Source organism: Bartonella sp. CE47NXGY (genome assembly GCF_042195415.1).
Lineage (GTDB): Bacteria > Pseudomonadota > Alphaproteobacteria > Rhizobiales > Rhizobiaceae > Bartonella.
Genome location: NZ_JBHIOI010000009.1, coordinates 1 through 57,671, shown reverse-complemented (window position 1 = coordinate 57,671; position 57,671 = coordinate 1). Strand labels below are relative to the sequence as shown.

Sequence of the window (57,671 nt, the reverse complement as noted above, 5' to 3'; positions counted from 1 at the left end):
TATAATCTTCAATTACTACCTGCATACCAAGTTTCATATGATAAAGGACCGAAAAAGTCATCAATCCCATCAAAATAGCAACAATAGGATGTGCAAGTCTTGCACGCACAATACTATAGTCCTTTCCCACAAGCGAAAGAATAAGAACAATAAAAAATATCAAAAGTGGTAGATTGATAAACCCCGTCAAACGTTCTAGCCAAAAATGCTCTGTTCCTTCATGAGCACTGCCACGCCCCCGTACTTTTCCAAGTTCCGTTCGAAAATCTTTTTTCATGTCTCTTTTCTCCCCCAGCTAAACAACGGTATATCCAATAATCCAAATCGCAAAAGTAACAATAAGAGAAATAAACACTGTCGCCCAAGCAGTGACTGTTGCCTTTTCTTTTGCCAAAAGGCAAGGCTTCAGATCCCAAACAATGTGGCGAACACCACCAACCATGTGATGAACCCCTGCCAAAGTATAAAGAAACAAAATACACAATCCAAACCAAGAACTATAAATTTCGTAAACTGTTCTAAATGTCTCCTCGCCACACGCAATAGCAATTAACCAAACAGCAAGAAAAACCGTTCCAACATAAAGTGCCATACCCGTAATGCGGTGTGCAATGGACATGGCCATAGTAATTGTCCAACGATAAATACTTATATGAGGGGAACGAGGGCGCTCTTTTATCCTAGTTGTCTCTATCATAAAATATCCTGACCTGGTTTATCATAAAATATCCTGACCTGGTTTTTGCAACCGCAATGAACGAGAAAGTTCGCGCAAAACGACTAAACATACTCTCTCGTTTTTACTTGTTTGGCATCTCAAGATACCGATATTACAGGTCGGTTGTCTCAAATAACGGATTAAAGGTCACGCATAAAAAAACCGATTACTCTCCGGATATGATCCGCAAAACTCGCCTTAATCTAATACACTTTTATCTTCACGTCAAAGGTCTAAAATCTTTTCCAAATATAAACAGACATTTTTTCAGATTAAACTTATCCTTTTGAGTATTCACGATATATGCAATAGTCTCTTAAACTGCACCCATAATTAAGAATAAAAAGAGGAAAAATTGATAGATTGAACATTTTTATGTCCACTCCAAGCCTTTTAAAAGGCAAAACGAATCAAGAAAGACACAAATAAGCGGCATAAAAGCCGCTTTTGCATAAAGTTTAGCCGATATAATCTTTACTCAGAAACTTGCTTTTCAACATCTGTGCTGACAGATGCTGCTTCTACTTTCTCAACAACCTTTTCAGCTTTTTTCCGATAATCTCTCTTTTCAGCGATACGTGCAGCTTTACCTCTCAAGCCACGTAGATAATAGAGTTTTGCACGGCGCACTTTACCACGGCGCACCAGCTCAACACCTTCAATCAAAGGAGAATAAACAGGAAATACCCTCTCCACCCCTTCACCATAAGAAATCTTGCGTACTGTAAAGGTCTCATTCAACCCACCGCCTGAACGCGCAATACAGACACCTTCATAAGCCTGAACACGCGTCCGTGTACCTTCTGTCACACGCACCATAACACGGACTGTATCTCCTGGCTGAAATGCTGGAAATTGGCGCTTTTCTTCAATTTTTGCACATTGTTCAGCTTCAAGCTGTGCGATAATATTCATTTCTTTTATCCTTCATGTTCTTTATCGAACAGTCAGAGCGCTCAACTCTTACCAAAAAAGCCTTTATTAAGAATAAGGAGCTCTTTAGGCTATGTCTTACACAGGAGCGAATACACCATTCCTTCATTTTAATTTTGGAACTACAGAAAACCTTTTATAAAAAACTCTCTAAAAAGAGAGCCATGCAATACACCACCTTATCATATGAATCAAGTTTTCTGATGATTTTTATTATAACGCGCATAAAGATCAGGGCGACGTTGACGTGTTAACAATTCGGCTTGGCTTTGACGCCAATCTGCGATCGCTTTGTGATGACCTGAGAGCAATACAGGCGGAATACCCCGCCCTTCGAAAAGAGAAGGGCGGGTATATTGCGGATGTTCCAGCAAGTCATTTTCAAAACTTTCACACCTTGCAGAAGCTGCATTCCCCATCACTCCAGGCAGAAGACGTATAATAGCATCTAAGATAACCAATGCAGCTGTTTCACCCCCTGAAAGAATATAATCACCAATAGAAACTTCTTCTAATTCTCGTGCTTCTATGACTCGCTCATCAACCCCTTCAAAACGTCCACAAACTAACGTTACACCCGTATCACGAGCCAAGCTATGCGCGTAAGCTTGGTCAAAAGGACGCCCACGTGGACTCATCAACAATCTTGGCGAATCCTGTGGACAGCAATCAAGAGCAGCCGCCAATACATCCGCCCGCATTACCATACCAGCTCCCCCACCAGCAGGTTTATCATCAACGCTATGGTGTTTGTCTAAAGCAAAATCCCTAATCTGTACCGTCTCCAGTGACCAAATTCCACGCTCTAAAGCTTGCCCTGCTAAAGAATACCCTAAAAAACCAGGAAACATTTCAGGATAAAGGGTTAAAACGCGCGCCTGAAATTTCATTTTATTTCTTATCCTTATTTTCTTAAACAGACTCTTAATAGCAAAAATAGCACAAACAAGACTTTTAACGCTATAGCGTTAATCTGAGTCTTCTTGATCTGCGCCATATTTAATACGATCCTTCTAAATACTTGCACTAAAAAAGACTCTAAAAATTCAGGACTATTTCGAGATAAAGTGCTTACAATATCTGCTCAAAAGAGCATTTTTAATATTTTCACACATTCCACTTTTTATTGACGAAATTCATCTGTTGTTTTTTACCTTCATCTTTATTTTTAGATTCAAGCTATTTCCTTTTTATCATTGTCTCCCCCATCAATTAAACCAGCGGCCATGGGATCAACAACAAGAAAACCAGAATCCATACAAATTTCTGGTACCGCCGCCTTACTAAAGGGAATAAGAACTCTTTTACCTGTATTCAAACGTATTTCAAGCAAATCACCAGCCCCGAAATTAAAAAAACCACACACTTCACCTAAGATTTTCCCCCCACAATCTTGGACACACAAGCCTATTAAATCGACTTGATAAAACTCATCCTCCATCAAATCATCAATTAATTGATCACGCGTCACATAAAGGCGAATACCTTTTAAAGACTCAGCCGCATTACGATTTTCTACCCCTTTAAAACGTACAATCGCCTTATTTTTTTGTATGCGAAGAGTTACAATTTCATAAGAACGCCCCATATCATCATAAAGAGTGCTGTAAAACTTGAAACGCTGTGGCTCAGCACTTAGAATTTTAACAAAAACATCTCCTTTTATACCATGAGGCATACCAATAATGGCAAGATAGACTTTATTTTTAAGCTTTTCTTTATTATACTTCATGCAAAAATATTATCTCTCAAAAATGAACCCTTCAATCTTATAGTTTTCTATTCAATCTTGTTGCCATATGAGACAATCTTCTAAAAGACCTTTCTTGGTAACAAAAAACAAATTAATAAAGGAGAAAGTCTTATGGCAAATATTATGCTATTTTACAAAGATATCACACCAATCAACAAAATTTCCCATAAAAATCTAAAATTTGCTCCTCCAACTGATATGTCTTTTGCCAAGGATACTCATTGGGTTCCTTTAGCAAGTACTGAATATTTTCAAGCAGCGCTAGACTATCCTATTTTATTTATGTGCGCCGAAGATGAACAAAAAAAACGGCACTACACATCCGCAGCTCTTGTCGGTCTTTCTAATGACGAAAATGACTATATCGCTTCTGATAAAAGTTGGAAAAACAATACTTATGTTCCAGCTTTTGTCCGTCGCTATCCTTTTGTTTTGGCACAAATTAGCAATGAAAAAGAACTTTCTGTCTGCTTTGATCAACAGTCCGGTATGTTTAATGAAGTTGCAGGAACAGAACTTTTTAATTCCGATGGCTCTATTTCTCCTTTTATGGAAGAACGTATTCGCTTTCTTGAAAGTTTTAAAATCGCTATGGAGAAAACCTCTGAGTTTATTGATGCTCTTGTAGAAATGGATCTTCTAAGCCAAAAATCCATCAATGTGAAAAACGATAAAGGTCTCTCAGCGCAATTGGAACATTTTTGGGTTGTTGATGAAGAAAAATTGAATAAATTATCAGCAAGCCAACTTGCCAAACTTCATAAAAATGGCTTTTTAGGATTAATTTTTGCGCATTTGATGTCAACACACAATCTTGTGAAAATACTCTCTCTCAAAGGTGAAAAGCAACTTATCAATCGTGAAGAGCAACCCCAAAACAAGAATGGTCATTCTAACGATGAAAAATCTAAAAAGAAAGAAACTCTCAACTAGATAATGCCCATCAAAAACGACAAGAGAAAAGATGAAAATATTCCTCTCATTCCAGCAGACCATGCAATTTTAAACGCAAGGAAAAATTGGTTAGAGTGTCTTACCCAAACACGTCGTATGTCAGCACAAACAGTGCAAGCCTATGAACGTGATACGCGGCAATTTTTGTCTTTTCTCTGTCAACACTTAAGCCATACACCAACCCTTACAGATCTTGCTCATTTACGCATCAGTGACTTGCGTGCTTATCTTGCTTATCGGCGTACAAACAATATAAGTGCGCGCTCTTTAAGCCGAGGGGTGGCAGGCATCCGTTCTTTTTTCAAATACTTATCACGTGAAGGAATCGTCAATGTTCCCGCAGCTCAACTTATCCGAAGCCCCAAACACCCCAAATTGCTCCCAAAACCTTTAGCGATAAAATCAGCACTTCACATAGTCAAACAAGAAAATCAACTGGAAAATGAACCTTGGATTAGCGCTCGTAATGCTGCTGTCCTCATGCTTCTTTATGGCTGTGGAATGCGAATATCAGAAGCCTTAAGCCTCACACCAGAACAATTTTCTGATCCTAAAAAAACAAGTTTATTTATAACAGGAAAAGGCGGCAAAACACGCCTTGTTCCTCTCATCAAAATTGTTTACGAAGCTGTACAAAATTATCTCAAATGTTGCCCATATCCTTTATTGGATAACCAACCCATATTTCGTGGGGCGCGAGGCGGTCCCCTACAGCCTGCCATTATTCAAAAAGCTGTCCGTAATTTACGTGCAAGCCTTGGTTTACCAGAAACTGCAACGCCTCATACACTGCGCCATTCTTTTGCCACCCATCTTTTATCACGGGGGGGAGATTTGCGCACGATTCAAGAACTTCTTGGGCACGCTAGTCTTTCCACCACACAAATCTATACCCACGTCGATACAGACCATTTGTTAAAAATCTATCAAAAGGCCCATCCCCGTTCCTAAAAACGTCTCATCAAAAAATTAGAGTGTTTCAACCTCAAGTGCCAAAGCATGAACACAAGTAGCTAACTCTTCTTGTAAAACTTTATAAATCGCTCGATGTATTTCTACGCGTGTCATATTAGAAAAAGAAGAAGATAAAATTTTCACTCGAAAATGTGTTTCTCCTTTACCATCAAAAGCATGTTCATTATGAGGATGCCCCTCATGAAGATGACTTTCGTTAATCACTTCAAGCTTTTGCGGATGAAAAGCATCCTGAAGCTTTCTCTGAATTATTGTTTCTATAAACATTTTTCATTCCTCAAACAAAATGAACGTGCAAAGATACACCTTTTTCATAATAGAATAAGTGTGAAAACAAATTTTTCAAAAGTCAATTCTTGTAAAATTAATCAATTTTGCATAAACCAATAATATGACAATAACATCTAAATTATTCGATTCAATTCGCATAAGCTCAAATAAAAAACAAAAAGCTGAGCCAGAAGCACAACAGTGTCAGTGGGAAGGTTGTGAAAAAACAGGGTCCCATAAAGCACCAGCAGGTCGAAATCACGAAGGACAATATTTATATTTTTGTATTGAACACGTACGCGCCTATAATAAAAATTTTAATTACTTCTCTGGTCTTAGCAATAAAGATATCGCAAAATTTCAAAAGGATGCTCTCACAGGACATCGTCCGACATGGCCTACAGATCTGAGCAATGGTACATCGAAAAAAACAGCCGCGAATTATGCAAAGATTCGCTCTGGAACAGCTGCCTATCAAAATCGCATGCGCGATCCCTTCACGCTTTTTACTGGGCAGCATTCAAACAATAAGTTCTCACGAAAATTAAAGCCCTTAGAAGCAAAAGCTTTTGATACACTGGGACTACAGGCAAACGCTTCAGCAGAAGACATCAAAATGAAATATAAAGAGTTGGTAAAAAAGCACCATCCTGATTCCAATGGTGGTAATCGTGCTTCAGAAGAGCGCTTTCGTGATGTTTTACATGCTTACAATTTGCTAAAAAAGTCTGGTTTGTGCTGAAAACATGCGCTTATATGAGTCTATTTTCATTTAGACCATCATTATTTGCGCAAAATGTTACTTTTTTTGCAAAACATTATAGAATATGTAAAAAAATCTTTCTTCAATATCTAAGGCTCTCATTATAGAGCATTGCATAAATACTTTAACTCTTGTATCGTTTCTAATGAATAAATAGCGTCCTCTCCCTTCCAGAAACATAATGACAAATCTTACCGTTGAAAATTTGCCCGATATTACACTTTGTGCTCGCGATCTATTTCATATTGAAACAGATCTGAAAGTCCCTGCTTTTAGCACAAAAAGTCCCCATGTTCCTGATATCGATCCTGATTATCTTTTTGATCAGCAAACAACTTTAGCGATTCTCGCAGGTTTTACCTTTAACCGCCGTGTAATGGTTTCTGGCTATCACGGTACAGGGAAATCAACGCATATTGAACAAGTTGCTGCACGTCTTAACTGGCCTTGTCTTCGCATTAATCTCGATAGTCATGTAAGTCGTATCGATCTTGTAGGAAAAGATGCTATCGTTTTAAAAGATGGCTTACAAATCACTGAATTTAAAGAGGGCATTTTGCCATGGGCTTATCAAAATAATATTGCTCTTGTTTTCGACGAATATGATGCGGGGCGTCCCGATGTTATGTTTGTCATCCAACGCGTTCTTGAAACCTCTGGAAAACTAAGCTTACTTGATCAAAGCCGTGTCATCTCTCCACACCCAGCATTTCGTCTTTTTGCAACGGCAAACACCATTGGTCTTGGTGATACAACCGGTCTCTATCATGGTACCCAACAGATCAATCAAGCTCAAATGGACCGCTGGTCTATTGTTACGATACTCAATTATTTACCCCATGATAAAGAGGTTAATATCATTTGTTCAAAGGTCAAATCTTTTCAAACGGCTGAGGGAAAAAAGACAATTTCACAAATGGTTCATGTTGCTGATATGGTACGCCAATCTTTTATCAATGGAGATCTTTCAACTGTCATGAGTCCACGTACCGTCATTACTTGGGCAGAAAATACAACAATTTTTCAAGATGTCGGCTTTGCCTTCCGATTAACCTTTCTCAATAAATGTGATGAACTCGAACGTGCCACTGTTGCAGAATTTTATCAACGCGCCTTTGGACAAGAGCTTCCCGAATCACTCATTCATGGTGTTTTGCCTTAAGGAATCTGTCACTCATGGCTACCGATATTGGCGACAACAAAAATCCGGCAAAAGATTCTTCCAACAACACTCTTAATGCTGAAGCTTTTAAAAAAGCACTTTCCACCTGTATGCGTGCGATTGCAGGCACAAACAACCTTGAAGTTTCCTTTAGTCATAACCGACCATCTTTAAGCGAAAGTTGCGCGCGTTTACCAGAATTACCTCAATACGCAACGAATAAAGACATCACTATTACCCGCGGACTAGGTGATTCCATGGCTCTGCGCAAAGCATGGCATGACAACCGCATTCACATGCAATTTTCTCCACTAGAATCAGAAGCACGTGCTGTCTTTGATGCCCTCGAACAAACACGTGTTGAAGCAATTGGTACTTTAGCCATGGAGGGACTTGCAAAAAATCTTGATGTCATGCTCGCCGATAAATACAAAAGAGCCCATTATCATAAAATTAGCAACCAAAGTGAAGCCCCCATCCAAGAAGCGATTGCACTTTTATTGCGTGAAAAAATAACAAAGCGCGCAGCTCCAAGAGAAGCGGGTTCTGTCTTAGAATTGTGGCGTAAAGAACTCGAACAAAAAGCAGCATCACAACTCAATGAACTCCCACATCATATTTACAACCAACAAGCTTTTGCACAGATTGTTCGCCAAATGCTTGTTACACTCAAAATGACAGTGCAACAAGCTGAAGCTTCTAACAGTGAAAACAATAAAAAATTAAAAAATGCGTGTGAACCTCAAGACCAAAGAGAAGAAGAGAGTAAAAACAAAAAACACGCTCAAAGTGAAGAACAAACCAGCACTGAACAAGAAAGTGATGTGCAAGATGATGGAAAAACACAAGCGACACAATCAAACAACAATGATCAAGCTGACGGCGAGCAAAAAAATGGACCTTGGCAAGAAAAGCCGAGCAAACCCAAACACCTTTTTTCTGATTCGGAACAAATGCAAAGACTTGGCAATTATAAAATCTTCACCCGTCAATTTGATGAAATTTTGGAAGCAACAGATTTTTGTTCTGAAAACGAGTTAGATCACTTACGCCGTTATCTTGATAAGCAAATCAATCATCTGCAAAACATCGTTGGACGTTTAGCAAACCGTCTCCAGCGCCGCTTGATGGCGCAACAAAATCGCAACTGGAACTTTGACCTTGAAGAAGGATATCTTGATACAACACGGCTTCCACGTCTAATTATTGACCCCATGCAACCCCTTTCTTTTAAAATGGAAAGCAACACCCAATTTCGGGACACAGTTGTTTCACTCCTCATTGATAATTCTGGCTCAATGCGCGGACGCCCCATTAGCGTTGCTGCAAGTTGTGCTGATATTTTGGCACAAACTCTTGAACGTTGTGGTGTCAAAGTTGAAATTTTAGGTTTTACCACCAAAACTTGGAAAGGGGGAAAATCGCGCGAACAATGGCTTACCCAAAACAAACTCCATAATCCTGGACGCCTCAATGATTTATGCCATATCATCTATAAAAGTGCTGATACCCCATGGCGTCGCGCACGACGCAATTTAGGTTTAATGATGCAAGAAGGATTATTAAAAGAAAATATCGACGGAGAAGCTTTAATTTGGGCTCATCAACGCCTTTTATCACGGCGTGAACAACGTCGTATCCTCATGGTCATTTCTGATGGCGCTCCTGTTGACGATTCGACACTATCGGTCAACTCCAGCAATTATTTAGAAAAACACTTACGCGCAGTGATTCAAGAAATCCAAACACACTCCCCTATTGAACTCATTGCCATTGGAATTGGTCATGACGTCACACGTTATTACCAACGTGCTGTAACAATTATGAATGCTGAAGAACTTGCCGACGCCATAACAAAACAATTAGAAATACTTTTTAGTGATAAAAGAACTCATATTCATAAGAAATAAACCTGCCTTGAATCAGCAACGATTACATTTAAAAAATTATTTCTATCATTAAACCATTGGAATTTGATGGCTAACAACCTGAGAAGATAATCCCACAAATTGAATATCGAATTTTAAAGAAGCTTCTACTTTACTGGATGCATTATGAGCTCTAAAAGAAATGCTCCAACCATCTTCAAAAATTGTAATGAGTTTGTTTTTACTTTCTGGTTATATTGCGACTGATAAAGTTTTGCTTAGAACTTTCCATTTACGACCATATCCCAGAGTACCATTCAAATTCAAAGACTGAATAATCACCCATTTTTGTCTCGATCTTGTGTTATTTCATTATATTGAAATACACGTATATAGAAAAATATCTCCACTAGACATAGCTCTAAAATGCTGCTCTCACAGAAAATATAATACCTAAACTTTCACCTTCAGTAATACAAAAAGATAAAAGTTGTATTTATTATACGAAAAAAAAAGAGGATATTTTAAACACTAAGAATTTCTTTATAAAAGAATCGGCATAAATGGATTCATAGCAATTTTTCGGCAAAAATTGCTAAAGCAAGCGAAAGCCAACCTGTCCCCTAACCTTCCCAAAACAGTACTCACCACGGGTGATCTATCAACATAAGCTCCCATCTCATGGATAAAAGAAAAAATCTTTACTCACATAAAATATAAGAAAAACACGAAAAAAAATATTACTTCATTCACGAAAAAGAACACACCATTATATATCTTATCCGCACTCCTACATTCTTCCTTGCTTCCAAGCTTATTTCACAACAGCGCCCATATATGGCATAATGCAAAATCCAGAATCATCCTTTACTTTACAAGCTACAAGCCAAAAGCAGAATCCTACTTTCAAGTTTCCAATGTTTTTAAGATAAATCAATATACTTTCAGCGCCTAATATTGCACTTTTATTGCATTAAAGCTCTTCATAAGAAGTATTTCTTTCTCAAATGACGTTGTCCGCACGCCAATTCCTCTTATAACATAGGCAAGCAAATGATTTTTATTAACTCAATATAAGAGTATTTAAAACGCGTAAAATTTTATGATATTGGGCTCTTTCACTCAAATGAAAAATATAAGTTATCATTTTAAATCAATCTATTAATAAACATCAGTTGCAATTTCTGTCACATTGAATCATTTGTAAAAGCATATTTAGCCCCTTCTCAAACAAATGACTTTATCTTTTCCTCACAAGAGAATTTTGAAATAAAAAAGCGTTTTGTGTTGGAGTTCTTACTTAAGTTGGTAAATGATAAAGTATCCATTATAACTAACGTGTCACACCAAGCATAGCGTACAATTTTCTTGGCTTCAGGAAAACAAAAAGACAAAAATCCTTATTTGTGACAAACAAAAGAGGAATCATCTTTTGAATGACATTGATAAAGAGGAAGCTTTACGATGTTAAGAATTGTCCCATAAGGAATCAACATCAACAGACTCATAATAATTTTTACCGAAAAATCACCAAAAGCAAGCGAGAGCCAAACTGGCATGCCTACTCCTCCCAAAACAGTACTCTCCACCAGTGAACTATCTGCATACCCTGTTATCTTATCAAAAACAGCAAACGAGCTAGAAAAAGCAAGAGCAAAAAACAGCACTGTATCCAAAGCCGAACCAATCAACGCTGCTGCTAAAGGTGCTTTCCACCATGTTTTACGTCGCAAAGGAGTAAAAACCACAATATCAAGGAGTTGCCCAAATAAAAATGCAAAACTAGAAGCAAGTGCAAGCCGTGGTGTCGCCAATATCCAAGAAACAAAGACACCCGTAAAAAAACCAGCATAAACCACACGCCGCGCAGCAGATGGACCATAAAAACGATTGGTCAAATCATTGATTAGAAAAGCAAATGGATAGGTAAAAGCCCCGTAAGTCAACAGCTCATTCAAATCAAACCAATAGACAGGATATTGAACTAAAATATTAGAAGCCGTGACAGCAAGGCACATTGCAAAAATAGAAAAAACAACATACCTTTTCTTTTGCTGTTCTAATAAAAGACCGCTTGAAGACATTTTTTTAACCTGGGATATGGAACCAATAAAATGAAACGATCAACCTGCAAAAAACTTAACTTCTAGAACAGAAAACCGAAATCAAAGCATTAATAAACCAAAAAGAATGGCGCTAACAATTATGCTGCCTGTTCAGCCTTTTGCTCACCTTCTTGCTCAGCTTTTTTCTTAATGATTTGGCGTTTTAGCAAACGCGCACGTTGCGACAACTCTTTATCGTCTGCTTTAATCAAAAAACCATCAAGACCACCGCGGTGCTCAACAGAACGCAATGCATTTGCTGAAATACGCAAGCGATAACTTTGCTGTAACACCTCTGAAATCAATGTCACATTGCAAAGATTTGGTAAAAAACGACGCCGAGTCTTATTATTCGCATGGCTAACATTATTACCATACAGAACCGTCTTCCCTGTCAATTCACATGCACGAGACATAAACTTCACCCTTAAACTCTAAGAAACTTTCAAATCCCCATACCCAAAAGACACAATGAACGCAAAACACGCGCAATGCAACCTTGAACGGGCATCATTGGGAAGTTTCTTTCTAATAGGGGGTCGACAACAAAAGGTCAAGTCTTTTATAAAACCTTTTTCATCTCTTGTTGGCTCATTTTTCATCTTTTTCCTCAATAAGGCGTGCAAATTCTGCCAAAAAGCGTACAAAATGTTTCTTTTAATATATACCATGTTAGAATAAAAGCCTATTGTCCCGAAAGGAAGCACAAATCATGAGCAAAAAAGACCCCCCCATGACAAAGCTTCAGGGAAATTCTTGCCGTTTTTCTTCTTTTTTATTTGGAACTTTATGTATTTGTTTTTTTCTTCTCTTCAGTGCATTAGGTATATGGCAAGTACAACGGTTAAACTGGAAAACAAATCTTATCACCAGTACCAATCAGCGCATTCATTTACCCCCCATAAAAGCCCCTCCAAAAAATCAATGGTCAGATGTTACTTTTGAAAAATATGAATATCAACCTGTTATTATCACAGGAAAATTTTTAACAGATAAAAATATTTTAGTCACTGCTGCCGCTCAAAATACTACAGGCTATTGGGTTTTGACTCCCTTACAAACTGCTGATAATATACTGATCTTTATCAACCGTGGCTTTATCCCTATGGATGAACGTAACAATTTTCAAAACACAGAGCAATCGCATACAAATGCCTTATCTCAGCAAAATTCTACCACGGACACAGAACAAACAACGATTATAGGTTTATTACGCATGAGTGAAAAAAATGGATTTTTCCCGCGTAAAAATAATCCTGACAAAAATTTATGGTATACGCGCGATCTCCCCGCTATGGCACAAAAACTTGGTTTGTCCACTGTTGCCCCTTATTTCATTGATGCCAGAAAAACATCTCCACAAGCAAAACTTCCCGTCGTTGGTCTTACGATTATCCATTTTCGAAATAATCATCTCGTTTATGCAATCACGTGGTTTATTTTAGCTGCTGGTGTGTTAGGAGGTTTTCTTTTTCTGCTACGGCAAAAAAACTAAAAAAATACCTCTTCCATCTCAAGTAACAAAAATTTTTAGAATCTTGAAAACAGATAAAGAGAATAAAATCTACCAACTTGCGCCTTTGTTAAATAAAGATCATAGGCATACAATAGATCTTTATACCATCCACAAAAGATTTACGCGACACTCTTTAAAAAATCATCATAAAACGAGGGTTTATTCATTAAAAATGTAATGCCCAAAAATGTGAAGCAATGCATTATCTCCACTCTATAAAAAATTCACTCTTAAAAAACATTGTCATAAACGCTTTTGAAAAATATAAAGTTAAATTTAAAAATGATAGGAAAGATGAGCACTCATTTTTGCCTTTATAATTTTATATTCTTGCTTCATTAGATTATTTCCCATTTCAGAGATTACTCCAATTGATATACGCAATACTTTCGCCTTCATCTAGTATAAAGGCTAATATAGCAGAGAACATACGGATGCATTTTTTGTTTCAAAACTGCTATGAAGATGAGATATTGAGTTATAAGCAACAAAAAAATATTTAATGTCTCAATGAGACTTTTATACCTATCACCACACCTCAAATGAGAGGTTTTTACAGGATAATAGAAAAAGGTGAATCATCCTATATTCTAAAAAGACAGTTTATCCTTTCAGTGTATTTTGCTAAAGGCTTATGCTATAAACGTATAAGCGTGTTTTACTAGAATTTTAACTCTTTCATTTTTAAGGCTTCTGTTATGGGTGTTGTTGCCAAAAATTTTCCCATACCTGATCTTCATCGGGTTCGTCGTGTTCTCTTTTCTGTGTCTGATAAAACGGGTGTGGTTGCTTTTGCACAAGCCCTTCATGCTACTTACAATGTTGAATTAATTTCAACAGGAGGAACAGCAAAAACCCTCATAGCAGCTGGTTTACCCGTAAAAGATGTTGCTGAAGTTACTGGATTTCCTGAGATAATGGATGGGCGTGTAAAAACACTCCATCCTTTGATTCATGGTGCTTTGTTAGGAGTAAGAGAAGATCCTAGCCATAGGGAAGCTATGGAAAAGAACAGCATTTATGGAATTGATCTTTTGGTGGTGAATCTTTACCCTTTTGAAGAGACGATCCTTTCGGGAGCTGATGGGCAAACGACTCTTGAAAATATTGATATCGGTGGACCGGCGATGATTCGCGCTGCGGCAAAAAATTATGCTTATACCGGTGTTGTAACAGCGATAAAAGATTATGATTCGATTCTAGCTGAATTAAAGCAGCATAATGGATGTTTAAGCTTATCTATGCGTCATCAGCTAGCAATGCGCGCTTATGCACACACCGCTGCCTATGATACGGCAATAGCATCGTGGTTTGCACGGGATTTAAAAATTGAAACTCCATCATGGCAGAGTTTTTCCGGTCATCTTGAAAGTGTTATGCGCTATGGGGAAAATCCACATCAACAGGCAGCATTTTATCGCAATAATGAAAAACGTTTTGGTATTGCAACAGCAAAACTTTTACAAGGCAAAGCGCTTTCTTATAACAATCTGAATGATACAGATGCAGCCTTTGAACTTGTGGCAGAATTTGATCCGCAAAAAACCGCTGCTGTCGCTCTTATTAAACATGCCAATCCTTGTGGTGTTGCGGAAGGAGAAAATTTGAAAGACGCTTATTTGAAAGCTCTTATGTGTGATAATGTATCGGCATTTGGTGGAATTGTTGCTTTAAATCAAACCCTTGATGAGGAATGTGCTGAAGAAATTGTTAAAATTTTCACAGAAGTGATTATTGCTCCTGATGCCACAATGGCGGCACGTGAAATTATTGCCAAGAAAAAAAATCTTCGTTTGCTCATTACAGGTGGAGTTCCTGATCCACGCTGTGGAGGACTTCTTGCGAAAACACTTGCAGGAGGCATTTTAGTACAATCACGTGATAACGTGGTAGTCGATGATCTTAAATTGCAAGTAGTGACAAAGCGGGCACCAACTCAAGATGAAATGCGTGATCTTCAATTTGCTTTTCGTGTAGCAAAGCACGTTAAATCAAATGCTATTGTGTACGCGAAAAATAGCGCAACAGTTGGAATTGGAGCCGGACAAATGAGCCGCATCGATTCAGCAAAAATTGCTGCAAGTAAAGCAGCAGAAAGTGCGCAAAGAGCAGGCTTAACAGAAACTCTCACAAAAGGATCTGTTGTTGCATCAGATGCATTTTTTCCTTTTGCTGATGGTTTATTAGCAGCAGCTGAAGCAGGAGCAACAGCAGTTATTCAACCAGGAGGCTCCATGCGTGATGAAGAAATTATCGCCGCAGCGGATGCACAGGGGTTAGCGATGGTTTTTACAGGAACACGTCACTTCCGCCATTAATAATTTTGCTGCTTTTCTTTTCGTATGAGACAAATGTTTCAAGGAATTTTTCATAATTATCGTATGACTATTGATAACTGTTGAAATGGAAGCAGTTATTCAATCCAAAGAAGCTACACGTGAAGAAGTTTATCACCGCAGAAAATGCACATAATTTAGCCAATGCACATAATTTAGCCATTGGTTAGGGATAAGATGTTCTTGTTGATATTTTTAATGGTTACCCTTTCGCATGAGGAAAATGTTAAAGGGACATTATCTTGTATGTAGATGCATACCTGCTATGATATTATAACACAACTCTTTTTAGTAATATACTCTATTCTTAAACTAAAGAGTGTAATGAAAAGTTTGAGTAGGGGATATGAATATTCTACGTTTTTATAGTAATTGGCGCCGTTATCGTCGAACCGTTAATGCGTTAAGTCGTCTTTCAACATATGAACTCAACGATCTTGGAATTTGTCGAGGTGATATTGATTCAATTGCACGACGTTATTCGCGTAGATCTTTATGAAAGTTGTTTGAGATATTTGAGAGAATGCTTTGCTATGAAAAAGCGCGCATTTTGTGGTTTGTTATTATAACTTCATTTTTAGTATAATAACAAAGAGCAGAAGAGTTATTTTTCTCGGCCATTGTTATGTATTGTTTCTCGAATTTTCAATGCTTCTGTGATGTACAACATTTGATTTGTAATAATAATTTAGCGTTATTCATTTAAATTAGAACCCCGAATACCGTAAGATTCTCTCATTTCAAATCTGTGTATGTTGAATCAACAAAAACCATTCGCCTGCACGTTACAAGCGGGGAGAGCTGTATGGATAAAAGCTATTAAGAAAAGGCTAAAAATGCCTCTTATGAACCATCTCTAGTGCCAAGAACTGTTACAAACATTGGGCACTGATAAATAGTGTGATAGTGCCGAACTGCTCCTTCATAAGCATAAAGATGGGGGGTGCTTAATGGATTTACCGTTATACCCATCACGGGCATCGTCGCAAAATAGGCTTGGAAGCATTAAGGGATTTTTCTTTAAAATAAGTCCGTGAATATACAATACAATAGCGCTCTGTTTTTCGTGAAGAGCGTAATCCTATTAATGCAACTCTCTCAGAGAGAAATATTGATCCCAACAGCACACTTAAAAACTTATAGAAGATAAGCAACGGCTTAATTTTCTCTCCATATCTTTAAAGGATCAAAATCCTTAACTAGTACTCATCTGTCAACAATGGTCTTTCAAAAAACCTTTTTTCTGGAGCCAATCCCTTTTAGCATCACCTCATGAGATTCTATGAGCAAACCTTGCCTAAAAACATCCAACCCATACTCTAACAAAACTCTTCATGTATAAAATTGATATGATCTTCAAATTTTGAGAATATTACCACAATAAACAATAATGTTTTGCGACACGCAAAATAAAACGCAATATACTATGGGTTGGAACAATGTTCTAATTTTTTATTAAACGCTTTACGGATAAAACGCCAACGAACTTTTTCCTGAAATGCAGGACGAAAATATAAAACAATCTGTTGTGTCCGTTGTGGACCTGTTAATTCTGCAAAATCAATCGAATCTTCAAGACAAATATCTGCGTCAGGCGATATAAAATACCATATTTGTTCACTCTTCACGTTCTCGTTCTTTACGGCTAAACACACACGTTTGCCATCATAGTTAACTTCAACTTGTGGATGAAGATGAAACCGAACAGCAACATAATTTTGTTCATTTTGCACACTCTTGTGTCTCTTTCTCCCTTTATTTGGCATAAAAAAGCGATCAAAACCTTCGATCGTATCTCCATTTGTCGCCAAAATAAGACCACGCTCATGAATAAGATTAAAGGGTCGCACATAACCATTATGACTCGCAATAAAACCTGTCTTCTCTGAATCCTCTATACGGCACACTTGAACATCTGTTGGTCCATCAAACAAAAATGGCGCGCCATTTTTCTTTTTATGATAAAAAGCACCCACTGAACAATCATTAAGCGTAGCTGTTGAATGTGCTGCAGTAACACGCCCTAAATGTCGATACTCTTCCCGCCCATCAGGATTAACACCGGCATTGATAATAAAACGGTGCCCTTGTGAAGACATTTCAAAAGACAAACACCCCGAACAAGCCTGCTGTGCTACAGAGCGAGGTGGAAACTTTCCTGTATCTGCAAGCACTGTTGTTTGATTGGCTTTTAAGCGCTGAAATCCTGAATAACGGGCATAACTAAAAGGATGACCTCCTGTTTCATCAAGCTCCAAAAGTGATGATAACCGTTCCGATACAAGGGGACCAACCCCATTAAAATGGGCCAACGTTTGATCCTCATGGATAAAGAATCGTAAAGCTGGCAACATACGCTCAACAGAATCAATCAAAATACGGGGTGCTGTTTCATTGCTACGCATAAAAAGATGCCGTAACGACAATAAATCCGATAACAAATTCAGCAAAATAACAGGACTACGGGAAATATGCCCACCATCAACTAGGATTTGACGGGAAAGCTCCTCTATAAGTGTGGTTTGTACCTTTTTTTTCACTGCCGCTGAAACAGGCAAAGCAAGAGATGCGAATGTCAAAGCCACTGCTGCTTGTAAACGTTGATCATTGTGCTCCATACTACAAACTGTTACGCGCAAATAACGAAATTGCAAACCAAGTGCACGTAAAAAGCGTTTTTCAAACCGTTCACTTGCCCCTTCTAACAACATTTTCGAATGACAAATCCATGAAATCAAGCGCCGCGCCACAACAGGATCACTCCAAGCAAGCCCTTTTACCTTCTTACCAGCATGGTCAAACCAGTCTTCTAAAAGAGAGCGTGCATGTGCAGAAGCTAAATCACTTCCTGCTGCCTCCATATGGCGCAACCAATGAAAATCATGTAGAGCCGCTTCCCATTCTAGCGTTGGTGGAACCAATGAAAACGGCGAAACAGCACCAGAATGAACAATGTGACCAGCAAAAGCAAAACGACCATGATAAAATTCATGCGCCATCATCGGATCAGCTACATGCAAATCCATGGGATGCGCTAAAATTTTATGAGGACGAAACCCTGAAAATCGCCAACGAAACAATGGTCCAACCCATAAACGCCGCATAACATTCTGTATCGTATCGATACAGGCTGCCACTTTTACCTGAGGAGCTTTTACCGCAACCGCCAAAATTTCATCTCCATTTATGCTGAATCAAATACAATTTCGACCATTTTTGTAAATGAAGCGTTAATTAAGCAATTTTTCGTAAGCGCGCAGCGAAAAAACCATCCATTCCTAAAAATACGGTTTTCTCAGCATCAAAATTTTTATGACAAAAATCCGCAGGCGTTGTCCGTAACATCCCCCCACAAAGCAAATGTTCCAGTGCTCCCATTTCCTCTGGATAAATAGGGTCTAAAACAATGTCATTGCGTATCGATAAAATTTTCTCAATAAGATCTTCACCTTCTTCTCTTGCCAATGAACAATTGGAAAAAACAATCCGCCCCCCCTCCTTCACCAAAGAAATTGCTGCGACAAGCAAATCATATTGCAACGCCGCTAACTTGACGATATCTTCCCTCGATTTCGTCCATAAAATATCTGGATGACGACGGATTGTTCCTGTAGAAGAACAAGGAGCATCAAGAAGAACCGCATCAAAAAGCTGTGTTGAATGGAAATTTTTCACATCGCCCTGCCAAATATGAACTGAAAAATGAAGCCGTTCCATATTTTCTTTTAAACGCTTTATGCGGTTAGCAGAAAGCTCAATTGCAGTCACCTCAGCCCCTTGCAAAGCCAATTGTGCTGTTTTTCCTCCAGGGCTCGCACAAAGATCAGCAACGCGTTTACCCTCAATACTCCCAAGTAAACAAGCAGGCAAAGCTGCTGCAAAATCTTGGACCCACCAAGACCCTTCACGATAGCCTGGTAAATCAGAAACAGAACACTCCAGACGCTTCAATCGAACAGAACCATTGGGCAATACCACACCGCCAAGCCTTTCAGCCCATCCACCACTATCAGATTTCACTGTCAAATCGAAAGGAGGTTCCACACTTTGAATTGCGATAATCTGATGTGCCTTTTCTGTTCCATAAGCTGATATTAAAAGCTGTCCAAACCACGCTGGCACACCTTCAATGGTAGGAACTTGTTGGCGTAAAGGCTCTGCCTCACGTGCAACATTGCGCAAAAGAGCATTCACCACCCCTGAAAAACGGCGCATTCGAGGATCAAGTTTCGCCACACGCACAGCTAAATCAATAGCCGCATGATCGGGAATATCAAGATAAAGAATTTGTGCAACACTGATATGCAAAAGATGCTGAAGTGAAAGTGCTTGTGAAGGCAAAGGACGCGCCAAAAAGCGTGAGAGAGCCGCCATAATCTGCCCTCGATGACGCAATGAAGCTGTTAAAATAGCCCGACATAACAAACGATCTCGTTGTGAAAGCTTCAAATATTGTGGATGTCCGTGTTCATTATCCGTCAAACCAGACAGAGGCGTGTACTTATCAACTACCGCCCCCAAAAGACGCACACACACCTGTCGAACAGCTAATCCTGGAACATTTTTTTCAGACACATGCCCCGCTTTTTTGTGTTTCAAAACACCACCTTTATATCACAGTTTTCTCAAGAGCTCTCTCAATAATTCTATGAACGAGATCTTTTTGAATTTTCATAACGAAGCCAAGAAGGACGTTTTGTAACACGCTGAAAAGAACTGTTTTCTTGCTCACCTAATGCATGAGCCTGACCACTATGAAAATCTCCATAGTTCATCCCGCTGCTTTTTTCATGTATAGCGTCTTCTTTATTCCATCCCACACTTTTGGCAAGAGCCCCTTTCATCTCTTCTGCTTGCTGATAAAGAGCAGCGATACGATTTGCAGTTGCTGGATGTGTCGAAAAAAGACTATCCGCTCCCTCACCGCTCAAAGGATTAATAATAAACAGATGCGCGGTTGCTGGATTATGCTCTGCTTCTTCATTATATACCCCACGTCCTCCATCAGCAATCTTACGCAATGCCGAAGCCAACCATAAAGGATTACCACATATTTCAGCCCCTCTACGATCCGCAGCATATTCCCGTGTACGGCTAATCGCCATTTGCACCAGCATCGCTGCAAAAGGCGCCACGAGCAATGCAATAAATCCTCCAATTGCCCCAGCGCCATGAGAATCTTCTGAAGAATTACGCTGTCCTCCCATAAAGAAAGCAAAATTACCAAGCATCGAAATTGCCCCTGCAATCGTTGCGGTTAGAGTCATTGTTAACGTATCACGATGCTCAATATGTGCGAGCTCATGCGCCATAACGCCGGCAATTTCCTCAGCGCTTAACCGCTCTAACAACCCAGTACTTGCAGCAACAGCTGCATTTTGCGGATTACGTCCCGTCGCAAAAGCATTTGGCTGTGCATTCTCAATAACATAAACCTTTGGTTGAGGAAGAGAAGCTTTTTTAGCTAAATCGCTTACAATCTTATAATAAACTGGTGCTGAATGCTGATCAACTTCACGCGCCCCGTACATGCGTAAAACGATTTTATCTGAATTCCAATAAGAAAAAAAGTTTAAACCACTTGCCATCAAAAGAGCAATGACCATGCCACCGCCCCCTCCAACAAGATAACCAACTCCCATAAAGAGAGCAGTTAAAAAAGCCAAAAGCATAGCTGTACGCATTATATTCATTACTCAAAAAACTCCATGATAAAAGTCAATCAATACTATATGATGGTGTTTTCTTTCTGCTTCTTCAATGGAATAGGTGTAAAATGAATAAAAAAGATGAGAAAACAAGCAAAAAAAATGCAACTGTCGTTAAACAGCAATCTCTTTCTCCCGCAGCACAACGCGCCCTTAAAGAAGCTGAAGAAAGACGAAAACGCGCAGCAAAAAAGGAACAACCTTTAGAAAACGGCGGACGCGGCGGCAAAGACCCTTCCCGCTATGGAGACTGGGAAATTAAAGGCCGCGCCATTGATTTTTAAAACCATTGATTTAAAAAAAAACGGCGCAATTTAAACAAGCAGCTTTTTAATGAAAATCCGTTTTTGATAGACAAAAACGGATAATATTTATTTTTCTAAAGCTTTTAAAACACATTGATTAAACAACCATGCTTCTTATGCTGAAGCAGATTCTGCTTCAGCCGCTGCCGCTGCTTGCTTTGCTGCTGCTATACGTTCTTGTGCTTTTTTACCCGGTTCACCTTTATGTGGATTATTACGAGTTGGACGCTTTTTCAAGCCAGCTGCATCTAAAAACCGTAAAACGCGATCTGTTGGTTGAGCCCCTTGCCCAAGCCAATATTGGATACGTTCTTCATTAAGTTTCACCCTCGGTCCATCTTTAGGCAACATTGGATCCCATGCACCAACACGTTCAAGAAACCGCCCATCGCGCGGACTACGAACATCTGCAACGACGATATGATAGTAAGGACGTTTTTTTGAACCTCCACGGGACAAACGAATTTTCAATGCCATATTTTATCTCCTATTGTCAGCTCTGGCTTTCGTTTAAATTGACTTTTTTTATTTTTTGCTCTTCAGCAATAACTTCATGATGACTCACAACTTCTTTAATAATAAATTTTAAAAATCTTTCAGCAAAATCAGGATCAAGATCACTATCCATAGCCAATTGCCGCAAACGCGCTACCTGATATTGCTCACGCAGAGGATCTACTTTAGGCAAATCATAACGCGCTTTTAAGCGCCCAACAGCTTTCGTACAACGAAACCGCTCTGCTAAGATATGAATCAAGGTTGCATCAAAATTATCAATGGATGCTCGTAAATGTGCCAATTCGTTTAATACTGTTTCCTGCATTATATTCCTTTCCCTCTTTACATCTTATTTTTTCTTAGGATGCTGAGGAAAATTTCCCCCATCGACAATGCCATTGGAAAGACCAGGAAATGTAGGTCCACGCTTAGGAAGTCCGGGCAAGAGCTTCCCTCCATTACCATTTTCAATTTGCTTTTGAAGCATTGAGAATTGCTTTGGATCCAATCCCGACAAATCCGGCATAGCTGGAGAATCCCCTCCCAAGTTTCCCATACCACCCAAACCCATTTTGGAACCAAGGCCTCCCAACATTTTTCCCATAAAACCACTTTTTCCTTTACCACCCATGGCTTTCATCATATCAGCCATTTGGCGATACATCTTCAAAAGTTTATTAATATCAGCCGCTGTCGTACCAGACCCCTTAGCAATTCGTTGTTTGCGGCTATGTTTTAAAAGCTCTGGATTCGCCCGCTCTTTGGGTGTCATAGATGAAATAATGGCCAATTGACGATCAAACAAACGATCATCAAACCCCGCAGCCGCAATCTGCTCTTTGACCTTCCCCATTCCTGGCAACATGCCCATAATACCGCCCATTCCACCCAGTTTTTTCATTTTCTGCAACTGTTCTGCAAGATCATTCAGATCAAATTTTCCAGCTTGCATTTTTTTTGCAAAAGCAGCAGCTTTCTCGTGATCCATTGTTTCAGCAGCTTTTTCAACCAAAGAAACAATATCCCCCATTCCGAGAATACGATCAGCAATACGACTGGGATGAAATTCTTCTAAAGCATCTATTTTTTCACCAGTTCCAATTGCTTTAATTGGTTTACCTGTAACAGCACGCATAGAAAGAGCAGCGCCACCACGCCCATCACTATCCATCCGTGTTAAAATAATCCCCGTAATCCCTACACGCTCATCAAAAGAACGAGCAAGATGAACGGCATCTTGCCCCGTCAAACTATCAGCCACCAACATAATCTCATGAGGAAGGGAACATGCTTTAATTTCAGCCAATTCGAGCATCAAAGCTTCATCAATATGATTACGTCCTGCTGTGTCAAGAAGAAGCACGTCATAACCACCCAATTTAGCAGCCTGTACGGCACGTGATGCAATATCAACAGGCAGCTGACCCGCAATAATAGGCAAGCTTGCAAGTTTTGCCTGTTCTCCCAATTGGCGCAATTGCTCCTGTGCAGCGGGACGGCGTGTATCTAATGACGCCATGAGAACTTTTTTATTGTGCTTATCAGTAAAACGTTTTGCAAGCTTTGCTGTTGTAGTTGTTTTTCCAGAACCTTGCAAACCAGTCATCATGATAACAACTGGAGCTGGTGCATTTAAATCACTCAGAACGCTTTCATTTCCAAGAATATGAACCAATTCATCATGAACAATTTTAACCACCATTTGGCCTGGTTTAATTGATTTAACGATTTCGGCCCCAACAGCTTTTTCCCGAACTCTATCGGTAAAAGAGCGCACAACATCAAGAGCAACATCAGCTTCCAATAAAGCGCGACGAATTTCACGCAGCGCCTCTACAACATCCTGATCCGATAAAGCGCCACGTCCCGTCAAATGAGACAGGATAGAACCAAGTCGCTCTTGCAAGGATTCAAACATCATTTACCTCATTGTTGCATAACAAACAAACCAAAATAGCATCCGAGAACGCATCGCGCCGTCGGATGTTGACCTCTGAGATCTCTTTATACCCTTAAACTGGGGTCTCAGTCGGTGGCTCCAAGTTAATTTTGTCACTGAAAGCTTGCTCCTTCAAACAATAAAACCCCAGCTTTGTCAAGTTTTATCATAAAATATCTTTTTATACGAAGAAATAAAAACAACAAATACTATACTTCAAAACTTTCAACTTCAACACGCATAAAACAACCTGTTTCCTGTTCCATGCTCCATAATTTTCCGCTAGAGATATCAAACCAAACCCCATGCAATGTCAAAAAACCTTGATCTTTGCGAAGCTTTATCCACGGAAACGTCTCTAAATTTCTCAACGAATGGCGAATAGAAAGCTGCTCTAATGCCGTCTGTTTTTCTGGCCAAGACAACGACTTATTATTCAAAACGATTTCTGCTGCTGGTGCTAAGAGACTTATCCATTGACCGATAAAATCATTTGATAATAAAGATTTATATGTCTCATTAAGAGCAGTACGAATGCCTCCACAATGGGCATGACCAAAAACGACAATATGTCTCACCTCAAGCAATTGCACAGCATATTCAAGAGCTGCTGATGTTGCGTGATATTGGTCATCAGGAGAAAAAGGAGGAACCACATTCGCCACGTTGCGCAGGGTGAAAATTTCCCCTGGCTTAGCATCAAAAATCATTTCTGGTACTGCACGCGAATCACAACAAGCAATGACCAAAACTTCAGGTTTCTGCCCCTCAATCGCCAATTGCTGATAATCTGCTATTTTATATAAAAAATGATTGTTTATAAAGTTTTGGTAACCACTTAAAAGTCTTTCTGGTAAATGCGCCATTCTCTCTTTACTTTTGCTTATTTTTTTACTTTTATTTTGTATATTTAAAAAAACAAACTATTAACATACAAAAATACTAAAAGTGCCCTTTCCTTGAAGCAAAATATTTCTTTAAAGTACAAAATATTACTAAAAAATAGCAAAAACAAACTCATTCTTTCCAAATAAAGAGCTATTTTCTTTAGAAAGAAGGTGTTACAGTATATAAAAAATATAATGGTCTGCTTTTAATAAAGACCCCTTAAGAGCAAAAAGGGAGAGTGAATGTGTTGCAACAAAAAAAAACAGAGACAAAAAACACCCAAGATAAAATAGAACAAATCCTTTTTGCCCAAACCGATAAAGAAGATATTGCTTATTACGAAAATGAAGAACTTCAAAAAGCCACAGCCATCGCGGTAAAAGCTTTTAATCTCCATCAGACGGGAAAAAATACCATCTGCTTTGAGCAAAATTTAACCCGTAGTAACAGACCTATAACCGTTATCACGCTTGTCAATGATAACAAACCCTTCCTTCTCGATTCTATTTTAAATGTTTTTAATCAACACAAAAACCATATCTATTTGATTGCACACCCCATTATTGATTGTGCTTCTGGAAAACGCATCAGTCTGATGCAAATTCACATCGAGTCATTAAACAAACAGCAAATACAAAAACTTGAAAATGAACTCACCTTAGTTCTTGAACAGGTTAATGCTGCTGTACAAGACTGGAAACCTATGCTTGAAGAAGTTGAAAAGCAGATTCATGCCTACCAAATAAGTCTTCCCCCACACTACAAACAAGAAGGCGAAAAAGCTATTGAATTTCTTCACTGGCTAATGGATGATAATTTCATTTTCCTTGGTATGCGCACTTACAACTTCATCAAAGACCAAAAACCCCTAAAATCCTTTACAGCGAGTAATATTGAGCTTGGTATACTCACGGATGCTTCTATTCATATTGTTGACGATAAAAGCATGAAAGAACCTCCTCAAGAAGTTTTATCCTTCATGGAAAGCGATAATCTGTTTATCGTGACAAAAGCGAACAGCCGCTCCAAAATTCACCGTTCTGTTTGGCTCGATTATATTGGTCTTAAAATCTTTGATAAAGAAAACCAACTCTGTGGAGAATTACGCATTGTAGGGCTTTTTACCTCCTCAGCTTATACACGTTCTATTTTGCAAATTCCTTTCTTAAAAGAAAAAGCCCGAACTATTATTCAACGTCTTGGACACAATCACGCCGATTATTCAGGTAAAGCACTCATCAGTGCTTTAGAAACCTATCCAAGAGATGAAATGTTTCGCTCTGATGTTGATACATTGACAGAAAACACTAAGCTTATTCTACAATTAGATGAGCGCCCACGTTTACGAGTTCTTGCCCACACTGATTCTTTTGGACGCTTTGTTTCTATCCTTGTCTACGTACCGCGTGACCAATATAGCAGCAGCCTGCGTGAAAAAGTTGGCGAACATTTTGTTGAGCTTTATAAAGGTGACTTTTTTGAATCTTATCCGCTATTTTTGGAAAGCCCCCTTATACGTGTCTATTATATCATCCATCGCAAAGGAAACGAAACTGTTCCCCTTCATGAGCGCTCCACACTTGAACAACATGTACGTTCGATTGCACGAAGTTGGGAAGACAGGGTTCAAGCCATCGCTCTTACCCAGAAAATAACAGAGCAACAAACACGTCTAGCCAGCGAATTCCCCAACAGCTATCGTGATTTATTTTCAGCTGAAGACGCTATTAACGATGCCGGACATATTCTAAGTCTTCATGATGAAAAGCCGCTTTTCGTGATCTTTTATCACGCACAAAACAAAGAAAAACAGTACATTTCTCTTCGGCTTTTTCACCGCCACGAAGCTCTTGCCCTTTCCAAACGTGTACCACTCCTTGAAAATATGGGGTTTCGCGTTATTGCTGAACAAACCCTTGAATTACCAGATGGCAATGGGCGCTCTGTGTATCTTCATGATATGCAGCTGGAAAGTACTTTCCAGCGCTGTATCGATTTTGAAAAAGACGGGCAAAAACACGCCGAAACCTTTGAAGCCATTTGGGCACAAAATGCTGATAATGACGGCTTTAATGCTCTCACCCAAACAGCTGAGCTTGATTGGCATGAAATTGTTATTTTGCGCCATTATGGGCGCTATCTCCAACAAGCTGGAATTCCTTATTCGCAAGATCGCGTTGCCCAAACTTTAAATGCATATCCTGACATTACCCAAGATCTTTATGCTTTATTTCATTTAAAATTTCATCAAAGCCATACAGAAAAAGAACGGGAAAAAAACCAACAAGTTATTCAAAAGCGCATTGAAGAAAAATTACGGAAAGTCTCTGGTTTAGATGATGATCTCATTTTACGCCGTTATTGTAACCTTATCGAGGCGAGTTTACGAACGAATGCCTTTACGCCTCTTCCTGATGGAAGTCCACGGCGTATTTTAGCCACCAAATTAAATCCACGCCAGATTGAAGGTTTGCCTGAACCGCGCCCTTACCGAGAAATTTTTGTTTATGGACCAGAAGTTGAAGGGGTCCATTTGCGTTTTGGACCTATCGCTCGTGGCGGCATTCGTTGGTCTGACCGTGCATTAGATTACCGCACCGAAGTGCTTAGCTTAGTCAAAGCCCAACAAGTTAAAAATGCGGTTATCGTTCCTGCAGGTGCAAAAGGTGGATTCTATCCCCATCGGCTTCCCCAAACAAATGACCGTGCTGTCATCATAGAAGCAGCACGACAAGCTTATACAGACTTTATAACAGCTTTGCTCTCCATTACAGACAATCTGATTAACGGCAAAATAAGTTCTCCCCACAATGTCATCTGTCATGATGACCCTGACCCCTATTTTGTTGTTGCGGCGGACAAAGGAACAGCAACTTTTTCTGATACAGCCAACGCCATCAGCCAAGCAAACCACTTTTGGCTTGATGATGCTTTTGCCTCTGGAGGTTCAGCAGGTTACGACCACAAAGACATTGGTATTACAGCTAAAGGTGCATGGGAAGCCGTCAAAAGACATTTTAGAGAATCATTTAATCACGATATTCAAACAACGCCCTTCACCTGTGTCGGTGTTGGCGATATGTCTGGTGATGTCTTTGGCAATGGAATGCTGCTTTCCAAACAAACAAAATTGATTGCCGCTTTTGATCACCGCGATATCTTTATTGATCCAGATCCGAACATAGACGAAAGCTATGTAGAGCGTACGCGTCTCTTCAGACTACCTCGCTCAAGCTGGCAGGATTACGATAAAACCAAATTATCAAAGGGCGGTGGCATCTTCTCACGAAAAGAAAAAACCATTACTCTCTCACCTGAAGCAGCACAAGCCATTGGTTTCGAAAAACAAACAGGAACACCCTTTGAAATTATCTCTGCTCTTCTCAAAGCCCCTGTTGATCTTTTATGGTTCGGTGGCATTGGTACTTATATCCGTGCTGCAACAGAAAACGATGCCCAAGTAGGTGATCGAGCAAATGATGCAATACGCATTACCGGAGAACAAGTGCGTGCAAAAATTATTGGTGAAGGAGCTAATCTTGGTGTTACACAACGTGGACGGATTGAATATGTCTTAAATGGTGGTCGATGCAACACGGATGCCATTGACAATTCTGCTGGTGTGAATTGTTCTGATATTGAGGTCAATCTCAAAATTGTTCTTGCATCAGCACTACGTGCCAAAACGTTAACCCGCGAAGAACGCAATAAGCTCTTGAAAAAAATGACGCCTCAAGTCGAGCAACTTGTCTTGCGCAACAATTATCTACAACCTCTTGCGCTTTCTTTGGCGGAAAACCAAAGCACTACTGATTTGCCCTATCAAATACGCTTTATGCACGATTTAGAACAAAAAAAGCTTCTAGATCGTAGAGTTGAAATACTCCCTGATGAGCAAATTTTACGACAAAGAACAACCCAAGGCAAAGGTCTTCTCCGTCCAGAACTCGCCGTTATTTTTGCCTATGCTAAATTGACCTTAAAAGAAGAAATTGCTAATAGCCCCATTGTTGATGATCACTATTTCAATACAGCCTTGCTGAACTATTTTCCAACCCAAATTCAAGAAAATTTTAAGAAGGAAGTTATTAACCATCAATTGCGTCGTAATATTATCGCAACGCTGATTGCCAACGATATTGTAAATCGTGGAGGCCCCACTTTTGTTAATAGACTACACGATGCAACAGAACAAAAGACTGAAAATATTATTCGCGTTTTCATTGCCATCCGCGATGGTTTCGAAATTCCTCAATTGTCTGAGCAAATTGATAAGCTTGATAATAAAATACCCGGTCTTGTCCAAAATAAATTCTACGCAACAATGACCCCAATGCTCTTTGAAACAACCAATTGGGGTTTGCACAACATAGATCTCTCACGTCCATTAGAAGAAATTGTAAAAACAATAAAACAAGCCCGTAGCGTTATTGAAAAAGAGCTTATGCATTCTCACGGCAACGATATTAAGCAAAAGATTGAAGAAAAAGCATTACACTACAGCGAAGAGGGAGCACCAAAAGCATTAGCGAAACAATTAGCTCTCTTGGAAGCTGCTTCAACAATCTGTGATATTTCTTTGATTGCAAAACAAAGCAACAGTGATCTTATTAAAACCGCAGAGATCTACTTTTCACTTGCGCAAATCATTCGTATAAACCGCATTAACGAAGCAAGTCGTATAATTCCTGTAGTAGATTATTATGATAGTATGGCTTTAAGCCAAGCCAAAGAAAATGTTTCTGAAAGCTTTCGGCAAATCGTTATGAAAATCCTCAAAAATTATGGAAAGAAAAAAGATCCTTTTGACACTTGGAAAAAAACAGAAGAAGATCATATTCACAACATTACAAACCGCATTAGCGCCCTTATTGAAAATGATCTCAATATTTCTCGTTTTACTTTTGCAGCAGGATTGATTTCTCAACTTCAAAATATTGGCTTTCAAACCTAAAGAAAATACAAAACGACCCCCTCAATCTCCCGTTCTATCCCACCACCACAACAAACCAACTAAGACAGAGCAGAAGTTTGCATTTTAGACATAACACCAAAAATAAAAATCCCGCTATTTATCACAATAGAATTGTTTGCAACAATTTCAAAAAAACAACAGGATTGATTTCTCACCCTAAAAACATAAACTTTCAGACTTAAAAGCAGTACAAAACAGCTAAGCTTTTGCTCCGTTCTATCCATCCATGACTAATCAACAAGGGAAGAACGGAAACCCTATCCCGCATTTTTAGACAGAGCACTCAAAATAAAAAATAAATTCAAATTTTACTGTCAAATATCCTTCATCATAAAAATATAATATATTGATTTACAATCATAATTTTATCATTTTTATGATAATCCGATATTCTAAATTTGTCTCATTTAAAATCTATTTATATTCAATTAATTAACCCCATTTCCCCTTGCATATTGCAAATGGGAAAGCCGAATAGATAAAAACAGTAAAGAAAGGACTAAAAATGCCCCTCATAAACCGCCTCAAGTGCCAAAAGCTGCAGTAAGATTGAGAATTAGCAAATATAAGCAAATATAATATGATGATGTTTTCCCCTAGCTTGTTACTCCGTAACCGAAAAGATGATGGTGCTTAATGGCTTTATCCTTATACCATTCACAGGCGACATCGTGAAATAGGAAGCACTGAGAAATATTTTTTTAACAAATGCGTAAATATGCAATACAAATATATTCTGTTTTACGTGGAAGACATATAGCTTCATTAAAAAATATCAGAAATAAAAGGATAAGCTTAATCCATTATTTAAAAGATATAACTGTAACTGCTTTTGAAATGCGTAAAATCGAATAAAAAATGACAGTAAAGATGGATGTTGATTTTCCCCTTTACAACTTCATATCTTCCTCCAACTAGGCTATTTACTTGTTTTAAGAGGTTACACCCAAACAGATATATGCAATATGCTCATTCCATATATAAAGAAAAAGGTTCCTAACAAGTACCACACCACCTGTATAAAAAGGCAATTCAGCATACTTTAAAATGCCACTTTTTCCATAGAAACACTGTTGCTATATGTAGTTTGACATAAGATTTTGTACTAAGTGAAAAGAGGTTGGACGAGTTAGGAGTAGGTGATAATTTTTTATTTTTATAGCTATTTTTTTACCATTAAATACGCATTTTGTTAAAATAGATTTTGACACTCTAAAATTGCAAAAAAGTGTGAAAATCAGAAAAAGTTGAAATTTGGTAGTAAAAATGAAAAAAGGCTTTGGTACAACACCTAAAGTGGAGCAAGACGACCAAGTTTTAAAAATCCCAGTTTTACCCACCCATTGTTAATGAGCAAGGAAAGAACGGGAGCGCCGTCCGCATTTTTAGGCAAAGCACCCAAAATAAAAAATAACGCTTGAAGATTATTGGCTTGCGCGGGAAATAAGCGCTGCAGAGTGTTAAGAAGCTTCATGGACTGAATAAGGACAAGTTCAAATTTTGCTGTCAAATATCCTTCATCATCAAAAGAAAAAGGTCCACTAATACGCACTGCACCACCTGTATGAAAAGTCAATTCACCTTGCTTTAAAAGTCCACTTTTTCCATACAGTCGCTGTTGCCAATTTTTTTCTTCATGTTCAAACAGAAGAGAGGCATCATTTAAAATCCATTTCAAATTGCCATCAATTTTAGGAATATCAACAAAAGAAGATTTTAAAAAGGGAGAAGCATCAAAACCGTCAAAAGTTATATGTCCCGATAAATCATTCTTTTCATGTTTAAGATCAAGTCGAAAAAATTCTGCCGTTATTTTTTGAGGCATGTCTTGTGGCTCTAACGGCTGAATAATCACGTCATGCGTATTTTGCAAATGTGTCGTTTTTTTATCTGTCGTTGGTGCTCTTAATGCTTCTTGAAGCTTTTGATCTTCAGGGGAAGAGGAAAAAGATGAAATCTCAAGCCCTTCAGCTATAAACTTCAATGTTTTACCCGTTTTCCAATAAGGCTCTGTTTCAATCACCAAATTGCGCCAATGCGATACTATGGGAGTTTTTCCGGAAAAAACAATTAATGCAGGAGAATGAACATTAAACTCGACCAAATGAGGTGCGTAAATTGGTGCACCAGCTGTCAAACGCCCCGTCGATAAAGAAACCCCATGTAAAGGCCAAGAAAATTGAAACTTGTCACAAACAACACCGACACGTAAAGGATAACCATCCTTGTGCACATTCTCACATACCGCCGCCATATTATGGGAAGATACTTTTGTGAATATATCAGAAACATAGTCTTCTATTTTACGTGAAAAAAAAACCAGAGTGCGCTATAAATAAATATCAGAGCAAAACAAAAGAGCCCACAAATTAAATAACTCAAAGAAAAACTTTTTTGTGATGATGGTATTTGAAAGGATTTAGACAATATTCAAACTTTCTTTATCTCTTAACTTCCTCCCCACCCTAAAAAGGATAAAGATTCCCAACCACATTCAGTTTATACACAATCCAACTTCTTAATCGATCGGATTTTATCTACTGATCACTTCAAGAAGTCCCTATACATCGTTCTAAAGTACAGTATCTCATAAGCTCAATAAACAAGATTTTCTTAAAAAAAACCCATTACACCCTTTAACAAAAAACACCTCATATGTAAAGTTTTACATAGATTTTCTACCTCTAGCTTAAACCATACTGTTTTACAGCACAACAAAAATGATAATGAATAGTGTTTCTTAACGATAAAGCCATTGAGCCCCCCATCTTTACGCTTATGGAGACCCCAAAGCCTGCACCATCATTATATTTGGCTAGCCCCCAAATGTTGCGACAGCCCTTGGCACTTAAGACAGTTCATAAGAAGCATTTTTAGTCTTTTCTTATACAGTTTTTGCCCACACGCCAGCCCTACTTGTGACATGCAAACAAGAGGTTTTTATTGAGTCAACATACACAGGTTTGGAATGAAAAAACTTTACTATATTCGGGGTTCTCATTCAATATACAAAACCGTGAATTACCTATATAAATCAATTCGTTGTCAACAATCACACAAGTACGGGCGGTGTACAAAAAATCTGGTGTAATGCGCTTTCAAACCATTGGCTCAAAGCTCGATCATAGATTAAACGACCTTTCAAATGTGCACAAGCAGGTTGAGCACCTTTTTCAGTCAATTTATGTGCCGAACGCACGACCAAACGCCGCATCATAGCGCGTGTAAATTCAGCATGGAACTGCAAGCCCCATGCATTGTTTCCATAACGAAAAGCTTGTGTAGGATATGTATTCCCTGTTGCCAAAAGCATTGCCTCTTTCGGTAAATCATAAATACCTTCATCATGGAAATGGTAGACCATCTCTGGCCAATTCATCAATTCCTTCCCTTGTGGGGTTGCTTCTAGTGGATACCAGCCGACTTCAACAGTCCCATCACTTCTTGTACCAACGCGCCCCCCTAGATTTCGCGCTAACATTTGTGCTCCAAGACAAATACCCAAAAAAGGCTTATTTTCCTTTAGTGATAACGAAATCCAATCAATTTCCTCACCAATATAGGCTTCGCTGTCATTCACACTCATCGGTCCCCCTAAAATAACAACGCCGGCATAATGCTCTAATGTATCAGGGAGTTTTTGTCCAAAAATAGGACGATAAATATCAAGAACAAAACCATTTTGTTGTAAAAATTTTCCCAACCGACCAGTATAGGTAGAGCGCCGATGAATAACGACAGCAATCCTTGGTTTGTTATTTTTTTGTTTTTTATCAAGACATCTCTGATTTAAAAACATTTTTTAACCAATCACCTCTGCTACCAAGCAAAACTTTATTTTTAAAGCATAAGAGAATAATTTTATTGGACAAGACTAACGATATTTTTTCTTCTAGGTCAATTGTTTCTTCTGAGAAAACATTCGTATTATCACATTGGTGCAATTTAAAATAAACGAAATTTTTTCCTCGATAAAGATGTTTCTTCTTCTGTTTTAACCCCTGGATCATCAACATTTAAGTGAGTTTGACTGAACATTTTTACATCTTTTTCTTTTATATCTTGTTTCTCCACCTGCACATTATGCAAAAGAGAATCATCTATAGGTGTTAATTTTTCAAGCTTCTTATCTCCAACATCATCACTTTTTCCCATAACATACTCTTTGTCTTGCCTTTTCGACACAATATTGTCCGCCTCTAATGTGAGAGAAGGCATACAAGGAGGTGCCTTCCATTCAAAACAGCCCAAACGTCCACTGATTGGAGAAACCACTGACCAAGAAGAAAAAATGGCCCCATCACACATCCACACTGGATCACGTTCAGCACGAAGTGCTAAAGAAAGCCATTGACGCACAGCACCTTGATTGTTTCCCTGTGCCTCTTCAATATCTGCCAACAATAAATAAACACTTTCCCGTGGATGACATTGTAATGCTTTTTGTGCCTTCTCTCTTGCTAATGCTGTTTCACCAGCATCCAAAGCTGCTTTAGCAATAAGGAAAGCCGACTCAAATGCATCTTTATTATAAGAAGCAAGTGTCTTAGCCCTTTTCAATCGCCCAATGGCTCCTTCTTCTCTTTCAAGATAAAGCGCTCCCAAGTCAGGATGAGGCTCCTTTTGCCAAGCCGCTATAATCATTTTATCCGCTTTACGCGTTTCGTTTAATTTATAAAGAATATCAGCAGCAATAACTATTATTGGAACAAAATCAGGCGCCAATTTATGGGCTTTCAAAATAGCTTCACGTGCTTGTACAGGATGTGTATCAAACAAAGAAAGTGCCTGCCCACTTAGTAGTAAAACCTGTATATGCTGCCGCTCTGGAATCGTGCGAATAGAACGCGGGAGAGCTTTTTGCGTTCTTTCAAAAATAGTAAGTGCCTTATCCCATTTACCCTCAGTACTTAACCGATCAAGCACCGCCTGATGCGCCCATAAAAGTGCTGGCGATAAAGTCAGTGCCTCTTCAGCATATTGTTGCGCTGCCTCATAAGCTTTACTCTTCATTGCTTCACGAAACAAACCATAAAGTCCAACCAGTTTTGTCGGATCTTCCTTTCTCATCTCTTCATAAAGACCGATGGCGCGAACAGAGTCATTTTGTAAAGACAAGGTTTGCGCTTGTAAGAGTTTTACCAATGGCTCTTGTTTCCCTGCAAGATATTTAGCAACACGTGCTTCCATTTTTTGCGCAACCATACTATCACCAGCAAAAGTTGCAAGAATCCCCTTTGAAAGAGCTTCGTAACCACGCTTTTGATGGCGTTTATAAAAATAATTGGAAAGAGCATTCGGTATGGAAAAAAAGAAAGACAATAACCACCATAAAAGCACCAGCGTTACAAAAAATAAAATAAGCACACTTAACACTGTAAGAAATGAAGCAGAAAATCTGAAATGCAAAAATGTGAGAACAAAAATACCATTGTGATTAGCAACCCACGTGAAAGCTAAACCGAGGATACAAACAACAAAAATATAAATAAAAACACGTATCATCTTGGGCCTATTTACATCTTTGTTGCTTTAAAAGATCCTTGTTGCACAGACAATAACAATTGCTGCAACAACTGTTGAATAGCAATATGTCTTTCAAGCTGCTTAACAAAATCCATTGAAACATCTTTTGCACTTTGGGGCAATGATTGCCATTCGCTCAAAGCCTTTTCGTAATCACCAGCTTGAATGGCAACTTCCATGCGTGCCGCAATAGCCCCCAGCGTTGTCCCTTCAACATTTCCAATCGGTCGCGAAACAATAAGCCCTTTTATCCATGCTAAAATTCGGTCAAAAAAACCAGCATCTGACGCAACAAGATTTTGCGTACCAACAATTGCATCAGCAACATGAGCAAAATCAACTGAAAGTTGTGCTGAACTTGGAAGACCCACAGTAGCTGTTTTTTGCAACACATCAAGTCCATTAATCGAAGGCGATAATTGCCGCAACAGCTTTAATTCATTATTATAAGATCCACCACGCTCTACAGCATTTTTTAATGAACTAATTGCAGTAAAGAGCGCGGTATCTATTTCTTTTTTCTCACTATTTTTAACAGCAGTTTCTTCCTGTAGTGCTTCTAACTGTTGTTTTAACGCAGCAAGATCATTTGCATTGCTCTGCCCAACAGACAAAGCCGTCTCTATCTCTTTCGACTTTCTAACAAAAGTTTGTACAATTTCTTCAAGAGCTTTTACTTTTTCCTCTAAAATCGCAAAAGCTTTTTTGCTTTCTTCTTTCGATAGTTCATCATTTTTCGTTGTTTTAAACTGTTGTGATGAAAAAGAAGAAAGCTCTGTTTTTAACGTATCAATTTCTTGAAAGACCCGCCTCAATTGTTCCTTTGTGTCTTCACCTTGACTTTTTGCGGCTTCAGCAATCTGCAAAGCTTTTTCTCCTCCAGCAGAATTTTCCACAAAAGGAGAAGGAAAAAAACCAGCCCATTGAAGCCCCATAAAAATTCCCAAAGCAATGAATCCCCCCAAAATCCCAGAAAGGGACAAGAAAAGCCAAGTTGTACTAGAGATACTTTTATCCTGACCTTGCATATTCTGTTCTTCTCGCGCTTGAGATTCTACAGAATTATGGATTTTTTCCTCTGAATCATGGGGAACAGCTTCATGTTCAATAACTGGTTTCTTACGGCGCGTACCAGCATAATGTGGTTTAACTTTTGGTTTTGAAGAATCGACCATCTCTGTCACTTTTCGTGCACACTTTTTTTAATGATAAAATAATAAAATGAAAAAAGTTTTAAAAACGCAGCTTTTCTCAATAATATTTACAATTATCGCCTTTAATAGACAAGTTTTTAAAAAACATTTGCATTTTATACTCGAAAATACAGCTTTATTTTTTAATCAACGATATCATAAAATTCAAAGAAAATGCCAAAACACATATTTTTCATAGAAAAAACAATTCTAAGAGAAATACTTTGCATCTTTTTCTGTTCATGGTACGCACGCAGGAAAGAAGCTTCAATATAAGGTTTTGTTTAAAATGCGTCTGCTGGGAATAGAAACAAGTTGTGATGAAACGGCAGCAGCTGTCATTGAATATAACAATGAATCAAACAGCCAAATTCTTTCCAATGTTGTTTGGAGTCAAATTGATCACCATGCACCTTACGGCGGTGTTGTTCCTGAAATTGCTGCTCGTGCCCATGTTGAAGTTCTTGATCATTTAATTCTGCAAGCACTAACAGAAGCAAACACAAAATTAAAAGATATTGATGGCATTGCAGCCACCAGTGGACCTGGTTTGATAGGAGGATTATTGGTAGGCGTTATGAGCGCAAAAGCACTCTCTCTTGCCACTGGCAAACCATTTATTGCGGTAAATCACTTAGAGGGACATGCTTTAACAGCTGTGTTAACGCACAACGTCAGCTTTCCTTATTTATTACTTTTAGTTTCAGGGGGTCATACACAAACAATCATTGTTCATGGAGTAGGCAACTACCAACGTTTAGGAACCACTATTGATGATGCATTAGGAGAAGCCTTTGATAAAACAGCAAAACTTTTAGGTCTTCCTTATCCTGGTGGACCAGCACTTGAAAAAGCAGCTTTATTTGGTGATAAAAATCGCATCCCTCTTCCACGTCCTTTAAAAGGTGAAAAACGATTAGATTTTTCTTTTTCAGGACTCAAAACTGCTGTTCGACAAGCCGCAACAGCCATAGCTCCTCTTACAGAAAATGATATTGCTGACATTGCCGCAAGTTTTCAAGCCGCCGTAACCGATACAGTACGTGATCGCGTTCACCTCGCTCTACAACACTTTGCCCACCAATATCCTCTCTCTCATGATCAAGAAAAGCGTTCTCCTGCTTTGGTTGTCGCAGGCGGTGTTGCCGCAAACCAAGCCATTCGCTCTACATTACAAGAACTTGCCCATCAACATGGCTTTGAATTTATAGCCCCTCCTCTTTCCTTGTGTACCGATAATGCTGCAATGATTGCTTTTGCCGGTGCACAAAAGCTTGCACGAGGAGAAACAAGCCCTCTTGATATTGCCCCTCGCTCACGCTGGCCATTAGATGAAAAAGCCCCCCCCTTGATTGGGATGGGTCGCCGTGGAACAAAAGCATAATAAAATTGACGTCCTACACACATCTTAAAGAACGAAGATTTCTACTCAATCCGGTCTATAGATAGTCCGAATTCTCTATCGAGCAGATTCCACCTGCTTCCCACTCACACAATTCACTTAACCCAAAGATCGATACGTAAACCTAAATATTCACCACACATTCTTAAAAACTTCATGTTTCAAAAAACTGCCTTATATCATTACACTTCAAATGACGGTATTTTACAGCATAATAAGACGCACTCTATCCCACAAAGCATAGATATGAATGCCATTCGTTGACCTCATCATCTTTGACCATTTATTCGTTTCATTGTCATTGTAATTTTAAAGCTTTTTAGAACCAATTTTCTTGCTAAATTCTCTCCAACGCAATGCTCCAATGATCCTATAGTAACTACATTTCAAACAGCAGCTGAAAAGATGATTAAGCTTCCACATGGCTGAGCAATTTTAAGTCTATTACTTCGATACACTGATATATTTTTCTGCTACAAGATAAGCAAAATACCTTTATACAACATAAAATATCAATGGAGCGCATTTTTCTATATACAAGTTATTTTGAAATAAGAAATTCTTTACCCCATTTTTAAAATTATCGTTAAGGATATTACGAAAATACTTATAAAAATCCGTATGATAAATACATAACAGTCTATGAAAAAGGAGAACTCATGGCTTATTGGCTTTTTAAATCTGAACCCCATAAATGGTCATGGGAGATGCAAAAGAAAAAAGGAGCTGATGGCGAACAATGGGATGGTGTACGCAATTATCAAGCTCGTAATAATATGCGCACTATGAAATATGGTGATAAAGGTTTTTTTTATCATTCAAATAAAGGTTTAGAAATTGTAGGAATTGTAGAAATATGTGCTGAAGCACACCCTGATTCTACAAGCTCTGATCCACGCTGGGAATGTGTGGACATCCGTGCACTTTGTGACATGCCAACACCTGTTTCATTAAAACAAATTAAAGCTAATCCCAAACTAGCAAATATGGTGCTGGTCAAAGCCAGCCGCTTATCAGTGCAACCCGTGACAGAAGATGAATGGAAAGAAGTCTGTTTGATGGGCAACCTTAAGAGGGAAATGCTTTTATCTTAAAACAATAATTTTTATTCATTAACTCATATAAAAAGATGCTTCATAGCGCAGAAGAATAAGCACAACACCTCCTTCTGTTGAGGTATTCTCATGCTAAATGCATAAATATGATATTTTTTTTGTCATTTTTTATCCTGCACTCTTTCTCAATACAGTCTCCTTCCAAATTACACAAAAAACCTCTTTATGATGCATCTTTTCGGCATTGCTAAAGGCAAAGCTTGCTCAACAATTATAATAAGCAACACCACGAACATAACACACAGCCCCTTCACACACAAATGCAACAAAAAAACAAAACTGAACGTGGATAAAAAACAATAAAAATGATCGTGAAATTCTCCTAAACAGTGCATATGTGCTAGGTGTTGCACAATTCTCTTCACGCTTAAAAAACGCATCATATTGCGTGTTCATTGTTTTGCATGTTGGACGAGTGCGCCTCATACCGCAGGATTCTCTCATTCCCAACCTGTTTATATTGAATCAATCAAAGGCTATTTGCTTGCACATTCTAAACGGAGAAAGTCCCATATGGAAAAAACCGTGAAAGAAAGGACTAAAAATTCCTCCTATGAATCGTCTCAAGTGCCAAGGACTGTCCGCAACACCCACGAGCTGGCAAAGTGAATGATAGTGCCACACCTTGTTTCTCCATAAAGCGTAAAGATGATGACACTCAATAGCTAAAACACGTTCTAGAACATAAAAAAACGCTTCCAACCAATACGTAAAATACCCTGCAGACGGAATACCGTCTTTTCAGCAAGCAACCATTAGAAATTATAAAAGTTTATTTTTTAGAAGCGCTCTTTTTTAATTTTCCTCTTTTAATTTTTCTTGCATGAAATCTTATTTTTCATGAAACTATATCAATCAGTGCATCAACATGCCTATAAGGAAAAACATGAACCACTATACTCTTTTAATCGTTGAAGACGATGATCTACGCCCTATTTTAGTAGAACAATTGCAAATGCATCAAGAGTTTAAAATTTTCCAAGCAAAAACAGCAGAAGCGGGAATGAGAATAATCCAAGAAGAAAATATTGATCTCACTATTTTGGGATTTCAACTTCCTGATCTTGATGGCTACAAAGCCGTTAAACAATTACGCACCCAAGGATTTCGTGCCCCCATTATCATGATAATAAATTATGATACAGACTGTGATAATATTTTAGATCTTGAAACAGGCGCCAATGATTATGTAACAAAACCCTTTCGCTTTGCGGTGTTATTAGCGAGAATTCGAGCACAGTTGCGCCAATATGAACAAAATGAAGACGCAACCTTTCATATTGGTCCCTATACTTTTAAACTAAGACAAAAACTTCTTCTTGATCAATGCAACAATAAAATCTGTCTCACAGAAAAAGAAGCAGCGATCCTTAAATGTCTCTATCATGCCAATGATAAAATTGTCAGCCGTGAAACATTGTTAGAACAAGTTTGGGGATATAATGAAAATATTATCACCCATACTTTAGAAACCCATATCTATCGTTTGCGACAAAAAATCGAAAACGATCCCTCCAATGCGCAAATTCTCATAACAGATCAAAATGGTTACCGTTTAAATCTTTAATTCGAGATTTTCTGTTTCAAAAATAATTTTAATATTCTAAATGAAAACAGAAACGAGATGAAAAAACCTTCGCATATAATTCGAATGCTATTACATAGAACTTACTCTTATGACAAAATATATAACATTATGAATAAAAAACGAAATATTCCAACATGAGAACCAAAAACAAAAATGCTTTCAACCCTCACGATATACTTTGTAACTTCTGTTTCACATGCTTTTGTTCTTTCTAAAGTTTTTAATATGTTTCGCATATAAATAATCGTGATATCTTTTAGCAACATTCTTGATCATAACTATCATCTTTAGATGAGTGCTATTTATGATTATTTTTTTCAGAAAAACCGCTCCACGCACTGCTTTATCTCACATTCACTAACCTAACTTGAGAGATGTTTTTTATCTTTATAGTTTTCCTCCATTCTTTATGACTTTATCTCCTCTTAAGAGGTTATATAATTCATGATATAACGCTAAATGTTTATCCTAACGATAAAGCCACTGGGCATCACCATCTTTACGCTTATAAAAGAACAAGCCAGCACCATCACACTTATGTTAGATCTCGATGTTGCAGAGGAGCCCTTGATACTTGAGATGGTTTATAAGAAGCATTGTAATCCTTCCTTGTACAGTTTTTAACCACCATAAACCATATTATGTAAGATCTCTTGGACTCTGCTATTTTTACGTTTACGAAGATACCAGCATTTTTTTCTTTTAAAATGTTTCCACTATTCATGAAATATGGTTTGGTATATAGATACTTGAGATTTTTATTCACATACCAATTCCACATATTAATGTACAAAAGAATATTTTTTAATTGTAAATGCAAAAAATTGAAATAAGAGAATGCCTCTATATTTGCGATTCTTATGACAATGACAAAATGATTAATTATTTTTATAAATTAAAATATTTCTTGTCTGTGGTGATAAAGCAGGAATAAAAATACGTCGCGACTGACGACGCTGTACGAGCAAACCCTGATAAACACGTTTTTGTGCCTGACACATTAAGAGTCCACCAAAATAAGGCAAAAGATAGCGAGCAAATGGCTCGTAAAAAAATGAGAACAACCGCGAAAAATACCCCGTAGAGGGCATATAATGTACAATTTCTTGTATTGGCCCAGAAACAAAATTTGTTTTTTCGAACAAACGAGTAATTTGTTGCCGACTATAGGGTTCGCCATAACCAAAGGGCGTAGTAATATTGCGCGCCCAAAAGCCAGAGCGATTAGGTACAATAACGATCAAGTGGCCATTGGGTGCTAAAACACGCCATATTTCATTCAACGTTTCAAATGAATTTTCTGTATATTCTAATGCATGTACCAATAAAATACAGTCAACTGACGCATCCGGAAGCGGCAAATCTTCTTCAAAAACAAGCGCTGTAGCAACTTGCTCAGAACAAGGCCAAGGCGAAACACCCTGAGAAGCTGGCATAAAAGCAAAACATTGTTGGGCACGTTCACGCAATGTAGAAAGATAAGGAAGTGCATAACCCAATCCCATAATCCGTTTATCCGTAAGATCAGGCCACCATAAATTCAATTGGTCACACAGCGTTTTTTGCACACGCAGTCCAAGTGCAGAAGCATAAAAATCTTTCAGCGTAACGATATCCAACTCAACATACCATGTAGAAACAAATTTCAAACATTACAGATTTTCATATACCAAACCTATATGGACTTCTGCTTTTTTTCCGCAATAGCGAACATTTCAATATTGCATATTTTAAACTTAAATGATTAAAAAATCAGTACAACAGGATGATTATTGCCTTACAAGCACTTTAATCATTTTTTTGGAGATAAACCCCATAGAGGTTCTTCATATACTGTTTTTGACATCAATTAAGAAAAAAGCCAACACTGGTTAATTAAAATGAAGCAATCTTTCAAGATAGTTTTTTTCTTCTTCTGAAAGATGCTCTTTACCAAGACGTTTGCGAATTTCATCCAAAATCTGCCGCGTACGCATTTGATCACTTTCTTGTGGTAGTGCCTCGCCTTCTTGTTCTTCATCTGTTGTTGAAGAAAGTGGACGTCCTAACGGATCTTTAGGACCAAAATCAGCATTTTGATCATCTCCCGTTTCTTTAAGTGTTTCGCGCATTTTTTTCAAAACATTTTGTGCACCTTGCCTCAAAGATTCCAAAGCATCAGACTGATTTTGTATAGATACCTGATGATTTCCATTATCAAGAGCATTTTCCGCAGAATTCATTTTTTCTTCTGCCCTTTTCAACGCCCCCCCTGTTTCAAATCCTTGTTCTGATAATTCTTTTTCTAATGTTGATAATTCAGATTGCAATTCAGCTTGACGTTTTTTTAAAGATTTTTTTTGTGTTTCCGGTACATTTTCTCCGCGTTTTTGTTCCATCTCTAACTGATGTGTTTCATTGAGAATTTCTTGCTGACGACGCATTAAATCTCCAAGCTGGTCCATCTTTTCTTTCATTTGTGCAGATTGGCTTTTTTCTCCCTCATTTTGATTGCCTTTTTGCACATGCAAATGATCAAGCGTCTGTTCAACTTCCGCCAAGAGTTGTTCAGCTGCTAAAGAAGAGCCCGTTTTAGCCATTTCCTCAATTAAATTTAGCTTTTCTTGTAATGTAGATTCAGAAAGATTAGGACTTTTTGAGCTTTTAGAATTTTTAGAAACTTGACTATCCGGTGCTTTTTCAGCCAAAGCACGAATATACTCATCCATAGCTTGACGTAAATCTGCCATAAGCCGTTCAATTTCTGCCGCTGAAGCACCGTAACGCAATGCATCACGTAAAGCAGCTTGTGCTTGTTTTAACTTTTTTTGCACGGATTCAAGCTGATTATCTTCAATACCCAAAGCAATTTGCCATAAATAATCCACCACATCGCGCAAATGCTCGTCTGTTTGTGCTAAAGAAAGTCTTGTCCACGCACTTTGTAGAACAATAAAATGCGATGCATTTTGCAACCCCTTTTCTGGACGCACAAGCAAAGCAGAAAGCATATCCAATACACGCTCTTTCACAGAAGCATCAAGAGCTAATAGACGACGCAATTCAACCACTGCGCGTGCAACAGGATTCGAAAAAACACGCTGTGGTAATATCATAACAAAAGTTTTGCTACGCCCTTTCTGCCCCGCACCATCTTCTGCCACCAAAGTAATTTTGACTTGCGAACCTGCCCATGGATGCGCTGATATATCCTGCACCATTCGCATTTTCCCCTTTCCACCACGCGGAAGAAGAAGTTCTATTTCCGGAGCATTATAAAGAGAAGAAGCACTTTTATTCTGAGGAAGAAAAGGCTCTATTTCAACAAAAGCCTTTGTCACACCATAATCATCATCCACCACATATCGTAACTCCAATGATCCCGTTAAAATCCTCCCTGGTTTTTCCAACCAATGAATTGTTGGAAGCGTGTCCTTAATTATCTGCAAATGCCATTGCTGTTTTTTACGACGTGATGATACAAATAAATTTATTGGATGCTTTAAATGTGTTTCAAAATGAACAATTGGATCATTCAAAGCTGTTTGTTCCGTTTTCTCTGAAAACGAAACTTCCCTCCCATCTTCTACAGACTTTGCTTTTACTGTAATGCCAGCCCCATTGACAACACGCACAACAACATTACTCCCTTCAGGGATTTCTAGTTGTGTTTTCTCATCTTTTGTCAAATAAATCGGTGCCACACCGGTATAAGCAGGTGGTGTTACCCAAGCATCAATCCGCATGAGTTTTTCATCAACGACAGGACGAAAATCAAAGGCATCAGCCAAACGCCCCCCTTGTGAACCAAAAGAAAAACTAAAAGCGCACACAAAAAGAAGAGCACACAAAGCCCTCAAAGCCAAAGGATCATAATCCGCACTATTAAGAGAGATAAATCCAGTTTTTAAATAGTATAATTGCTTTGCCATTCGGCGTTGATGTTCACGCCAAATAACAGCACTAAAATCTTCATCATTTTCAGAACATAAACGATCTGTCTGAATATTCAAAGGCTGGTGTCTAAGATCATTGACGCGTTCAAGGCGGCAATTTACTTCCCGCATTGTGGGAAACCGAAAACGAATAAGAAAAAATAAACTCGCCCCAGCACAAATAAGTATAACCCCAAGTAAGAGCAAATGTGACCAATAGCCCAAAATACCAAAAAGTCCCAACCAGCTAAACGAACAAAAGAGACTAAGAACGAGGAAAAATGGCAACAACCGTACCCACATCCGTTCAAATGAAAGGATCCCCCACATCAAAATGCGCACACACAAAAGCTTCATTGCAAAACCTTTGATGTTTTTATTTTTCATAAACAAGCATTTATCCCCTTTTATCGTGGTGCATTAAGATCATAAACCCCATACAAAACAATTTCTAGAAAATAAATTGTTTCATCAAAGTTTAGTAAAAATAAGACCCAAAATATTTAATAATGCTCAATCTAATTTGGGCTCAATCCAATCTGGAATATGATCACAGCCTATCAATTGTGCATAATCAAGGCGTGGACGAATGACTGCATAACGCGTATCCTGAACCAGAACTTCCGGCACCAAAAGTCGACTATTATAAGTGCTTGCCATCACTGCGCCATAAGCCCCTGCTCCTGTTAACATCAAAACATCACCCGCTTTTAACACTGGTAAAGAACGTTCCAAACCTAAATAATCACCAGTTTCACAAATAGGACCGACAATATCAGCATTAATCAGAGGGGCATCTATTGGTGTTTTTTTCACTGGCATTACATTTTGCCACGCATCATAAAGCGTTGGACGCATGAAATCATTCATCGCCGCATCAACAATAACAAAATTTCGTCCTTCCCCCTTTTTAAAATACACAACCGATGTCACCAACACACCGGCTTCACCAACAATACTACGCCCAGGTTCTAGGATAATATTGATCCCTAAAGGCGCAATATGTTTCTTTACCAGTGCTGCATACTCAAAAGGAGAAGGTACTGGATGCTTCTCATAACCATAAGGAATACCAAGCCCGCCCCCAATATCGATATGGGTTATCGCATAACCATTATTCCATAATTGACGCACAAAATCTGCAACAATAACAAATGCATCTTCAAACGGTTTTAAATCACAAATTTGACTGCCAATATGGAGATCAACACCACACACATGAAGACCAGGCAATTGAGCTGCTTTTTTATATACATCACCCGCCAAAGACAGTGGAATACCAAATTTATTCTCAGACTTACCTGTTGTAATTTTCTTGTGAGTCTTAGCATCCACATCAGGATTAATGCGTAAAGAAATACGAGCCGTTTTTGAAAGCGCAGCAGCCCGCGCCGATAATTGTTCAAGTTCTGGCTCTGATTCAACGTTAAAACAATAAATATCTTGTGCAAGAGCAAAATCTATTTCTCTCACTGTTTTACCAACACCAGAATAAACAATATTCTGCGCAGGAATACCAACAGCAAGTGCACGCCGTAATTCCCCTTCTGAGACCACATCAGCTCCCGCTCCATTGTTAGCTAAAAGTTGTAAAACTGCTTGATTGGAATTCGCTTTAACCGCATAAGCAATTAAACTCGGCATATCATGAAATGCATTCTGATAATCTTTAAAATGTGCAACGATTGCGCTAGCTGAATAACAATAAAAAGGTGTTTCAACTTCTCGCGCAAGTTCCAAAAGAGAAAGACCTTCAGCGTGAAGCACACCCTGATGATAAGAAAAAAAACGCATAAAAATTCCTATTGTATTAACCGATCAAGAATAAAAGGTTTATCTGTTTTACCTTGAGAAACAAAAGTTCCTTGTGAAGAATTCACTCCTGTTGAAGGAGGTAACTCTAATGACCCTTTACGCCCACACCCAACGATACCCAAGCCCCCAAAAAGGACAATTATCAACCCCTTTAATATAATTTTCATCTGTCCTCTTTCCTCATCTCGATCTCTTTGTTACCTTTAAAATACAATCACTCAAGCGCTCACGAGACGCTTTTTCCAATACGCAATTTGCCGAAGAACCTCTGAAGGCGCTGTTCCCCCAAAGCTTTTACGACTTTCAACAGATTTTTCAACGGTCAAAACATCAAAAAGTGTCGCATTGATATCAGGACAAATTGCTTGAAGTTCATCTAATGATAAATCATGAAGGCGACACTGTTTTTTTTCTGCCAATGCCACAGCACACCCTGTGATGTGATGTGCTTCGCGAAAAGGAATCCCTAAATTGCGTACAAGCCAATCCGCAAAATCTGTAGCTGTTGCATACCCTAAATCCGCTGCTTGTTTCATGGCTTTTTTATTCACTTTCAAATCAGCAATCATCCCTGTCATTGCTGCTAGTGATAATTCCAAACTCAAAGCCCCATCAAACACATATTCCTTATCTTCTTGCATATCCTTTGAATAAGCAAGCGGTAATCCTTTCATCACCGTTAACAATCCCATAAGTGCACCATTCAATCGACCTGCTTTCGCTCGTACTAACTCTGCCGCATCAGGATTTCTCTTTTGTGGCATAATGGAAGACCCTGTTGAAAAAGCATCTGATAAATGAATAAAACAAAACTGTTCACTTGACCAAAGAATTATTTCTTCTGCTAAACGTGAAAGATGTGTTGCACAAAGAGCGCCAGCGCTTAAAAATTCCAATGCAAAGTCACGATCTGAAACACTATCAATTGAATTGCGTGTAGGTTCGCGAAAGCCTAGCGCTTTTGCTGTCATAAAACGGTCAATTGGAAAGCCTGTCCCCGCTAAAGCAGCCGCCCCTAAAGGCGATTCATTCATTCGCTCAAGAGCATCACGCATCCGCGATAAATCTCGACCAAACATTTCAACATAAGCCATCATATAATGACTCAATGTTACGGGTTGAGCCAATTGTAAATGCGTAAAGCCTGGCATAAAGGTATCAACATGTTGTTCTGCGCGAATAAGTAATTGCTCTATCAATCCTTTTAAAGCTTGTGCTATCTTTTGCGTTGCTTCACGTACCCACAAGCGAAAATCAACAGCAACTTGATCATTGCGTGAACGCGCCGTATGCAAACGCCCAGCTACAGGACCTATCAATTCGCTCAGCCGCGCTTCAATATTCATATGAATATCTTCAAGCTTTCGTGAAAAAACAAATTTACCGTCTTCAATTTCTTGGCGAATAAGTTTCAAACCATGAACAATTTTTTCATAATCTGATTGTGAAATGATTTTCGTTTGCGCTAACATAGCTGCATGAGAAAGAGAACCTTCAATATCTTGTCGATAAAGTTTTTGATCAAAATCAATAGAAGCATTAATTTCTTCCATAATTGCAGCAGGGCCTGCCGCAAACCGACCACCCCACATTTGGTTCTTTAACTTCTCATCTGTCATATTCTGAAAACACCCATCCAAAGGACAAAATTATGATTTTTCAAATTTTCATCAGCAAAAAAAACAATAAAAAAAGGCAACTTTCCCTTGCATTCTTTATCATTGCATTGAGTTTATACGCAACCATAAACTACGATACCAAAAGAGAGTTTTTTCTTTTCAATTTCATTTCAGCAGCACAAGCACAAGAAATAAATACTGATAAAGCACGAGCAGAAAAAATGATGGCGATACGAAAAGCAGCAAAAGGCTTTTTTAGCCACATACGATTTGCTGATACGCCCTCAGATATGAATAAACTCTCTTTCAAGGATATTCTAGGAAAAGAGCACACACTCAGCGAATTTATCGGAAAACCAATGCTGGTCAATCTATGGGCTATTTGGTGTGCACCTTGCCGCACAGAAATGCCTGAACTTGCGCAATTAAAACGTGAATTAGGTGGAGAAAACTTTGATGTCATAGCTATAAATATCGATAAAACTGCTTCTCCTGAAAAAATTCAGCAATTTTTACAGAATATTCATTCAGATAATTTGCTTTACTATCGCGATGAAACAATGGATATTTTCAACAATGTTAGAAAACAGGGGCTCGCTTTAGGACTCCCCATTACATTGCTCATTGATAAAGAGGGATATCTCATTGCTTCCTTCAATGGTGCAGCTCCATGGGCCAATGACGATGCCAAAGCACTTATAAAAGCAGTCATTAAAGAAGCCCTATAACTTTAATAACCGCGTCTTTTTAAACGTTGTATAACAAGATCCAGTGCTGACAAAAAAGCAGAACGGTCTTTACGAGAAAAAGGACGGGGACCACCTATTATACTGCCCTGTCCACGCAAATCTTCCATCAAATTGCGCATCGCCAAAGCCTGACCAATTGAATTTACATCAAAAATACGCCCCGTTGGCGAAAGACAAAAACCCCCAGCTTGCACAACCCGCGCTGCTAAAGGAATATCACTGGTAATAACGATACTTGCCTCATGCACATGTTCTACGATCCAATCATCAGCACCATTGAATTCACCAGCAACGACCACTCTTTCAATGAGTGCTTCATCTGGAAGGGACAAAGAACGATTTGCCACAACAAATGTCTTAAGCTGATAACGATTCATCACACGATAAACTTCATCTTTTACAGGACAAGCATCTGCATCAATCAACAAAGTGATAGCAGGCTTTATTGGGATAATCATACCTTGGCTTTCAAGCAATAATAAGCTCTTTCATTTATCTGAATGTTGCAAATCCTTGCGATAAAACATTATCGCCGCGTTTATTTCTCCTCCCAAAATAAAAATTGCACTCAATATGTACAGAAAAATAATAGCAACCATAATAGATGCCAACCCTGCATAGGTAGAAATATAATCAAACATCGTTAAATATTGCGCAAAAGCGATAGAAGCCATAAACCATATAAACATTGTCACCACTATTCCTGGTAAAATATCTATAATTTTCCGCCGCCCTGCTGGAAGCCATTTATGAACAATCAAAAGACTGATAAACAAAATAACGATTGCAACTGTATAACGCCATACACGAATAACAGCAATATATTCAGTCATAAAAAAAGAATGATTTTGCATAATTTTGATCAACAAAGGCGCCAGAATCAATAAAAAACTAATCACAACAAGACCAACAGCTCCAAGGATTACAAAAAACAGACTTTGAAAACGACAAAATAACAAACTCCGTCGATCAGTAACACGGTAAGCTTTATTTAAAGCCGTACGCAAAGCCTCTATCCCATTAGAAGCAAAATAAGCCGCTCCAATGACAGAAAGCGTCAACACACCTCCTCGATGAATGGTTAAAACATTAACAATTTCCTGAGATAAAGGCTCTGCAATAACATCAGGCAATAACTGCACCAGTGCTTTAATTTTTTGCGGTGTATAAGTAAAAGCACCTAGAAAACGAGCAAAAGATGTTCCAAAAATAAAAAAAGGGAAAAATGCTAAAAGCCCCGATAGCGCAACATGGCTTGCAAAAGCACTCCCATTATCACGCCAATAATGACTTACTGCGTCACACAAAATACGATAGCTATACCAAAAGATATTTTTTAACAAAACTCAATACTTTCTGGTAAAACTCTTCCTCAGTCTATTTCAAGTTTTATAAAAATCATCAAAACTCTGCAAATAAACATTTTGCAATGTTGCAATATAACGGTCAATAATCAATACGGTCAAGCCCGACTTTATACCAAAACAAAAACCTCTTGTTTTTACTCACCCTTTTTTAGAAACATTCTGACGCCCAAAATCAGGAGCATCAATTTCCTGTCCAGCATCAATAATATTGCGGCGTACAGCACGCGTACGTGTAAAAAAGTTAAACAGTGTCTCACCATCTCCTAAATGAATTGCCCGTTCTAAAAAAGCAAGCCCCTCACTAAAACGGCTCAACATTTCTAAAATAGCATCCTTATTATGCAAACAAATATCTCGCCACATAACGGGATCAGAAGATGCTAAACGCGTAAAATCACGAAAACCGGAAGCGGAATAAGCAATCACTTCCGAATTTGTTACTTTTTCTAAATCACTCGCTGTCCCAACAGTATTATACGCAATCAAATGGGGTAAATGTGAAACAATAGCCAAAACAAGATCATGATGCTTAGGTTCCATCTTTTCGACACGCGCACCACAAGCTTCCCAAAACGCTGTTAATTGTGCGACAGCAGCAGCATCGCTATCCGCAAAAGGCGTTAAAATACACCAACGATTCATAAATAAATCAGCAAAACCAGCATCCGGTCCTGAATATTCCGTTCCAGCAATTGGATGCCCTGGAATAAAATGAACCGTTTTTGGCAATAAAGGTGCCATTTCCGCAATAACCAACGCTTTCGTAGAACCAACATCACTCACAATCGCTCCAAGTTTTAAATGATCACGAATGGTTTTTGCCACTTCTGCACTAGCCCCAACAGGAACAGAAAGAATAACCAAATCTGCTCCTTCAACAGCTTTTGCATTATCTGTCGTATAAAAGTCCCCAAGCTCCAATTCTCGCGCTCTTTTCAGGGTTTCTGGACGACGTGTTGCAATAGAAATCTGAGCCGCAAGATTTTTCTTTTTAATCACTCTTGCTAAAGAAGACCCAATCAGACCGATCCCAATGAGTGCTATTTTTTCAAACTGAGTATGGAGCATCTTTCACCTTCAAAGATTCTTTGCAAATGGCAATAAAGACTAATTGTAAAATCACAATTTTCTTGTTTGTTTGTTCAAGAGTTATGCGTAAAACATTAAAAAATGACAACTAGGGAATAAAGAATAACGCAGTTTACCAATTATCACCTGCGCAAGCTGACAACAGATCACTTTACCTAGAAAACACATAAAAAATAAATGACGAGAAATCTAACATCACGCTCTAAAACTCCCTCTTAATTACTGATCAAAGCGCATCACCGAAACAAAATAAAATGCACTCTCAATTAGGATAACAACGACTCTACATAAAATCCCATCAGTTTACTTTATCTTACTAATTTACTCACAAAAAAACACATCAAAAGCGTAAGCAGATACTAACTCTTCTCCAATTATCCCGATACGTTCATTAATTTGTACATTAGACCTATATAAAACGTATTGCGCCTCCACCTACAACATCAACATAAGTTTCGCGAATATTGAAAACACCGTAAAACAACGCATACCAAAAGATACCATTAAAAACATTTTCCTCTCCCGATTCCGGATACCGTAAATCAAATAAATATGAGAAAAACACGCCCTCTCAATAAAGAAAAAGTTTGATAAAAAAAACACCGAATATCCCTTTAATGGAATCACACCCCTCACGTAAAACAGAACGCCCTCAACAGAATAAATTTGGATTACAAATTCATGGGTTTGTTTTAAAAGACATCTCGCTCCCTAGCCTATCTCACGACAGTGTTCGTAAATGTTATAACTATAAATCTATTAAGCACGACCCTCTTCACACTTAAATAAAACACTATCATTATATTTTCCTACCCCCAATGTTGCAAAAAACCTTGGAATTTGAGAGCATTCATAAGAGGCATTTTTAGTGCTTTCTTGTACAGTTTTTATCTACACGCCCCCCACTTATGACGTGCAAAAGACATTGTTCTGATTGATTTAATATGAAAAATAATAAATTATTAATAATAAACAATGACTAGCTCTGTTTATGAGACACATTCATTGCTAAGATAATCATCTCTGTATCAAACATAAAAGTTTCCCCATAGGTGCTGTGGTTTTCATCATAATCTATTTTGACTTTCTTCTCATCCCATGAAGATTCTTAATTCATACCGATCTGCAAACAATTCATTTTCTTGTCTAAAAGATTCCTCTGGCTCACTATTGTAAATGATTCAATTAATCTATAATACATTGATTTATAAAAATAATACTTTTTTTCAATTTGAATCATAACTTCGAATACTGTAAAATTCTTCCATCACAAACCCTCTTATCAATTAAAATCTCTTGGCTACACGTCACAAGAAGACATGTGAGAAAAAATGATGAAAAACGCTCTCTAATGCTAAAAACTGTAGTAACATTAGAGGCTAGCAAAGTATATAATGAGTGTCGACTTGCGCTTTTATTAAGCATAAAGATAGAGTTGCTCTATGGGTTTTATATTCTTCACAAGGAACTTTACTTCTACACCATTCATAAACACCGCCGCGAAATAGATATGACGCGCATTGAAAAATATTTCTAAGAAAGCGTATGAATCTACCATACAAGTGTCTTCTGTTGTTTGAGATACTCTGTTTTACATGGGGGTGTTACTCCATTAAGACTCTATGAACCAACCTAATATTCACCAAATACCCACACAAAAAAACATCGAACATATAAAATTTGATATGGGCCTCGTATCACTACCCTAAAAACAGTATTTTACGATACAACAAAATAATAAAACTGTTTCAAAATGGCCTTTTGAAAATAAACTATTTCTTTTGAAGAAAAATTTCTATCAAGCTTTCAAGCTCCTAAAATGCATCCTCAAAAATACAAGTTCCATCAACCTCTACTTGATAGCATAACAGTTTTAATTACTGAAAATACCTCTGTGGTATACCAAAAATAAAAAATCATTATATTTCTAGGCTGTTAAGCTGCCATCTGGCGTCGTGCAATAATTGTAAGCCCTAACAAAACTTGACGAATGATAGCTTCGCCCAAAAGTGGATTTTTACGACTGTCTAAAACAGCACTCTGAATTCTTTCCATTGCATAAGAAATTTGTTCTAACTTCCAATATTTTAAAGCTTGTTCAACGATCTTTTTCCGTTGAAAAAAAATGGGAGGGCGTGCCTGAGAAACCACCGTAAAAGGTGAATTTCCTTCAACCTCTACCTGATAACGCAATAGCTGTAATTGCTGAAAATGCCTTTGAGCTGTACTCAAAATTAAAAAAAGTGCCCCCTGCACTGCTGCATGTCGGTTAAAATGCGCTTCAAAGCCTGATATATCGCCCAATAAAAGAGCATCAATGACTTCATCTTGAGAAAGAGCACTGACATCGCTTACAACAGCTTTCACATCTTCAAGAGTAATATGAACATTTGCAGCGTAAAGACAAAGCTTTTCTAATTCACCTCGTGATACAAGGCGATCCGCCCCTAAACATTCATGCAACCATCTACGTGCATCTAAAGAAAGAGTCTTCTTAAACTGTCCTAAAACCTCATCAATCAAACCGTCAAGAGACCGCATATCATCGGCAAAACAGGGTAAAGCCATCGCTTTTGATGCTGTTTCAACAGCATTGCGCAACCCTGTTCCTTTTTTTAAATCCCCTGCCTCAATGAGAATAAAACAAGCTTCTGGTGGTTTCTCAATTAAAAGTTTTAAGGCAGCAAGAAAACCTTTTTGGTTAGCAGCATTAGAGATCCATATCAAACGATCTCCCCCAAAAAGCGATAACGTACGCGCTTCATTTTCTAAACGTGCAGGATCTTTATCAATTTCAGCAGCATCCAAACGAATTGTCGAAAATGGATCTTCTATTGCTACCCGTGTAAGTTTTGCAAAACATTGTGCACGCTCACAAATAAGACCACGATCTGGCCCATAAATGAGAACAATAGGAAAAGCACGTGAAAAACGCATTAGAAACTGATCAACTTCATGTGCTTTTTTCTGAGCCACACTATTAATCCATTAACAGTTCATCATCATCAAGAACTTCCCCGCGAACTTTCTGAAACATGCCAATTAAATCATTGACATCCAAGCCCTTACGCTCTTCATGACAGACATCCAAAATCACTTTTCCACCATGCAACATCAAGGTACGATCGCCATAATCAAGAGCCTGACGCATAGAATGAGTCACCATGATAGTCGTTAATTTTTTCTCTTCAACGATTTTTTCAGTCAACCGCATCACAAAATCAGCCATTCCAGGATCAAGCGCTGAGGTATGTTCATCAAGCAATAAAACATCCGCATGTGCTAATGTTGCCATCACAAGACAAACTGCTTGGCGTTGCCCACCTGATAAACTATCCATAGGATTATGAATATATGCTTCAAGACCAATGCCTAATTGAGCAATTTTCTCTCGAAAAAATTGCCGTTTCTCATGATTTAAAGCCGCACGCAAACCACGACGACTTCCTCGAAGAGCAGCAAGAGCCAAATTTTCTTCAATTGTTAAAGAACCACAACTTCCCTCTAACGAATCTTGAAAAACACAAGCAATCTTTCCAGCGCGTTCACTGACTGATTGCCTAGAAACATTTTGCCCATTGATAACCACTTTCCCTGTTGAAGGAAGCGTAGCACCCGCTAAAACACTGAGCAAAGTTGATTTACCAGCACCATTTGAACCAATAACCGTAACAAAACTACCCTGATCAATTTTCAGGTTAATATCAATTAAAGCCTGTTTTTCCAAAGGTGTTTGCGGTTTAAATGTGACCCCAACATGAAAAAACTCAATCACGTTTATGCCTCCTCCAATAGCGTGGCACAATAAGGGTTAAAACAACCAACAGCGAAGTAATCAACTGAAGATCTGTCGACGTATCAATGCCAATGCCATTTGCTTCAAATGCAAATTGCACCGCCACACGATAAAGCACAGACCCTACAATACAGCTGATTATAATCCAAAAAATATTGCGCGTACGAAAGAGAGTTTCACCGATAATCACGGCTGCCAATCCAAAAACAATTGTTCCAATTCCACCGGTAATATCTGTTGCAATCGCAGTTTGAATATAAAGAGAACCACCAAGTGCCACACACGCATTGGAAAGCCCCATTCCAAAATATATCAATGCTGATGTATGGACACCTTGCGCCGTCGCCATGCGTGGATTAGCGCCCATTGCACGCATAGCAAGACCAATTTCACTTTCCAAAAAGCGCCAAATCAAAAACGCCATAACGAGCAACACAATACCAACGAAAAGAGGACGCACAAAAATATCAGACAAACCAAACAGATTATAAAAGGGGGTTAACGCCGTATCAGCAAGTGCTAAATTAACATTAGACCCTCCCATAATTCCCATAATACGAAGATTAACCGTATAGAGTGCTGACATTGTTAAAATAGAAGCTAAAAGATTCAAAATGCCAAAACGCAAATTCAATAGAGCTGTTAATAAACCAGCCACCATACCTGCACAAAAAGCGCATGCCATAGCTGTCCATGCATTGAAACCCAAGAGAATCAAAACACCACAGACACAGGAACCAAGAAGAAACGATCCATCAACTGTTAAATCAGGAAAATCTAAAACCCGAAATGAAAGATAAACCCCTATAGCAACAAACGCATAAATAAGGCCTAATTCCACAGCACCAGAAAACGCAAATATATTCATGTAAAGACAATCCCCATGAAAACTTAACGTATTTTTATTGTATCAACACTCTATCAATAAAAGTTATTGAATCACTTTTGTTGCACGGTCAATAACTGCCTGCGGAATAACAATCCCTGCTTTTTGGGCTGCTTTCAAATCAATTCGAATGTCATTATTAGCCGCCTGCACAACATCAATATCACCAGGCTTTTCACCCTTTAGAATACGCACAACCAATTTCCCAGCATCAACCCCTACATCATAGAAATTCACACCTTGCGTCATAAAAGGCCCACGCCCGATAGTATTAGCATCAACAGTAAATACAGGCATATTGGCTTCCTCTGAGACCTTTATTGCACCTTCTAAAACAGATAAAATCGTATTATCAGCAGGAACAAAAATAATATCGACCTTACCGATTAAAGCGCGTGTTGCTGCCTGAACATCTGAAGGCTTTGGTGCCGATGAGGGAATAATTTCAATTCCAGCTTTTTTTGCTACATCCTTTAACGTTTTAAGTGTCGAAACAGAATTTGCCTCAGAAGCATTATAAAGATAACCAATTTTTTTCAAATCTGGTTTTACTTCTTGTAAAAGTCTAACACTTTCTGCAACATCTATACGATCAGAACTCCCCGTCATATTACCGCCAGGTTTGGTAAGTGAAGAAACGATTTTAGCTCCGATAGGATCAGAAATTGCTGCAAAGACGATAGGAATTGTTTTTGTTGCCGCAAGCATCGTTTGTGCTGAAGGCGTGGTAATTGCTACAATAACATCGGGTTTATCACCAACAAATTTACGCGCAATTTGCGTTGCTGTTGAAATATTACCCTGCGCTGATAAAAAGGTAAGTTGAAAATTTTCACCTTGCTTATAACCATTTGCTGCAAGCACATCTTCCACACCTTTACGAACAGCATCCGCAGCAGGATGGACCATAATTTGCGTTATTGCAACTTTAACGTGTTTAACTTGGTCATCGGCCTTTGCAACACTGTTCATCATAAAAACAGTTGCAATGATAATCCCTAATATATTTATTCTCTTCAACATTATATTCCACCCCTCTCCATGCAAAAATTAAAAAAGGAATAATCTATTACTGAAGAATTTTCTAAAATCAATCTTTATTTCATTTTATTTAAACATGGACAAAATAAATCAAACTAAAATGATATTTTTTTGTTGCAATTCGTAGAAGCCTACGCCATACAGACAAGACATATACCGAATCGGTAAGCGGGTGTAGCTCAGGGGTAGAGCACAACCTTGCCAAGGTTGGGGTCGTGGGTTCGAATCCCATCGCCCGCTCCATTGAATTTTGTATTTATTCGTTCTTGTATGGAGTTATAGTGTAGCTTGCCAGCGGTTTTTGTATATAGCTTGCCTGTAGCTTGCCAGCAGGTTTTGTATATTTTGACACTAGGTTTTGTACCAATTTATTTTTTTTCAAAGAGTTTTTAAGGGGTTCTCAAAGGGTCTTCAAAGGCCTTTCAAAGATCATTTAAAGCCTCTTTTTCTTTTCTGCTCAAAATCGCAATTTGAGATGATCAATCATTGAGTTGGAATCGTATTATTTGAGAAGCAGCGTATATAAGATGTGTTCACCTCTTTTAGCATAAATTGACTGATGATTTTTCTGTATCCTAAGCACATTATTCAGGACATTATTAAATAAGAGAAGCGTTTAAGGAATTCGGTCAACTTGACCAAATTGCTCTTCAGTCTGCAATTGTGCAATGTTTGCACCATTGCTCCTTTTAGGAATTGGGTAAACAATACCCTATTGCTGTACTCATGCAATTGGTGCAAGTTGCACCTATTCCTCATCACGACCGATCAAAGGGTCAAGTTGTCCCTTTGATTTTCTGTCACTCAGAGGTTTCCTTTTCTCCTGCCTCTTTTCCCTTGTTTGGTGCCTCGAGTGTGATTTCTGTGGTGTATCCGCTTTGTTTTTCATAGCGGTGGGTGACGGT

The 57,671-nt window shown here is 38.4% G+C and carries 45 protein-coding genes, 1 tRNA gene and 2 pseudogenes (1 of these 48 running past the window's edge); 15 read left to right on the top strand and 33 right to left on the bottom strand.

Annotated features, from left to right (window positions below; all coding sequences use genetic code 11):
- From sdhD to rimM, 5 genes are all read right to left on the bottom strand, one after another.
- Window positions 1–277 carry the 5' portion of a succinate dehydrogenase, hydrophobic membrane anchor protein gene (gene sdhD / locus ACFIL3_RS04715; RefSeq protein ID WP_375612246.1) on the bottom strand. The gene continues 110 nt to the left of window position 1, outside the view, so only the first 277 of its 387 coding nucleotides appear in the window; the start codon lies at window positions 275–277; the stop codon falls past the left edge of the window.
- Between the two features lie 18 nt (window positions 278–295).
- The gene (gene sdhC / locus ACFIL3_RS04710; RefSeq protein ID WP_375606014.1) at window positions 296–697 is read right to left on the bottom strand and encodes a succinate dehydrogenase, cytochrome b556 subunit; all 402 of its coding nucleotides are present in this window, start codon (window positions 695–697) and stop codon (window positions 296–298) included.
- Between the two features lie 495 nt (window positions 698–1,192).
- Window positions 1,193–1,633 (bottom strand): 50S ribosomal protein L19, encoded by a 441-nt coding sequence (gene rplS / locus ACFIL3_RS04705; RefSeq protein ID WP_375612245.1) that lies wholly within the window; start codon window positions 1,631–1,633, stop codon window positions 1,193–1,195.
- A gap of 209 nt (window positions 1,634–1,842) precedes the next feature.
- Window positions 1,843–2,541: a tRNA (guanosine(37)-N1)-methyltransferase TrmD gene (trmD, locus tag ACFIL3_RS04700; RefSeq protein ID WP_375612244.1), complete on the bottom strand. Its 699-nt coding sequence runs from the start codon at window positions 2,539–2,541 to the stop codon at window positions 1,843–1,845.
- A gap of 284 nt (window positions 2,542–2,825) precedes the next feature.
- Complete coding sequence (gene rimM / locus ACFIL3_RS04695; RefSeq protein ID WP_375618306.1) at window positions 2,826–3,383, bottom strand: ribosome maturation factor RimM; 558 nt, start codon at window positions 3,381–3,383, stop codon at window positions 2,826–2,828.
- 132 nt (window positions 3,384–3,515) lie between these two features.
- Here rimM and ACFIL3_RS04690 point away from each other — a divergent pair, with 132 nt between their 5' ends.
- On the top strand, window positions 3,516–4,337 hold the full coding sequence (locus tag ACFIL3_RS04690) for a SapC family protein (protein ID WP_375612242.1): 822 nt from the start codon (window positions 3,516–3,518) through the stop codon (window positions 4,335–4,337).
- 3 nt (window positions 4,338–4,340) lie between these two features.
- A complete protein-coding gene (locus tag ACFIL3_RS04685; protein WP_375681881.1) occupies window positions 4,341–5,309 on the top strand; it encodes a tyrosine recombinase XerC in 969 nt (322 codons plus the stop codon).
- 18 nt (window positions 5,310–5,327) lie between these two features.
- Here ACFIL3_RS04685 and ACFIL3_RS04680 read toward each other — a convergent pair whose 3' ends face one another.
- Entirely contained in the window at window positions 5,328–5,600 is a 273-nt protein-coding gene (locus ACFIL3_RS04680; RefSeq protein WP_375612716.1) for a BolA family protein, read from the bottom strand.
- A gap of 124 nt (window positions 5,601–5,724) precedes the next feature.
- Here ACFIL3_RS04680 and ACFIL3_RS04675 point away from each other — a divergent pair, with 124 nt between their 5' ends.
- The 3 genes from ACFIL3_RS04675 to cobT all read left to right on the top strand — a co-directional run bounded on the left by ACFIL3_RS04675 (window position 5,725) and on the right by cobT (window position 9,438).
- Window positions 5,725–6,345 carry a J domain-containing protein gene (locus tag ACFIL3_RS04675; protein ID WP_375612239.1) on the top strand — a complete coding sequence of 207 codons (621 nt, stop codon included), beginning with the start codon at window positions 5,725–5,727 and terminating at the stop codon, window positions 6,343–6,345.
- 202 nt (window positions 6,346–6,547) lie between these two features.
- Complete coding sequence (gene cobS / locus ACFIL3_RS04670) at window positions 6,548–7,528, top strand: cobaltochelatase subunit CobS (RefSeq protein WP_375668533.1); 981 nt, start codon at window positions 6,548–6,550, stop codon at window positions 7,526–7,528.
- 14 nt (window positions 7,529–7,542) lie between these two features.
- On the top strand, window positions 7,543–9,438 hold the full coding sequence (cobT, locus tag ACFIL3_RS04665; protein WP_375628610.1) for a cobaltochelatase subunit CobT: 1,896 nt from the start codon (window positions 7,543–7,545) through the stop codon (window positions 9,436–9,438).
- 48 nt (window positions 9,439–9,486) lie between these two features.
- Here the strand turns inward: cobT and ACFIL3_RS04660 are convergent.
- The 3 genes and pseudogenes from ACFIL3_RS04660 to rpmB form a co-directional block, all read right to left on the bottom strand.
- A pseudogene (locus tag ACFIL3_RS04660) lies at window positions 9,487–9,633 on the bottom strand (HaeIII family restriction endonuclease); the annotation flags it as partial.
- Window positions 9,634–10,796: 1,163 nt separating this feature from the next.
- Window positions 10,797–11,480: a VUT family protein gene (locus ACFIL3_RS04655; RefSeq protein ID WP_375681880.1), complete on the bottom strand. Its 684-nt coding sequence runs from the start codon at window positions 11,478–11,480 to the stop codon at window positions 10,797–10,799.
- A gap of 119 nt (window positions 11,481–11,599) precedes the next feature.
- A complete protein-coding gene (gene rpmB / locus ACFIL3_RS04650; RefSeq protein WP_375612235.1) occupies window positions 11,600–11,917 on the bottom strand; it encodes a 50S ribosomal protein L28 in 318 nt (105 codons plus the stop codon).
- Window positions 11,918–12,213: 296 nt separating this feature from the next.
- On the opposite strand from rpmB, the gene ACFIL3_RS04645 reads away from it, so the two are divergent.
- The 3 genes from ACFIL3_RS04645 to ACFIL3_RS04635 all read left to right on the top strand — a co-directional run bounded on the left by ACFIL3_RS04645 (window position 12,214) and on the right by ACFIL3_RS04635 (window position 15,852).
- On the top strand, window positions 12,214–12,996 hold the full coding sequence (locus tag ACFIL3_RS04645; RefSeq protein ID WP_375612234.1) for an SURF1 family protein: 783 nt from the start codon (window positions 12,214–12,216) through the stop codon (window positions 12,994–12,996).
- Between the two features lie 719 nt (window positions 12,997–13,715).
- Window positions 13,716–15,335, top strand: a complete 1,620-nt coding sequence (gene purH, locus ACFIL3_RS04640) for a bifunctional phosphoribosylaminoimidazolecarboxamide formyltransferase/IMP cyclohydrolase (protein ID WP_375668529.1) — start codon at window positions 13,716–13,718, stop codon at window positions 15,333–15,335.
- Between the two features lie 364 nt (window positions 15,336–15,699).
- A complete protein-coding gene (locus tag ACFIL3_RS04635) occupies window positions 15,700–15,852 on the top strand; it encodes a DUF1127 domain-containing protein (RefSeq protein WP_375612232.1) in 153 nt (50 codons plus the stop codon).
- 925 nt (window positions 15,853–16,777) lie between these two features.
- Here the strand turns inward: ACFIL3_RS04635 and ACFIL3_RS04630 are convergent.
- The 3 genes from ACFIL3_RS04630 to htpX all read right to left on the bottom strand — a co-directional run bounded on the left by ACFIL3_RS04630 (window position 16,778) and on the right by htpX (window position 21,046).
- Window positions 16,778–18,523, bottom strand: coding sequence for a heparinase II/III family protein (locus tag ACFIL3_RS04630; protein WP_375668528.1), 1,746 nt, complete (start codon window positions 18,521–18,523; stop codon window positions 16,778–16,780).
- Window positions 18,524–18,587: 64 nt separating this feature from the next.
- Window positions 18,588–19,952 carry an RsmB/NOP family class I SAM-dependent RNA methyltransferase gene (locus ACFIL3_RS04625; RefSeq protein WP_375681879.1) on the bottom strand — a complete coding sequence of 455 codons (1,365 nt, stop codon included), beginning with the start codon at window positions 19,950–19,952 and terminating at the stop codon, window positions 18,588–18,590.
- A 47-nt stretch (window positions 19,953–19,999) separates the two neighbouring features.
- Window positions 20,000–21,046 carry a zinc metalloprotease HtpX gene (gene htpX, locus ACFIL3_RS04620; RefSeq protein ID WP_375638440.1) on the bottom strand — a complete coding sequence of 349 codons (1,047 nt, stop codon included), beginning with the start codon at window positions 21,044–21,046 and terminating at the stop codon, window positions 20,000–20,002.
- Window positions 21,047–21,129: 83 nt separating this feature from the next.
- Here htpX and ACFIL3_RS04615 point away from each other — a divergent pair, with 83 nt between their 5' ends.
- A complete protein-coding gene (locus ACFIL3_RS04615; RefSeq protein WP_273790074.1) occupies window positions 21,130–21,345 on the top strand; it encodes a DUF1674 domain-containing protein in 216 nt (71 codons plus the stop codon).
- A gap of 135 nt (window positions 21,346–21,480) precedes the next feature.
- Here the strand turns inward: ACFIL3_RS04615 and rpsP are convergent, their stop codons facing one another.
- The 4 genes from rpsP to ACFIL3_RS04595 all read right to left on the bottom strand — a co-directional run bounded on the left by rpsP (window position 21,481) and on the right by ACFIL3_RS04595 (window position 24,669).
- Window positions 21,481–21,843, bottom strand: coding sequence for a 30S ribosomal protein S16 (gene rpsP, locus ACFIL3_RS04610; protein WP_375681878.1), 363 nt, complete (start codon window positions 21,841–21,843; stop codon window positions 21,481–21,483).
- Between the two features lie 16 nt (window positions 21,844–21,859).
- Window positions 21,860–22,189, bottom strand: a complete 330-nt coding sequence (locus tag ACFIL3_RS04605; protein WP_375638439.1) for a chorismate mutase — start codon at window positions 22,187–22,189, stop codon at window positions 21,860–21,862.
- Between the two features lie 24 nt (window positions 22,190–22,213).
- On the bottom strand, window positions 22,214–23,782 hold the full coding sequence (gene ffh, locus ACFIL3_RS04600) for a signal recognition particle protein (RefSeq protein ID WP_375638445.1): 1,569 nt from the start codon (window positions 23,780–23,782) through the stop codon (window positions 22,214–22,216).
- 230 nt (window positions 23,783–24,012) lie between these two features.
- Complete coding sequence (locus tag ACFIL3_RS04595; protein ID WP_375612226.1) at window positions 24,013–24,669, bottom strand: carbonic anhydrase; 657 nt, start codon at window positions 24,667–24,669, stop codon at window positions 24,013–24,015.
- 266 nt (window positions 24,670–24,935) lie between these two features.
- On the opposite strand from ACFIL3_RS04595, the gene ACFIL3_RS04590 reads away from it, so the two are divergent.
- Complete coding sequence (locus ACFIL3_RS04590) at window positions 24,936–29,645, top strand: NAD-glutamate dehydrogenase (protein WP_375681877.1); 4,710 nt, start codon at window positions 24,936–24,938, stop codon at window positions 29,643–29,645.
- 1,312 nt (window positions 29,646–30,957) lie between these two features.
- On the opposite strand, the gene ACFIL3_RS04585 is transcribed toward ACFIL3_RS04590, so the two are convergent.
- The 4 genes from ACFIL3_RS04585 to ACFIL3_RS04570 form a co-directional block, all read right to left on the bottom strand.
- On the bottom strand, window positions 30,958–31,920 hold the full coding sequence (locus ACFIL3_RS04585) for a DUF2125 domain-containing protein (protein WP_375675179.1): 963 nt from the start codon (window positions 31,918–31,920) through the stop codon (window positions 30,958–30,960).
- A 798-nt stretch (window positions 31,921–32,718) separates the two neighbouring features.
- Entirely contained in the window at window positions 32,719–33,465 is a 747-nt protein-coding gene (locus tag ACFIL3_RS04580) for a glutamine amidotransferase (protein ID WP_375606037.1), read from the bottom strand.
- 146 nt (window positions 33,466–33,611) lie between these two features.
- Window positions 33,612–35,171: a heme biosynthesis protein HemY gene (locus tag ACFIL3_RS04575; protein ID WP_375675181.1), complete on the bottom strand. Its 1,560-nt coding sequence runs from the start codon at window positions 35,169–35,171 to the stop codon at window positions 33,612–33,614.
- A gap of 11 nt (window positions 35,172–35,182) precedes the next feature.
- Window positions 35,183–36,367, bottom strand: coding sequence for a COG4223 family protein (locus tag ACFIL3_RS04570; RefSeq protein WP_375681876.1), 1,185 nt, complete (start codon window positions 36,365–36,367; stop codon window positions 35,183–35,185).
- Window positions 36,368–36,674: 307 nt separating this feature from the next.
- Here ACFIL3_RS04570 and tsaD point away from each other — a divergent pair, with 307 nt between their 5' ends.
- The 3 genes from tsaD to ACFIL3_RS04555 all read left to right on the top strand — a co-directional run bounded on the left by tsaD (window position 36,675) and on the right by ACFIL3_RS04555 (window position 40,469).
- The gene (tsaD, locus tag ACFIL3_RS04565) at window positions 36,675–37,769 is read left to right on the top strand and encodes a tRNA (adenosine(37)-N6)-threonylcarbamoyltransferase complex transferase subunit TsaD (protein WP_375668524.1); all 1,095 of its coding nucleotides are present in this window, start codon (window positions 36,675–36,677) and stop codon (window positions 37,767–37,769) included.
- 677 nt (window positions 37,770–38,446) lie between these two features.
- Window positions 38,447–38,881: an EVE domain-containing protein gene (locus ACFIL3_RS04560; protein ID WP_375612221.1), complete on the top strand. Its 435-nt coding sequence runs from the start codon at window positions 38,447–38,449 to the stop codon at window positions 38,879–38,881.
- A 907-nt stretch (window positions 38,882–39,788) separates the two neighbouring features.
- Window positions 39,789–40,469, top strand: coding sequence for a response regulator transcription factor (locus ACFIL3_RS04555; RefSeq protein WP_375612220.1), 681 nt, complete (start codon window positions 39,789–39,791; stop codon window positions 40,467–40,469).
- A gap of 899 nt (window positions 40,470–41,368) precedes the next feature.
- On the opposite strand, the gene ACFIL3_RS04550 is transcribed toward ACFIL3_RS04555, so the two are convergent.
- The 5 genes from ACFIL3_RS04550 to argH form a co-directional block, all read right to left on the bottom strand.
- Window positions 41,369–42,139 carry a class I SAM-dependent methyltransferase gene (locus ACFIL3_RS04550; RefSeq protein ID WP_375612219.1) on the bottom strand — a complete coding sequence of 257 codons (771 nt, stop codon included), beginning with the start codon at window positions 42,137–42,139 and terminating at the stop codon, window positions 41,369–41,371.
- A gap of 222 nt (window positions 42,140–42,361) precedes the next feature.
- Window positions 42,362–44,791, bottom strand: coding sequence for a TIGR02302 family protein (locus tag ACFIL3_RS04545; RefSeq protein WP_375681875.1), 2,430 nt, complete (start codon window positions 44,789–44,791; stop codon window positions 42,362–42,364).
- Between the two features lie 126 nt (window positions 44,792–44,917).
- A complete protein-coding gene (gene lysA, locus ACFIL3_RS04540; protein WP_375628585.1) occupies window positions 44,918–46,198 on the bottom strand; it encodes a diaminopimelate decarboxylase in 1,281 nt (426 codons plus the stop codon).
- An 8-nt stretch (window positions 46,199–46,206) separates the two neighbouring features.
- Window positions 46,207–46,386 (bottom strand): LPS translocon maturation chaperone LptM, encoded by a 180-nt coding sequence (locus tag ACFIL3_RS04535; protein WP_375622099.1) that lies wholly within the window; start codon window positions 46,384–46,386, stop codon window positions 46,207–46,209.
- A 51-nt stretch (window positions 46,387–46,437) separates the two neighbouring features.
- A complete protein-coding gene (gene argH, locus ACFIL3_RS04530) occupies window positions 46,438–47,838 on the bottom strand; it encodes an argininosuccinate lyase (protein WP_375612734.1) in 1,401 nt (466 codons plus the stop codon).
- 32 nt (window positions 47,839–47,870) lie between these two features.
- On the opposite strand from argH, the gene ACFIL3_RS04525 reads away from it, so the two are divergent.
- Window positions 47,871–48,566 carry a TlpA disulfide reductase family protein gene (locus ACFIL3_RS04525; RefSeq protein ID WP_375612735.1) on the top strand — a complete coding sequence of 232 codons (696 nt, stop codon included), beginning with the start codon at window positions 47,871–47,873 and terminating at the stop codon, window positions 48,564–48,566.
- A gap of 2 nt (window positions 48,567–48,568) precedes the next feature.
- On the opposite strand, the gene ACFIL3_RS04520 is transcribed toward ACFIL3_RS04525, so the two are convergent.
- From ACFIL3_RS04520 to ACFIL3_RS04490, 7 genes are all read right to left on the bottom strand, one after another.
- Complete coding sequence (locus ACFIL3_RS04520; RefSeq protein WP_375612882.1) at window positions 48,569–49,045, bottom strand: YaiI/YqxD family protein; 477 nt, start codon at window positions 49,043–49,045, stop codon at window positions 48,569–48,571.
- A gap of 30 nt (window positions 49,046–49,075) precedes the next feature.
- Complete coding sequence (locus tag ACFIL3_RS04515) at window positions 49,076–49,930, bottom strand: YihY/virulence factor BrkB family protein (protein ID WP_375612736.1); 855 nt, start codon at window positions 49,928–49,930, stop codon at window positions 49,076–49,078.
- 162 nt (window positions 49,931–50,092) lie between these two features.
- Window positions 50,093–51,022, bottom strand: coding sequence for a prephenate/arogenate dehydrogenase family protein (locus tag ACFIL3_RS04510; RefSeq protein ID WP_375612737.1), 930 nt, complete (start codon window positions 51,020–51,022; stop codon window positions 50,093–50,095).
- A 1,956-nt stretch (window positions 51,023–52,978) separates the two neighbouring features.
- Window positions 52,979–54,019, bottom strand: coding sequence for a DNA polymerase III subunit delta (gene holA / locus ACFIL3_RS04505; protein WP_375648870.1), 1,041 nt, complete (start codon window positions 54,017–54,019; stop codon window positions 52,979–52,981).
- A gap of 4 nt (window positions 54,020–54,023) precedes the next feature.
- Window positions 54,024–54,818 carry an ABC transporter ATP-binding protein gene (locus ACFIL3_RS04500; protein ID WP_375618340.1) on the bottom strand — a complete coding sequence of 265 codons (795 nt, stop codon included), beginning with the start codon at window positions 54,816–54,818 and terminating at the stop codon, window positions 54,024–54,026.
- Window positions 54,811–55,707 (bottom strand): ABC transporter permease, encoded by an 897-nt coding sequence (locus ACFIL3_RS04495; protein WP_375639923.1) that lies wholly within the window; start codon window positions 55,705–55,707, stop codon window positions 54,811–54,813. The genes ACFIL3_RS04500 and ACFIL3_RS04495 overlap by 8 nt, the downstream gene beginning before the upstream one ends.
- Before the next feature lie 63 nt (window positions 55,708–55,770).
- A complete protein-coding gene (locus tag ACFIL3_RS04490; RefSeq protein WP_273790096.1) occupies window positions 55,771–56,748 on the bottom strand; it encodes an ABC transporter substrate-binding protein in 978 nt (325 codons plus the stop codon).
- Window positions 56,749–56,934: 186 nt separating this feature from the next.
- Here ACFIL3_RS04490 and ACFIL3_RS04485 point away from each other — a divergent pair.
- Window positions 56,935–57,009, top strand: a tRNA-Gly gene (locus ACFIL3_RS04485).
- Between the two features lie 557 nt (window positions 57,010–57,566).
- On the opposite strand, the pseudogene ACFIL3_RS04480 reads toward ACFIL3_RS04485, so the two are convergent.
- Window positions 57,567–57,671, bottom strand: a pseudogene (locus tag ACFIL3_RS04480) (late control protein); the annotation flags it as partial.

Bases quoted from the DNA above. Each gene is read 5' to 3' on its own strand.
- sdhC (WP_375606014.1), bottom strand. From the start codon at position 697: ATGATAGAGACAACTAGGATAAAAGAGCGCCCTCGTTCCCCTCATATA.
- rplS (WP_375612245.1), bottom strand. From the start codon at position 1,633: ATGAATATTATCGCACAGCTTGAAGCTGAACAATGTGCAAAAATTGAA.
- trmD (WP_375612244.1), bottom strand. From the start codon at position 2,541: ATGAAATTTCAGGCGCGCGTTTTAACCCTTTATCCTGAAATGTTTCCT.
- rimM (WP_375618306.1), bottom strand. From the start codon at position 3,383: ATGAAGTATAATAAAGAAAAGCTTAAAAATAAAGTCTATCTTGCCATT.
- ACFIL3_RS04690 (WP_375612242.1), top strand. From the start codon at position 3,516: ATGGCAAATATTATGCTATTTTACAAAGATATCACACCAATCAACAAA.
- ACFIL3_RS04685 (WP_375681881.1), top strand. From the start codon at position 4,341: ATGCCCATCAAAAACGACAAGAGAAAAGATGAAAATATTCCTCTCATT.
- ACFIL3_RS04680 (WP_375612716.1), bottom strand. From the start codon at position 5,600: ATGTTTATAGAAACAATAATTCAGAGAAAGCTTCAGGATGCTTTTCAT.
- ACFIL3_RS04675 (WP_375612239.1), top strand. From the start codon at position 5,725: ATGACAATAACATCTAAATTATTCGATTCAATTCGCATAAGCTCAAAT.
- cobS (WP_375668533.1), top strand. From the start codon at position 6,548: ATGACAAATCTTACCGTTGAAAATTTGCCCGATATTACACTTTGTGCT.
- cobT (WP_375628610.1), top strand. From the start codon at position 7,543: ATGGCTACCGATATTGGCGACAACAAAAATCCGGCAAAAGATTCTTCC.
- ACFIL3_RS04655 (WP_375681880.1), bottom strand. From the start codon at position 11,480: ATGTCTTCAAGCGGTCTTTTATTAGAACAGCAAAAGAAAAGGTATGTT.
- rpmB (WP_375612235.1), bottom strand. From the start codon at position 11,917: ATGTCTCGTGCATGTGAATTGACAGGGAAGACGGTTCTGTATGGTAAT.
- ACFIL3_RS04645 (WP_375612234.1), top strand. From the start codon at position 12,214: ATGAGCAAAAAAGACCCCCCCATGACAAAGCTTCAGGGAAATTCTTGC.
- purH (WP_375668529.1), top strand. From the start codon at position 13,716: ATGGGTGTTGTTGCCAAAAATTTTCCCATACCTGATCTTCATCGGGTT.
- ACFIL3_RS04635 (WP_375612232.1), top strand. From the start codon at position 15,700: ATGAATATTCTACGTTTTTATAGTAATTGGCGCCGTTATCGTCGAACC.
- htpX (WP_375638440.1), bottom strand. From the start codon at position 21,046: ATGAATATAATGCGTACAGCTATGCTTTTGGCTTTTTTAACTGCTCTC.
- ACFIL3_RS04615 (WP_273790074.1), top strand. From the start codon at position 21,130: ATGAATAAAAAAGATGAGAAAACAAGCAAAAAAAATGCAACTGTCGTT.
- rpsP (WP_375681878.1), bottom strand. From the start codon at position 21,843: ATGGCATTGAAAATTCGTTTGTCCCGTGGAGGTTCAAAAAAACGTCCT.
- ACFIL3_RS04605 (WP_375638439.1), bottom strand. From the start codon at position 22,189: ATGCAGGAAACAGTATTAAACGAATTGGCACATTTACGAGCATCCATT.
- ffh (WP_375638445.1), bottom strand. From the start codon at position 23,782: ATGTTTGAATCCTTGCAAGAGCGACTTGGTTCTATCCTGTCTCATTTG.
- ACFIL3_RS04595 (WP_375612226.1), bottom strand. From the start codon at position 24,669: ATGGCGCATTTACCAGAAAGACTTTTAAGTGGTTACCAAAACTTTATA.
- ACFIL3_RS04585 (WP_375675179.1), bottom strand. From the start codon at position 31,920: ATGGCGGCGGTATGTGAGAATGTGCACAAGGATGGTTATCCTTTACGT.
- ACFIL3_RS04580 (WP_375606037.1), bottom strand. From the start codon at position 33,465: ATGTTTTTAAATCAGAGATGTCTTGATAAAAAACAAAAAAATAACAAA.
- ACFIL3_RS04575 (WP_375675181.1), bottom strand. From the start codon at position 35,171: ATGATACGTGTTTTTATTTATATTTTTGTTGTTTGTATCCTCGGTTTA.
- ACFIL3_RS04570 (WP_375681876.1), bottom strand. From the start codon at position 36,367: ATGGTCGATTCTTCAAAACCAAAAGTTAAACCACATTATGCTGGTACG.
- tsaD (WP_375668524.1), top strand. From the start codon at position 36,675: ATGCGTCTGCTGGGAATAGAAACAAGTTGTGATGAAACGGCAGCAGCT.
- ACFIL3_RS04560 (WP_375612221.1), top strand. From the start codon at position 38,447: ATGGCTTATTGGCTTTTTAAATCTGAACCCCATAAATGGTCATGGGAG.
- ACFIL3_RS04555 (WP_375612220.1), top strand. From the start codon at position 39,789: ATGAACCACTATACTCTTTTAATCGTTGAAGACGATGATCTACGCCCT.
- ACFIL3_RS04545 (WP_375681875.1), bottom strand. From the start codon at position 44,791: ATGAAAAATAAAAACATCAAAGGTTTTGCAATGAAGCTTTTGTGTGTG.
- lysA (WP_375628585.1), bottom strand. From the start codon at position 46,198: ATGCGTTTTTTTTCTTATCATCAGGGTGTGCTTCACGCTGAAGGTCTT.
- ACFIL3_RS04535 (WP_375622099.1), bottom strand. From the start codon at position 46,386: ATGAAAATTATATTAAAGGGGTTGATAATTGTCCTTTTTGGGGGCTTG.
- argH (WP_375612734.1), bottom strand. From the start codon at position 47,838: ATGACAGATGAGAAGTTAAAGAACCAAATGTGGGGTGGTCGGTTTGCG.
- ACFIL3_RS04525 (WP_375612735.1), top strand. From the start codon at position 47,871: ATGATTTTTCAAATTTTCATCAGCAAAAAAAACAATAAAAAAAGGCAA.
- ACFIL3_RS04520 (WP_375612882.1), bottom strand. From the start codon at position 49,045: ATGATTATCCCAATAAAGCCTGCTATCACTTTGTTGATTGATGCAGAT.
- ACFIL3_RS04510 (WP_375612737.1), bottom strand. From the start codon at position 51,022: ATGCTCCATACTCAGTTTGAAAAAATAGCACTCATTGGGATCGGTCTG.
- ACFIL3_RS04495 (WP_375639923.1), bottom strand. From the start codon at position 55,707: ATGAATATATTTGCGTTTTCTGGTGCTGTGGAATTAGGCCTTATTTAT.
- ACFIL3_RS04490 (WP_273790096.1), bottom strand. From the start codon at position 56,748: ATGTTGAAGAGAATAAATATATTAGGGATTATCATTGCAACTGTTTTT.